The organism is Microbacterium xylanilyticum (assembly GCF_054654695.1).
The window spans coordinates 1,456,925-1,514,595 of the sequence record NZ_BAAIEN010000002.1 but is presented as its reverse complement, the minus strand read 5'-3'; the positions used below and the strand labels follow the sequence as shown (position 1 = coordinate 1,514,595).

Sequence of the window (57,671 nt, the reverse complement as noted above, 5' to 3'; positions counted from 1 at the left end):
CGCGGCGGAGCGGCCGGCGCCTCGCGGGCGCCGCTGCGCGGACTCAGTCCTCGACCACCAGCGCGAACGTCGTGTCGCCGCAGCGCACCGCCCTGGTGCCTCCGGACGCGGCGCTGAGCGCGCCCTCGTCGCGCACGGCCCCCAGCGCCCGCTGCACGTCGTGCCCGCGCAGCAGTGTGCCGGTGACCCGGTGCGAGTCGTTCGAGGCGACGACGCGACCGGATCCGTTCACGACCGTGCCCGTCCCCGGAGCGTCGCGCAGGATCGGGAGGATGACGCGTTCGAGCCGGGACACGTGCACGTCGATGCCGACGACGCCCACCATCCGGCCCTCGTGTCCGACGGGCGCCGTCACGGTCACCGTGTAATCGTCGGTGCAGAGGTAGTCGACGTAGGGACCGGTGACGTGCCTTCCGCCGGTGCGCTCCGGCACCTTCCACCACTCCAACTGCCGGTAGTCCCGGAACTGATCGGACTCCGGGTCGTCCACCGTGTCCAGGCGGCGCACGCTGCCGCGGTCTCCCCGGTCCAGTCCGTGGATCTCGCGCAGCCACCACGCCAGATGCCAGGGCGCATCGGCCAGGACCCCGGGCGTCGCGACGAAGCCGGATCCGGTGACGAGTCCACCGGGCGTGCTCAGCGCCGGCTGTGCCAGCGCGTCCATGAACGGGTCCAGGGCCGCCGCCGTGGGCGCGGCGCCCTGCGCGGCGAAGGAGCGGAACTCCTCCTCGACAGCACTGCGCCACGTGTCCACGAGCGCGAACAGCGGGGCGAACGTGCCCTCGATCCGCGCGGCGATGCGCTCATCATGCTCGGCGACGGTGCCGGTCATCTCCCGCTCCTTCTGTGTATGGGGAATCCGTCAGTGCAGCGACGGCACGGACTGGTCGGCGGGCTCCGCCGCCTCCAGCCGGGTCTTCTCGTCCAGGAGCCATTCGACACCTCCGGCGATCCGCCGTATGGCCATGGCCCGCGCCGCCTCCGTGTCGGCGGTTGCGATGGCGTCCAGCTCCGCGCTCCTCGCTGCGCGGCTGCGGGCGCGGTTGTCCGCCTCGCGCAGGCCGAGCCAGATCAGCGAGCCGATCTCGGCCTGCAGGCGCAGCTCCTCCCGCACCAGCCGCGGCGACTGGCTGAGGGCGGCGACCTCGAGCTGGAATCGCGCGACGGCCCGCCGCGCTCCGCCCGCGCTCGACAGATCCTCGTTGTCCACGAGTTCGCGCAGCCCGCGCACGTCCTCCTCGCCCGCCCGGTCGGCGGCGAGCTCCGCGGCCATGCCCGCGATCGCCGAGTAGTGCGTGGACGCGTCGCGGAGCTCGACCCTGCTCAGCGCGCGGATCCGCTCGTCGGTGAAGCGACGCGCGGTGTCGGGGTCGAACGTGACGAAGCTGCCGCCGTCACGTCCACGACGGGTCTGGATGAGTCCGGCGTCGCGCAGCGCCTCGAGCGCCTCCCGCACGGTCACGACGGCGACGCCGAGCCGGCGGCCGAGCTGCGATTCGCTGGGAAGTCGCTCGCCGTCGTGCAGCACGCCCGAGGTGATCGCGTCCTGCAGGCGGCGCTCCACGAGCTCCGCCCGACCGAGGTCCGTCAGCGGCGCGAACACGGCGGATCTCGCCGGATCCACTCCCGCCGACACCTGTGCCACCGCCGCTCTCCTCTCGAGGCCGTGAGACGACCGTAACACGAGTGTTGACAAAATCCTCTGTTCTCATATGATTCCAAACATCTACTAGCAGAGGATTCGTCCTCGCATCGAAGGGGATGTGATGACCGGCAAGCCCGTCGCGATCAGACTCAGCGGACTCACCCGCGCCTTCGGATCCGTGACCGCCGTCGACGGCGTGGATCTGGAGATCGCCGAAGGAGAGTTCTTCTCCATGCTCGGGCCGTCCGGATCCGGCAAGACCACCGTGCTCCGCCTCATCGCCGGCTTCGAGCAGCCCACCTCCGGGACGGTCGAGCTGTTCGGCGAGGATGTGACGCGCAAGGCGCCGTTCGACCGCGACGTGAACACGGTCTTCCAGGACTACGCACTGTTCCCGCACATGACCGTGCTCGAGAACGTGGCGTACGGGCTGCGCGTGCGCGGGGTCGGCAAGCGGGAGCGCCGCGAGCGCGCTCGGAAGGCGCTGGCGAGCGTGCGGCTCGAGCACGTGGCCGACCGGAAGCCGAGCCAGCTGTCGGGAGGACAGCGCCAGCGAGTGGCGCTCGCCCGCGCCACCGTGGTCGAGCCGAAGGTGCTGCTCCTGGACGAGCCGCTGGGCGCGCTGGACCTGAAGCTGCGCGAGCAGATGCAGGTCGAGCTCAAGCAGATCCAGCGGGATCTCGGCATCACGTTCATCTTCGTCACGCACGACCAGGAGGAAGCGCTCACCCTGTCCGATCGCATCGCGGTCTTCAGCGCGGGACGGATCGAGCAGCTCGGCACCCCCTTCGAGCTGTACGAGCGGCCGGTCTCCCGCTTCGTCGCCGACTTCGTGGGCACCTCGAACCTGTTCGACGACGTCACCAGCGAACTCGTGCTCGGGCGTCGAGGACACAACTCCCTCCGCCCCGAGAAGCTCCTGGTCGGGCCCGCACCCGCCGCAGAACCCGGGTTCCGCTCCGCCGCCGGGGTGGTCGCCGAGGCGATCTACCTGGGCTCGGGAGTGCGGCTGGTCGTCGACCTCGACCAGGGTCCGCGGGTCGCGATCCTGCAGCAGAACATCGGCGGGCACGCGCACAACGACCACGGCGATCGCGTGTTCGTCTCGTGGCGCGACGCCGATGTGGTCGCTCTCGACGACGCTCCCGCCGCCGAGCAGAACGACACGCCCTCTCGCACCATCCGCACCGTCGGCACCCGCTGACCGCATCCGCACCCTCGCACCCGCGAACGCAGAAGAACGAAGGAGTATCCCATGCGCAAGAACGCTCTCACGGCCCTCGCCGCCATCGGCTTGTCCGCCGCGGTGATCGCAGCCCTCACCGGCTGCGGGACGGCCGGCTCATCCGGCGGAGGCGGCGCCGGCCCCGTCGACAAGCTGGGCAAGAACGAAGGCGCGGTCAAGATCCTCGCATGGCCCGGCTACGTGGAGGACGGCTCGAACGACCCGAAGGTCGACTGGGTCTCGGAGTTCACCAAGAGCACCGGATGCAAGGTGGAGGCCAAGACCTTCGGCACCTCGGACGAGGCGCTCAATCTGATGAAGACCGGCGACTACGACGTGGTCTCCGCCTCGGGCGACGCCTCGCTGCGCCTGATCGCATCCGGCGACGTGGTCGAGGTGAACACGAAGCTGCTGAAGAACTACGACGGCATCTTCCCGTTCCTCAAGGACCGGGCATGGAACACGGTCGACGGCAAGCACTACGGGGTTCCGCACGGCTACGGCGCCAACCTGCTGATGTACAACACCGAGACGTTCCCCACGGCGCCGACCTCGTGGGACGTCGTGTTCGACAAGGCGTCGGAGCACAAGGGCAAGATCACGGCGTACGACTCGCCGATCTACATCGCCGACGCCGCGCTCTACCTCATGGCGCACAAGCCGGAGCTCAAGATCACCAACCCCTACGCCCTCGACCAGAAGCAGTTCGACGCGGCGGTGGATCTGCTCAAGGAGCAGCGTCCGAACATCAGCGAGTACTGGGGCGACTACCTCAAGGAGGTGCAGTCCTTCCAGTCGGGTGACAGCGTCGCCGGCACCACCTGGCAGGTGATCCAGAACACGCTGGAAGGCGAAGGCGGGAAGACCGCCGTGGTCCTGCCCGACGAGGGCGCGACCGGGTGGAGCGACACCTGGATGATCTCGTCCAAGGCGAAGAACCCGAACTGCGCCTACGCGTGGCTCGACTACATCTCCAGCCCGAAGGCCAACGCGCAGGCCACCGCGTTCTTCGGCGAAGCGCCGTCGAGCGAGAAGGCCTGCGACTTCCGCGACGACTGCGCCGCGTACCACGCCGGCGACGCCGAGTACGCGAAGAAGATCTGGTACTGGACCACGCCGATCGCGAAGTGCCTGGACGGTCGCACCGACGTGAAGTGCATCGACTACGCCGGCTGGACCACGGCCTGGCAGCAGATCCGGAACTGAGCGGATCCGGTCGTCCGGGGCGTCGTGCTCCGGGCGACCGGCACCGGTCTTCGAAAGGACCCTTCATGAGCGCCATCGCATCGACGGAGCCGCCGCGCACGGCGGTGCCGTCCCCGCGCCGCACCTCGGCACGCCGCGGATCCGCCTTCCTCACCGCCCACCCGAGCGCCCGCCTCGCTCTCCTGCTCTCCGCTCCCCTGTTCTGGCTCTGCGCCGTGTACGTCGTGGCGCTGGCGCTGCTGCTCGTCACGGCCTTCTGGACGACCGACACCTACACCGGGCAGATCCGCACCGAGTTCACCGCCGACAACGTCGTGACCGTCGTCACGGACGCCTTCTACCAGGGCATCACGCTGCGGACCGTCGGGATCGCGCTCGCGGTCACCGCGATCGACGTCGCCCTGGCCCTTCCGATCGCCTATTTCATGGCGATGGTCGCCTCCCCCGCGCTGCAGCGGGTCCTCGTGGTGCTCGTGCTCACGCCACTGTGGGCCTCGTATCTCGTGAAGGCGTTCGCCTGGCGCTCCGTGCTCTCCAGCGACGGGATCCTGGAGTGGCTGCTGCGACCACTCGGCGGGCACACGCCCGGCTACGGCATCGCCGCCACGATCATCACGCTGTCGTACCTGTGGCTGCCCTATGTCATCCTGCCGATCTACGCGGGCCTGGAGCGCGTGCCGAGCTCACTGCTGGAGGCCTCCGGCGACCTCGGCGGGCGGAGCTGGGCCACGCTGCGTCTGGTGGTCTGGCCGATGGCGCTGCCCGCCATCATCGCCGGCACGATCTTCAGCTTCTCCCTCTCGCTCGGCGACTACATCACGATCGGCATCGTCGGCGGAGGCGCGCAGATGCTCGGCACGCTCGTCTTCCAGGACATCGGCGCGGCGAACAACCTGCCCCTCGCGGCGGCCATCGCGCTGATCCCGATCGTCATCATCTTCGGCTACCTGTTCCTCGTGCGCCGCACCGGCGCCCTGGACAACCTCTAGGAGGCACTCGTGCGCATCTCCCTCGGCACCCGGGTCAGCCTCGGCGTCATCACGGCGGTCATCCTCGCGCTCGTGTACGTGCCGCTCCTCGTGGTCCTCATCAACTCCTTCTCCACGTCGGCGTCGCTCACCTGGCCCCCGCCGGGGTTCACGCTCGAGTGGTGGGGCAGGGCGTTCCGCAGCGACGGCGCGCTCGAGGCCGTGGCCACCAGCGCCCTCGTCGCGCTGATCTCATCGATCCTCGCCCTCATCCTCGGCACCATGCTCGCGTTCGCCCTGCAGCGCTTCTCGTTCTTCGGGAGGAACACCGTGAACCTGCTGGTGATCCTGCCGATCGCGCTGCCCGGCATCATCACCGGCATCGCGCTGAACAACCTGTTCCGCACGATCCTGGGCGTGCCGCTGTCCATCTGGACCGTCATCGTGGCGCACACGACGTTCTGCATCGTGACGGTGTTCAACAACGCCGTGGCGCGGCTGCGCCGCATGGGCACCTCGCTCGAGGAGGCCTCGGCGGATCTCGGCGCGGGGATCTGGACGACGTTCCGCCTGGTGACCTTCCCGCAGCTGCGCTCCGCCCTGCTCACCGGCGGACTGCTCGCGTTCGCCCTGTCCTTCGATGAGATCGTGGTGACCACCTTCACGGCCGGATCCGGGGTGCGGACCCTGCCGATGTTCATCATCGACAACGTCGCGCGCCCGAATCAAGCGCCCATCGTCTCGGTGATCGCGGTGGTGCTCGTGGTGGTGTCCATCGTTCCGATCGCCCTCGCCCAGAAGCTGTCCGGCAGCGAGCAGCAGCGCCGGTGAAGTGTTCGAGGCGGGCGGCATAGGCTGAGCACGTGACGACGTTCGTTCCTCCGCGCCCCTGGACCGCCAGCTACGCCGAGGGGGTGCCGGAGGATCTCGAGGAGGTCACCGGATCCCTGGTCGACATCGTGGAGGCGTCCGCGCGCGACTATCCGGATGCGCCGGCGCTGCAGTTCTTCGGCCGCACGACCTCGTACCGCGACCTGCAGGCGTCGATCGAGCGGGCAGCCGCCGGCCTGAAGGCGCTCGGCGTCAAGGCCGGGGATCCGGTCGCGATCGTGCTGCCCAACTGCCCCCAGCACATCGTGGCGTTCTACGCCGTCCTGCGCCTGGGCGCCGTGGTGGTCGAGCACAACCCGCTGTACACGCCGCGGGAGCTGCGCAAGCAGTTCGAGGACCACGGCGCGAAGCACGCGATCGTGTGGAACAAGGTCGTCGACACGGTGCAGGAGTTCCCGTCGGATCTCGCCGTCACGAACCTCGTCTCGGTCGACGTGACGCGCGCGATGCCCGCGCTCACCCGGATCGCCCTGCGCCTGCCGGTCGCAAAGGCCCGGGAGTCGCGCGAGGCCCTCACGACGAAGGTGCGCGGCACCGTCACCTGGGAGTCGGTGGTCGGCCATGCCCCGCTGCCCGCGGCGCATCCGCGCCCCGTGACCGACGACCTCGCGATCATCCAGTACACCTCCGGCACCACGGGCACCCCGAAGGGCGCCTCCCTGACGCACCGCAACCTGCTCGCCAACGCCGCACAGGCGCAGGCGTGGGTGCCGTCGATCACGCGCGGAGACGGCTGCGTCGTCTACGCGGTGCTGCCGATGTTCCACGCGTACGGGCTCACCCTGTGCCTCACGTTCGCCATGTCGATGGGCGCGCGTCTCGTGCTGTTCCCGAAGTTCGACCCGGAGCTCGTGCTCGAGGTCACGAAGAAGCACCCGGCGACCTTCCTGCCGCTCGTTCCCCCGATCGCGGACCGGCTGCTGGCCGCGGCCACCGCGAAGGGCGTGTCGCTCGCCGGCACGGAGATCGCGATCTCCGGCGCGATGGCGCTGCCGCACGAGCTCGTCGTGCCGTTCGAGCAGGCGACGGGCGGCTACCTCGTCGAGGGGTACGGGCTCAGCGAGTGCTCCCCCGTGCTGATGGCCAACCCGGTCGCCGCGAACCGCGTGCCGGGCACGGTGGGTCTGCCGCTGCCGGGAACCGAGTGCCGTGTCGTGGATCCGGACGAGCCGACGAACGATGTCGAGCCGGGGCAGCCCGGCGAGCTCGTCGTGCGCGGACCGCAGGTGTTCTCCGGCTACTACGGCAAGCCCGAGGAGACCGAGGCCGTGTTCGTGGACGGCTGGTTCCGCACCGGCGACATCGTCACGATCGACGACGCGGGCTTCGTCCGGATCGTCGACCGCATCAAAGAGCTGATCATCACGGGCGGGTTCAACGTCGCGCCCACCGAGGTCGAGGGGGCGCTGCGCCAGCACCCGGACGTCGTGGACGCCGCCGTCGTGGGCCTTCCGAACGAGCACTCCGGCGAGGAGGTCGTCGCGGCGATCGTCGTGGATCCGGGCACGGACGTCGACGTCGAGGCGATCCGCGAGTTCGCCCGCGGGATCCTCACGCCGTACAAGGTGCCCCGGCGCATCTTCGTCGTCGACGAGCTGCCGAAGTCGCTGATCGGCAAGGTGCTGCGCCGGCAGGTGAAGGAACGCCTGCTCGCGCTGACCTCCGGGAGCTGAGCGCCGGCGGGTGCGCTCCCAGCGTCGGCACCGGCCGGGACGGTACTCTGAGATGTGACTGAAGACGCCGCGACTCACGAAGACGCCCCCGCCGAGACCGAATCGACCCCCGGATTCGAGGAGCTCGGCATCACTGGTCCCGTGCTCGCCGCCATCAAGGCCCTCGGCTACGAGACCCCGTCCGCCATCCAACGCGAGACCATTCCGCTGCTGCTCGGCGGCCGCGATGTTCTCGGCACCGCACAGACCGGGACGGGCAAGACCGCCGCGTTCGCGCTTCCGATCCTGGAGAACCTGGATCTGCAGCAGCAGAAGCCGCAGGCGCTCGTGCTCGCCCCCACCCGCGAGCTCGCCCTCCAGGTGGCGGAGGCGTTCGAGGCTTACGCGGCCCAGATGCCCGGCGTGCACCTGCTGCCCGTGTACGGCGGCCAGGGCTACGGCGTGCAGCTGTCCGCGCTGCGCCGGGGCGTGCACATCGTCGTCGGCACTCCGGGCCGCATCATGGACCACCTCGCCAAGGGCACGCTCGACCTGTCCGAGCTGAAGAACCTCGTCCTGGACGAGGCCGACGAGATGCTCAAGATGGGCTTCGCGGAAGATGTGGAGCAGATCCTCGCCCAGACGCCGGAGGACAAGCAGGTGGCGCTGTTCTCGGCCACGATGCCCGCGACCATCCGCCGCCTCGCGCAGCAGTACCTGCACGACCCCGAGGAGATCTCGGTCAAGGCGAAGACCACCACCAACGCGAACATCACGCAGCGCTATCTGGTCGTCTCCTACGCCCAGAAGGTGGATGCGCTCACGCGGATCCTCGAGGTGGAGAACTTCGAGGGCATGATCGTGTTCGTCCGCACCAAGAACGAGACCGAGACGCTCGCCGAGAAGCTCCGCGCCCGCGGATACTCCGCCGCCGCGATCAACGGCGACATCCCGCAGCCCATGCGCGAGCGCACGGTGAACCAGCTCAAGGACGGCAAGCTCGACATCCTCGTCGCGACCGACGTGGCCGCGCGCGGCCTGGACGTGGAGCGGATCAGCCACGTGGTGAACTTCGACATCCCCACCGACACCGAGTCGTATGTGCACCGCATCGGCCGCACCGGCCGCGCCGGCCGTTCCGGCGACGCGATCAGCTTCATCACGCCTCGCGAGCGCTACCTGCTCAAGCACATCGAGCGCGCCACCCGTCAGCAGCCGGCGCAGATGCAGCTGCCGACGACCGAGGACGTGAACAGCACGCGCCTGGCGCGCTTCGACGACGCCATCACCGCGGCGCTGGAGGAGACGGGGCGAATCGAGGGGTTCCGCGACATCATCGCCCACTACGTGCGTCACCACGACGTGCCGGAGGCCGACGTCGCCGCCGCGCTCGCGGTGGTCGCCCAGGGCGACACCCCTCTCCTGCTGGATCCCGAGGACGACGCGCTGTCCGCCGCCGTCGCCGCGGACAACCGCCCGCCGCGCGCGGACCGCGCCGAACGGTCCGGCGGCCGCGATGCGCGGGACCGTGACGACCGCGGTCCGCGGCCCGAGCGGCGCAGCCGCGGCGACTACACCCCGTACCGGATCGAGGTCGGCCGACGCCATCGCGTCGAGCCCCGGCAGATCGTGGGCGCCCTGGCGAACGAGGGCGGCCTCGGCCGCGACGACTTCGGCGCCATCACGATCCGCCCCGACTTCTCGATCGTCGAGCTGCCGGCGAACCTGGACCCGTCCGTGCTGGACCGGCTGCGCGACACCCGGATCTCGGGCCGGCTCATCGAGATCCAGCGCGACGGCGGCCGCCCGAACCGCGGCCCGCGCCGGGATCGCGACGACCGCGGGCGCGACGACCGGGGCTTCCGCGACCGACCGCGCCGGGATGACCGCGGGTACGGCGACCGTCCGCGGCGCGACGACCGCGGTTACGGTGAGCGTCCGCGCGACGACCGGCGCTCGGACGAGCGGCCTCCGCGCAAGCCGCGCCACAAGGACTGAGCCCAGGAGGTCAGCAGCGCCTCGATCGACGACACTCAGCGCTGGGCGACGGGCTTGGTGCGGACCGGGCCGAGCCAGGTCGCGATCAGCACCGCGGTGATGGATCCGGCGGCCATGATCGCGGCCAGCACCACGATCTGGAAGCGCCCCGCCTCCAGTGGTGACAGACCGCCGAAGATCGCGCCGACGAAGGCTCCGGGCAGCACCACGAGGCCTGTGGTCTTCGTCTGATCGACCGAGGGGATGAGCGCTTCACGCACTGCCCTGCGCGAAAGCTCGAGCGTGGAACGGCGCGGAGTGGCGCCCAGCGCGAGCCAGCCCTCGACCTCCTCCCAGCGATCGACGACCGACGCGGTGAACCGCCGTCCGGCGAGGGTGGCGATGCTCATCGAGTTGCCGATCAGGATCGCCCCGATCGCGAGGAGATAACGGGGCGTCGGCTGCAGGGCGCCGGTTGCGAAGACCGTCCCGATCGACACGACCGCGCCGGCGCCGATCGAGGTCGCCATCACGAGGATGGTACGGCGGCCGCCGCCCGTGCGCCGGACGGCGACGCCGGTCGCGATCGCGAACATCACCAGCAGCGCGACGCCGATCCATGCCGGCTGCGTCACGATGCCGGTGAGGATGACGCTGATGACGGCCAGCTGCACTGCTCCACGCAGGATCGCCAGCGTCGGGGCCCATCGCCCGGGGACGCGGAAGAGAATCAGTGAGACGGTGGCGATCGCGGCGAGGGTGATCACACCGATCACCGTCGGCAGCAGCTCGATCCCGTTCACCGTCATTCGTCCTCCGGGACAAACCCTATGTCCGGGAGCCGATCCGAACGACGAGCGGACCTAGAAGGGTGGTGGGTCGGTGGTGTGGTGGCCGGTGGGTGTGGTGACTTCGACGGTGCGGTCTTCTCGGCTGCGGTAGATCATCCGGGTGCGGTGATTGCGGGTGTGGTCCGCGGGGCAGAGCGGGCGCAGGTTGCTGATGTCGGTGGTGCCGCCGCGGGCCCACATGCGTTCATGGTCGAGATCCGCGTCGAGGGCGAGGCGGTCGCAGCCGTCGCGGGCGCAGGTGCCGTGCTGCAGCACCAGCCAGTCCCGCTGCGCCTTCGTCGGCCGGTAGGTGCGGCGGTCCATGTTCAGGACGACCCCGCGGACGGGGTCGGTGATCACGCGCCGAAACCCGGTCGCGTCGAAGAACGCCTGCCGCGCGGTGGCCGCATCGATCGGCCCATGCCCGACCAGCTGCGCCACCTTCGCCGACGCCACCGGGTTGCCCGTGACGAGAACCTGCGCGGCGGCCGGTTCGATTCCTGAACCCGGGGCGAGCCCGGCGGTCGCCGCCGGGCCGAACGCCGCGCCGTTCCCCACGACCAAGGTGGCGCCGCAGGTGCAGCCCGCTCCGGTGAGCAACCCGACCGGGACCGTGACGAACACGGTCGTGGACACCGCCTTGTCCGTGCCCGCCCCGGTGAGCCAGTCGCAGAACAGATCCGCGCGGATCTGGTCCCGGGTGCGATTCTCCCGCCGGTCTTTCTGCAGGCGCTTCGCCGCCGACGTCAACCGCCGCTTGATCGCCACCGCCGTCACCGTCGGTACCAACGCCATGATCCAGCTCATGCCGTCCTCGGCGTCCTCCATCACGACCCGACGGTCCGCCATCCCGCGGGCGTGCTTCTGCTCCGCCGACGTCGGGTCCAACCGGTCGGTGAGGACCCGGATCCGGCGCCGGAACCCGCCGATCGGCACCGTCAACGCCCACCCCGACGCCGCCCGATCCACCAGCCCGATCGCCTCCGCCGCGTACTCCCGCGCGGCCGCATCGGCGCCGTCCGGGGCACGCAACCGCAGCACGGCGCCGACGGCGGCTTCCACGAACCGCAACCCGGCGAAACCGTCCCGCGCCTGCTCCCACAGCAGCGGCAGGAACTCCCGCGCCGTCTCGGCGGTGCACAGCAGCGACCGCACCTCGTTCTCCGACACCTGCAACCGCAACGCGATATCGAACACCACCGCACGGATCGCATGCTCGAGATCATCCGGGCGGTCGCCGACCGTGTAGATCTCCGGATGCCGACGCGTCAACGCGACCGCCTCGAGGATCCCCTCCGCCCGCGCCGCAGCCCGCCGGTTGATCGCGACATCGTCCTCCTGCAACCGATCCAGCAGCACCCGCGCGACGACATCCTCCCCCACCACCTCACGCACACCCGCGTCCTGCGGATCGGGGAACGGAGTGGTGGTGGAGGCCATGCCTCAGTTTAGCACTTATGTTCGAAGAATGCGAGGATAGATCCCGGAATCCCGCGGAATTCCGCGGCCGGACGAGGTCGGTCAGCCCAGCGCGTCAGGCCCCTCGGTCACGAGGACATGGAACTGTGCGGCATCCAGGATCCGGATGCCCAGCTCCTCCGCCTTGGCGAGCTTGGAACCGGCTCCCGGCCCGGCTGCGACGAAATCGGTCTTCTTCGAGACGCTGGACGCCGCCTTTCCGCCGGCCTTGATGATCGCTTCCTGCGCTCCCTCCCGGGTGTAGCCCTCGAGGGAACCCGTCGCGACGACCGTGAGCCCGTCGAGCACTCCGCCCTCCGACGTGGCTGCTCCCGGCCCCGGGTGCCCCGGCGTCGCCCACTGCACGCCGGCGTCGGCCCAGCGCTGCACGATCTCCTGGTGCCAATCGACGGCGAACCAGTCCAGGAGAGAGTCGGCGATGATCCCGCCGACGCCCTCGACCGCGGCCAGCTCCTCCCGCGTGGCGGAGCGGATCGCGTCGAGCGAGCCGAACCACTGCGCGAGCGCCCGGGCGGCGACGGGGCCGACGTGCCGGATGTTCAGGGAGACGAGCAGGCGCCACAGCTCCTTGGTCTTCGCCTTCTCCAGCTCCGCCAGCAGCTTCACCGCCTGCGAAGACGGCTGCGGTGCCGTGATCCCGTCCTTCTTCTCCGCCGTCGTGGGGTTTCGCCGGAACGGGGCGCGCGTCTTCACCACGCCGTCCTCGTCCTCCTTCGGCAGTCCGGTCTCGGCGTCGCGGACGATCACTTCGATGGGCACGAGCTGCTCGAGCGTCAGCGTGAACAGGCCCGCCTCCGTCTCCAGCGGCGGCACCGCGGGACGGCTCGGCTGGGTGAGCGCCGCGGCTGTCACCTCGCCCAAGGCCTCGATGTCGAGGGCTCCGCGGGATCCGATGTGCTCCACCCGGCCGCGCACCTGCGCCGGGCAGGAGCGCGTGTTCGGGCAGCGCAGGTCGATGTCGCCCTCCTTCGCGGGCGCCAGGACGGATCCGCACTCCGGGCAGCGCTCCGGCATCACGAACTCGCGCTCGGTGCCGTCGCGGCGTTCGACCACCGGGCCGAGCACCTCCGGGATCACGTCGCCGGCCTTGCGCAGCACGACCGTGTCGCCGATCAGCACGCCCTTGGCCTTCACCACGTCCTTGTTGTGCAGCGTGGCCTGGCGCACCACGGAGCCGGCCACGTGTGCGGGCTCCATCACGGCGAACGGGGTGGCCCGACCGGTGCGGCCGACCGACACGACGATGTCGAGCAGCTTCGTCTGCACCTCCTCCGGCGGGTACTTGTAGGCGATCGCCCACCGCGGGGCGCGGCTCGTGGCACCCAGCTCGTCGTGCAGCTCGAGCTCGTCGACCTTCACCACGATGCCGTCGAGCTCGTGCTCGATGTCATGCCGGTGCTCGCCGTAGTACGCGACGAAATCGGCGACCTCGTCGATCGTGGCGCACACCTTCGTGTGCGGACTCGTGGGAAGACCCCACTCGGCGAGCAGGTCGTAGACCTGGCTCTGCGCCGCGACGGGCGGATCCGGCCACGCGCCGATGCCGTGCACGTAGAGCGCCAGGGAGTCGACGCGCAGCAGGCCGGCCTCGAGCTCCATGCCGTCCTTCTTGTCCAGCTGCTGCCGCAGCCCGCCGCTGGCCGCGTTGCGCGGGTTCGCGAACGACGGGAAGCGCCGTGCGGCGGCGGTGCGCGCCTTCTCCTCGTCGAACGGCTTCTTGGCGCCCGCCCGCGCCTGGAATCGCTCGAGCGCTTCCGCGTACGCGCGGTCGCGGAAGGCGGCCTGCGCCGCGTTCAGCCGCTCGAAGGCCGCGACCGGGATGAACACCTCGCCGCGCACCTCCACGATCGGAGGATGACCGGACCCGCTCAGGCGCTCCGGGATCCCGGCCACGCGGAGCGCGTTCTCGGTCACGATCTCGCCGACCCGCCCGTCACCGCGGGTCGCCGCGGAGGTGAGCACGCCGTTCTCGTAGCGCAGGCTGATCGCGAGCCCGTCGATTTTGAGCTCGGTGAGCCAGGCCACGTCCCGTCCCGCCGCGGCGCGGGTCTTCGCGGCCCACTCCCGCAGCTCGTCCACGGAGAACACGTTGTCGAGGCTGAGCATCCGCTCGGCGTGCTCGATGGTCTGCAGTCCGGTCGCCTCGGCGGCTCCCACCATCTGCGTGGGCGAGTCCTGGCCCTGCAGCTCGGGGTGCAACCGCTCGAGCTCTTCGAGCCGGTGCATCCAGGAGTCGTAGGTGGCGTCGTCCACCAGCGAGGTGTCGCGTCCGTAGTACGCGTCCTTCGCCTCCAGGATGCGGGTGGTCAGCTCCTCCGCCTCGGCACGGGCGTCTTCCAGCGAGATGTTCTCCGGCACCCCTGAAGTCTACGAGCGGGGTGGGACATCACACGCCGGCAGGCACCGCCGACACGGTGCGATCGATCGTGAACTGGCCGAGCACGCGCGTGCCGACGTAGAGCACGGCGCTCTGCCCGGGCGCGACGCCGTCAAGCGGCTGGTCCGGGACCACGCGGACGCCCTCGTCCGAGACGTGCGCTCGTGCGGGGACCGGATCCGCATGCGCTCGGATCTGCACCTCGCACGCGAACTCGGACTGCGTCGGCGCGGCGCCCGCCCAGGAGCGCCGCTCCCCCGAGAGCTCGGCGATGGCGAGCGCCTCCTTGGGGCCGACCACGACGGTGTTGGAGACCGGGCGCACCTCGAGCACGAAACGGGGCTTGCCGTCGGGCGCGGGCACGCCGAGGCGCAGCCCGCGGCGCTGACCCACGGTGAACGCGTGCGCGCCGTCATGCGTGCCGACGACAGTGCCCTCGCGGTCCACGATCCGCCCCTGTTCCGCGCCCACCTTCTCGGCCAGCCAGCCGCGGGTGTCGCCGTCCGGGATGAAGCAGATGTCGTGACTGTCCGGCTTCTGCGCCACGCTCAGCCCGCGCTCCGCGGCCTCCGCCCGCACGAGCGCCTTGGAGGGCGTGGATCCGAGCGGGAAGTACGTGTGCGCGAGCTGCTCGGCGGTGAGCACGCCGAGCACGTAGGACTGGTCCTTGGCCGCGTCCGAGGCGCGGTGCAGCTCCAGCCCGTCCGTCCCCTCGAGGAGGGTGGCGTAGTGACCGGTGCAGACGGCGTCGAACCCCAGCTCGAGGGCGCGCTCCAGGAGTGCCGCGAACTTGATCTTCTCGTTGCAGCGCAGGCACGGGTTCGGGGTGCGGCCCGCCCGGTACTCCGACACGAAGTCCTCGATCACGTCCTCGCGGAACCGCTCCGAGAAGTCCCACACGTAGAACGGGATCCCGAGCAGATCCGCTGCGCGCCGCGCGTCCATCGCGTCCTCGATGGTGCAGCAGCCCCGGCTGCCGGTGCGCAGCGTGCCGCCGGCGCGGGACAAGGCGAGATGCACGCCCACCACGTCGTGGCCCGCCTCCACGGCGCGCGCAGCGGCGACCGCGGAGTCCACTCCCCCGCTCATCGCCGCCAGAACACGCATGGATCCAGTCTAGGAGCGGACGGCTGAGCGGGCGCCGCGAGAGGACCGCCGGATCCGGCGATAGAGGACCGCCGGAGCCGGCGAGGCCGCGCTAAAGGCCCCGGCGGGCGGATCCGGAGGCCCGGTCGTAGGCGTCGCCGATCACGGCGAGCACCGCGTCGACGTCGGCCTCTCCCGAGGTGCGCCCGAGCGTGAAGCGGATCACGCTGCGTGCCTCGGCCTCGCTGCGGCCGAGCGCCTGGACGACGTGCGACGGCTCGGCGACGCCGGCCTGGCAGGCGGAGCCCGCCGAGGCCGAGATCCCCACCGCGTCGAGCAGGAAGAGCAGGCTCTCGCTCGGCGCCCCGGGGAACAGCAGGTGGGCGTTGCCCGGCAGGCGCCCCTCCGGCGCCGGGTCGCCGAGCAGCCGCGCCGCGGGAACGCGCGCGAGGACGCCCGCCACGAGCCGGTCGCGCAGCGCGCGCAGGCGGGCGGCCTCCGCGTCGCGCTCGGATGCGGCGAGCTCCGCGGCGCGCGCGAACGCGGCCGCGCCCGCCGCGTCCTGAGTGCCCGAGCGCAGGCCCCGTTGCTGCGCTCCGCCGTGCAGCAGCGGCGACAGGCGCGCGGACCGGGCGACCACGAGCGCGCCCGTGCCCACCGGCGCGCCGATCTTGTGCCCCGCCACGCTGAGCGCCACCAGTCCGACCCCCGCTGCGGCATCGCCCCGCCACGCCCGGAACGACACCGGAACGTGCCCCAGGGCCGCCACGGCGTCAAGGTGCAGCGGCACGGCGGCCTCCGCGGCCGCGCGGGCGAGGCCCGCCGCGTCGTTGACGGTGCCCACCTCGTTGTTCGCGACGAGCGCCGTGGCCAGGGCGGCACCCGGCGCGGCGACCGCCTCGGCGAAACCGCCGACGGGGATGCGGCCCACCGCATCGAGCCGGACCGGGCGCACGCGCGCGCCGTCCGCAGCGAGCGCTGCGACGGTGTCGAGGGACGCGTGGTGCTCGCCGTCCGGCAGGACGACCGTGTCGGCCGCCGCCTGCCGAGAGCGCCACAGGCCCTGCACCGCGAGGTTCACCGACTCCGTGCCGCCCGAGGTCAGCACCACCTCGATGGGATCGCAGTCGAGCATCTCCGCGAGCCGCTCCCGGGACTCCTCCAGGATCCGACGCGCCTGCTGGCCGGCACCGTGCGTGGACGACGCGTTCCCGGTCGTCTGCGCGACCCGGAGCCACTCGTCCGCGGCCTCGGGGCGCAGGTCGGTGGTGGCGGCGTGGTCCAGATAATGCACTCCTCCACTCTCGCACCTCGGGGACCGATCGGATCCCGCGGCGCCCTTCGCGGAACCCGGTGGCGGCGCCCGCGGGACCCGGTGGCACGGATCGCGGGACCGGGTGGCATCCGGCACCCCTCGAGCCGCGTATCCTGTCCGTCATGTGTCCGCATGCGATAGAGGACAAGGCGCCGGTACCCGACGGCGACAGCTGCTCCCTCTGCAGCCCTTCCCTGGACGATCTCGGCGTCCGCCTCCACGACGGGGTCGCGACCCTGCGGGTGTGGTCTCAGAACGCGTCGTCCATCGAGCTCGTGATCTTCGATGAGACCGACCTGGACTGGGAGACCGCCCAGCTCGCGCTCGAGCGCCGCCCCGACGGCGTCTGGGAGATCACGACCGAGCTCCTGCGGCCCGGCACCCGATATGCCCTGCGCGTGGACGGCCCGCATGGGCCCGGCAACACGTTCAACTCCGAGACCCTTCTCCTCGATCCCTATGCGCGCGGGCTCGCGCAGGGTGACGGCTACGAGGAGTGGCGCTCGGTGGTGATCGAGGACGGCTTCGACTGGGGCGAGGTCACCAAGCCGCAGACCCCGATGGATCGCACGGTGATCTACGAAGGGCACGTCAAGGGCCTCACCAAGCGCCACCCCGGTGTTCCGCCGGCTCTGCACGGCACCTACGCCGGGCTGGCGCACCCGGCGATGATCGAGTACTACCGCGAGCTCGGCATCACCGCCGTCGAGCTGCTGCCGGTGCATGCGTTCGCCTCGGAGCCGCGACTGCTCGACCGCGGCCTGACGAACTACTGGGGCTACAACACCCTGAACTTCTTCACGCCGCATGCGGCGTACGCGACCGAGGAGGCCCGCAAGGCCGGGCCGGAGGCGGTGCTCCGCGAGTTCAAGGGCATGGTGAAGCTGCTGCACCTGGCCGGCATCGAAGTGATCCTCGACGTCGTGTACAACCACACGAGCGAAGAGGGCATCGGCGGCCCCCGCAGCAGCCTGCGCGGGATCGACAACGCGCTCTACTACCGCCAGCTCGAAGACGGCAGCTACGTCGACACGACCGGGTGCGGCAACACCCTGAACACGGCGACCCCGGCCGCCGCGCGCCTCGTCCTGGATTCGCTGCGCTACTGGGCGACCGAGATGCAGATCGACGGCTTCCGCTTCGACCTGGCGACCGCGCTCGGCCGCGACGAATCGAACACCTACACGCCGGAGCATCCGCTGCTGCAGGCGATCAGGACGGATCCGGCGCTCGCCGACGCCAAGATCATCGCGGAGCCCTGGGACGTGGGCATGGGCGGATGGCAGACGGGCAACTTCCCGGCCGGGTGGAGCGAGTGGAACGACCGCTACCGCGACCGCGTCCGCAACTTCTGGCTCAGCGACATCGACTACGCCCGCCGCGCCTCGGCGCCGACCGGCATCGGCGGGTTCGCCAACCGTCTCGCCGGATCGGCGAACACGTTCAGCGACGAGCGGGGCCCCCTCGCGAGCATCAACTTCGTCACCGCGCACGACGGCTTCACGCTGCACGACCTCGTCGCCTACGACGTCAAGCACAACGAGGCCAACGGCGAGGACAACCGCGACGGCGCGGACATGAACCGCTCGTTCAACCACGGTGCCGAAGGCCCCACCGCCGATCCCGGCATCCTCGCCGCCCGGCGCAAGGCCATGCGCAATCTGCTCGGCACGCTGCTGTTCTCCGCCGGAGTGCCCATGCTGACAGCCGGCGACGAGTTCGGGCGCACGCAGCGCGGCAACAACAACGCCTACTGCCAGGACTCCGCGATCAGCTGGCTCAACTGGGACCACGAGCCCTGGCAGAAGGATCTCCTCGCGCACACCGCCCGGCTCACCCGGCTGCGGGACGAGAACCCCGCCCTGCGTCCGCTCCTGTACGCGCGGCTGGGCGAGCACATTCCCAACGCGTCCGTCATGGACTGGTTCGATCAGGACGGCCAGACGATGGAGGTCGAGCAGTGGAACGACCCGCGCAACCGCACCCTGCAGTACGCGGCCGCGTCCACGCCCGACAAGGAGGCCTTCAACCGCATCCTGCTGATCGTGCACGGCACCGAGGCGCCGATCGATGTGCGCCTGCCCGTGATCGAGGGCGTGACGCGCTACATCGCGCTCTGGTCGAGCGCCGATGAGCGCCCGTCGCCGGTCGAGACGGTGCACAAGCCGGGCGATGTGATCGCGCTTCCCGGCACGTCGATGCGGCTCTTCCGCGCGGAGTGACACACGGCTACCTCCCGTCGGCTCCGGCGCGGTAGGTTCAGGGTGTGTCCGAACGAACCGCCACACAGCCCTCGCCCGATGCTCTCCGCAGCACGGCTCAGATCCCGGTGCGAGCGCTGCCGGACATCGACGCCGCGGATGCACAGACCACGCGGATCCCGCTGCTGGATCCGTCTCCCGCGGCCCCCGGAGGGTTCCATCCGAAGGCGTTCGCGGGCGAGGTGATCCCGTTCCGGGTCGTCGCGTTCCGCGAGGGGCACGACATCATCGGCGTGCACCTGCGCCTGCGCACGCCGAACCACCAGGAGAGCCTGCATCGCCTCACGCCGCTGCAGGACGGCACCGACCGCTGGCAGGTGGACATCGCCCTCGACGAGGAGCACGCCTGGACCTTCCGCTTCGAGGCGTTCGCCGACGAGTTCGCCACCTGGGCGCACGCCGCGGAGCTGAAGATCGCCGCCGGCGTCGACGTCGAGGTGATGCGCGCGCTCGGGGCGCAGCTGCTCGCACGCGCGGCCGCGGACAAGACCCGCCCCAAGCCCGAGCGCAAGCACCTCACCGCGGTCGCGGAGTCGCTGGCCTCCCCCGACGGCACCGCCGATGAGGCCCTCGCCGTCGCGACGGATCCCGAGCTCGCCGCACTGTTCGCGGTCCGCCCGCTCACCGCGCTCGACTCCGCGACCGCGTGGCAGACGATCGTCGTGGAGCGCACGATCGCGGGTGCCGCCGCCTGGTACGAGTTCTTCCCTCGCTCCGAGGGGGCCGTGCAGAACCCGGACGGCACGATCACGAGCGGCTCGTTCAAGACGGCTGAGAAGCGCCTGCCCGCGGTCGCCGCGATGGGCTTCGACGTGCTGTACCTGCCTCCGATCCACCCGATCGGCCGCCTCAACCGCAAGGGCCGGAACAACACGCTGGTCGCCGGCCCCGGCGACCCCGGCTCCCCGTGGGCCATCGGCGCCGCCGAGGGCGGTCACGACACCGTGCATCCCGATCTCGGCACCCTGGCCGACTTCCGCCGGTTCGTGAAGAAGGCGAACGCCCTGAACATCGAGATCGCGCTCGATCTGGCCCTGCAGGCCGCGCCCGACCACCCGTGGGTCGAGGCGCACCCCGAGTGGTTCACGGAGCTGCCCGACGGCTCGATCGCGTACGCGGAGAACCCGCCGAAGAAGTATCAGGACATCTATCCGCTGAACTTCGACCGGGATCCGGTGGGGCTGTACACCGAGGTGCTGCGCATCGTCGAGCACTGGATCGCGCAGGGGGTGCGGATCTTCCGCGTCGACAACCCGCACACCAAGCCGCTGCGGTTCTGGGAATGGCTGATCCGCACCGTCAACACCAAGCACCCCGACGTCGTCTTCCTCGCCGAGGCGTTCACCCGCCCTGCCCCCATGCGGGGACTCGCGGCGGTCGGCTTCCAGCAGAGCTACAGCTACTTCACCTGGCGCAACACCAGGGCCGAGCTGGAGGAGTTCCTGCTCTCCGTCTCGCAGGAGACCGCGGACTACATGCGGCCGAACCTGTTCGTGAACACGCCGGACATCCTCACCGAGTACCTGCAGTTCGGCGGACGCGCGGCGTACAAGATCCGCGCCGCGATCGCCGCCACCGGCGCCCCCCTCTACGGCGTCTACGCCGGCTACGAGCTCATCGAGAACGTGGCCCGCCCGGGCTCCGAGGAGAACATCGACAACGAGAAGTACGAGTACAAGGTGCGCGACTGGGCCAAGGCCGAGGCGGAGGGGCGCTCGCTCGCCCCTTACCTCACCCGCCTCAACGAGATCCGCCGCGCGCATCCCGCGCTGCGCCAGCTGCGCAACCTGCGCGTGCACTGGAGCGACGACGACGCGATCCTGGTGTTCTCGAAGCACCTCGACGCGACCTTCACCGGCACGGGCGCCGACGACACGATCATCGTCATCGCTAACGTGGACCCGCACTCCGTGCGGCAGACCACCGTGCATCTCGACACCCGCGCCTGGGGCGTCGAGCCGGGGACGACGTACGAGGTCGAAGACCTCGTCACCGGATCCGTCTGGACCTGGACGGATCACAATTTCGTGCGCCTGGACGCCTTCACGGAACCGGTGCACATCCTCCATGTGAAGGGGCAGCCATGATCACCACGACGATCGATGCGGCTGTGCTCGGGGCGGTCGCCTCGGGCTCGCACCACGACCCGCACTCCGTGCTCGGCGCGCATCCGCAGCAGGGCGCGGACGGCAGACGGGTCACCGTCGTGCGTGCGCTGCGACCGCTCGCGAAGAGCGTCTCGGTACTGATCGACGGCGGCGCCGAAGTGCCCCTCAGCCATCTCGCGGACGGCATCTGGGAAGGCGAGGTGAGCGGCCCCGCCGGCGCGTACCGGATCAAGGCCACCTACGCGGACGCCCCGGACTGGATCTCCGGCGATCCGTATCGGCACGCCCCCACGATCGGCGAGCTCGACCTGCACCTGATCCGCGAGGGCCGGCACGAGCGGCTGTGGGAGGCGCTCGGCGCGCACCCCCGTGCGATCGACGGCGAGCAGGGCACGGCGTTCGCCGTGTGGGCCCCGCACGCGCAGGCGGTGCGCATCGTCGGCGATTTCAACGCCTGGGACGGCCGGCTCGACGCGATGCGCTCGATGGGCTCGAGCGGCGTGTGGGAGCTGTTCCTGCCGGGCGTGGGCGTCGGCGCGCAGTACAAGTACGAGATCCTGACCCGCGGCGGGCACTGGATCCTCAAGGCCGATCCGATGGCGCAGCTCGCCGAGACTCCCCCGGCGACGGCGTCGATCGTGACCGAGTCGGGATACACGTGGGGGGACGGCGCGTGGATGACCCGCCGTGCGGCCACGCACGCGGTCGCGCAGCCGATGAGCGTCTACGAGGTGCACCTCGGCTCGTGGCGCCCCGGACTCGGCTATCGCGAGATCGCCGACCAGCTGATCGGCCACGTCACCGAGATCGGCTTCACGCACGTGGAGCTCATGCCGGTCGCCGAGCACCCGTTCGCGCCGTCCTGGGGCTACCAGGTCTCCGGCTACTACGCGCCCACGCACCGCTTCGGCGAGCCGGACGACCTGCGCTACCTGATCGACCGGCTGCACCAGGCCGGCATCGGCGTGATCATCGACTGGGTGCCCGGGCATTTCCCCCGCGACTCCTTCGCACTCGCGAAGTTCGACGGGGAGGCGGTCTACGAGCACCCGGATCCGCGCCGCGGCGAGCACAAGGACTGGGGCACCCTGATCTTCGACTACGGCCGCAACGAGGTGCGCAACTTCCTCGTCGCGAACGCGCTGTACTGGCTGGACGAGTTCCACGCCGACGGCCTGCGCGTCGACGCGGTCGCCTCGATGCTGTACCTCGACTACTCGCGCAACGAGGGCGAGTGGGAGCCGAACATCCACGGCGGACGGGAGAACCTCGAGGCCATCCGGTTCCTGCAGGAGGTCAACGCCACGGCCTACCGCAGGCACCCCGGCATCGTCATGGTCGCCGAGGAGTCGACGAGCTTCCCCGGCGTCACCGCACCCACGGACCACGGCGGCCTCGGGTTCGGGTTCAAGTGGAACATGGGCTGGATGAACGACTCGCTCGTCTACATCGAGCGCGACCCGCTGTACCGCTCGCACCATCAGGGCGAGATGACGTTCTCGTTCGTCTACGCCTTCGGCGAGAACTACATCCTGCCGATCAGCCACGACGAGGTCGTGCACGGCAAGGGCAGCCTGATCTCGAAGATGCCGGGCGATCACACCGCGAAGCTCGCGAACGTGCGCGCCTACCTCGGCTACATGTGGGGGCATCCCGGCAAGAACCTGCTGTTCATGGGCCAGGAGTTCGGCCAGTTCTCCGAGTGGTCGGTCGATCGCGGCCTGGACTGGTGGCTGCTCGATCAGCCCTCGCACCAGCAGCTGCAGGGCTTCGTCGGCGCGATGAACCGCGTCTACCGGGCCAACGCCCCCCTGTGGGAGCGCGACCACGACGCGTCGTCGTTCACCCGGATCGGCGCGCCGGAATGGGATCCGAACATCGTCGCCTTCGTGCGCCGCGACGCCCACGGCGGGCACCTCGCGGTGATCAGCAACTTCTCCGGCGCGACCCGCCACGGCATGCCGCTGGACCTACCGCTCGCGGGCGGCTGGACCGAGGTGCTGAACACCGACGCGAGCGAGTTCGGCGGCCACGGCGAGGGCAACCTCGGCCTGGTGTACGCGTCCGAGGTCGAGAACGGCTCGCCCCGGGCCACGCTCACCGTGCCGGCGCTCTCGACGATCTGGCTGCGGCACCAGAAGGATCCGCACGTCCCGATCGTCAGCAAGGGCTGAGTGAGACGAAACCGCCGCCCCCGACACTGCTAGGTGAGAGACACCGAACGGAGCCGGCATGGCACTCGACGCACACGACAGGACGCTCGTCGCGCGGGCGGCGGCGGGAAGCGAGTCCGCCTTCCGCACGCTGTACCGCGCGCATGTCCGACCCGTCTACTGGATCGCCTACGGGATCCTCGGCGACGCCGGCGATGCGGAGGATGTGACCCAGGAGACGTTCGTCGTGGCGTGGCGGAAGCTGCCCGCGTTGGAACTGGTGGGCGAGTCCCTGCTGCCCTGGCTGGCGACCGTCTGCCGGTTCCAGGCGGCCAACCGTCTGCGCCGCCGGCGGCGCGACGCGGCTCACACCGCCGGGGAGGCCGATGAGCAGATCCCCGCGCTCGTCGACGTGGAGCAGCAGGTCATCGCCGCCGAGCTCGCCGAGCGCATCGTCGAAGAGCTCGGCGGGATGAGCGCGCTCGACCGCGACATCTTCCGGCTGTGCGCGACCGAGGGCTACGACTACCGCGCCGCGGCCGAGGAGCTCGGCGTGGGACACGGCGTCGTCCGCAACCGTCTCTCCCGCGTGCGCACCCGCCTGCGCGGCGCTGTGACCGAAACGGAGCCCGCATCATGACCACCACCCCGATCACGCTGCCGGAGCTGTCCGATGACGCCGTGGACCGCATCGAGGAGGCCGTCTTCGCGCAGATCGCCGAGGAGCGGCAGGCGCTGCAGAACCGCGCCTCCGCCTCCCGTGGGCGTGCGCGGCGACGCGGCTGGCTCACGGCGGGCGGGATCGCCGCAGCCTTCGCCGTCGGCGTGCTCGTCACCCCGTCGATCCTGCATCTGACCGGATCCTCGTCCGGATCGTCCGCGATCTCGGCGCCCTACGACAGCTCCACGGGGGCGAAGGCGCCCTCCAAGGAGCTCGCGCAGAACGGCACGGGGACCGCGGGAGGCGCTGCCTCTTCCACGACGACGCCGCGGGACGTCATCCGCACCGGATCGGCCACCGTGCAGGTGGACGACGTGCGCAAGGCCGTCGATGCGCTCGCCGCGCTCGCGCAGAAGCACGGCGGGTTCGTCGAGAGCGAGCAGATCGGCTCCTCCTCTCCCGCCCCCGCCGCCGCTGACGGGATCGTGGCGCCTCCGGCCGGCGACGGCTGGGTGACGCTGCGCGTGCGCGCCGCGGACCTCCCGGCCGTGATGGACGAGCTGCGCTCCGAGGGCACGGTGCTGGCCACCTCCCTCGCCGCGAACGACGTGACGACCGCCACCACGGACCTGCGCGCGCAGGTCGACTCCCTCACCGCGTCGGTGCAGCGTCTGACCCAGCTGATGTCCCAGGCGAGCAGCGTCGCCGACCTGCTCACCGCGGAGACGGCGCTCACCGAGCGCCAGGGACAGCTGCAGTCGGCGCAGCAGCAGCTGAAGGATCTCGAATCTCAGGTGGCGATGTCCTCGGTGCAGGTCACCCTGGTGCGGCAGGCCCCGGCCGCCGCCGACCCGGCCGGCTTCGGCGACGGTCTGGCCGCCGGCTGGAACGGACTCATCGTCTCGCTGAATGCGCTGGTGATCGCGCTCGGGTTCCTGCTCCCCTGGCTCGCGGTCGCCGCCGTCATCGCCGCGATCGTGTGGGGCGTGCTGCGGATGCGCCGCACGGCCCGGGCCCGTCGGGCGGCGGGATCCGACGCGGACGCCGAGCGTCGCCTCTGAGCGCGGCGTCGGCGTCCCGCTCCGGAAACCACGAAAGCCCTCGGCTAAGCGAGGGCTTTCGTGTGCTGTCTGTGACCCCAGCGGGATTCGAACCCGCGTTACCGCCGTGAGAGGGCGGCGTACTAGGCCGCTATACGATGGGGCCGTCTTTGCGATCCGTTTCCGTCTCGCGACAACCGTTCAAGTATGACATGACGCACAGCGCCCGCCAAATCGAGGCCGCTCCGCCGCGACCGCCGGGAGTGTCGCGCTCCACCGGATTACCCTCGGAGCATGCGCATCACCAAGCATGAGCACGCGGCCCTCCGCGTCGACGACCACGGCCAGACCCTGCTCATCGATCCCGGCAGCTTCACCCTCCCCCTGGACGGCCTGCAGCACCTCGTCGGCGTCGTCATCACCCACGAGCACCCCGACCACTGGACCCCGGAGCACCTCGACCGGATCCTCCGGGACGCGCCGGGAACCCCCGTCTTCGCCCCAGCGGGCGTGGTCCGCGCCGCCGGAGACGGTTACGAGATCACCGAGGTCGCTCCCGGCGACACGGTGACCGCGGGCGAATTCACCCTGCGGTTCTTCGGCGGCGTGCACGCGGAGATCCACTCCTCCATCCCCCGGATCGAGAACGTGGGCGTGCTCGTCGACGACGAGCTGTACTACCCCGGCGACTCGTACGCGGTGCCGGAGGGCGTGGCCGTGGGCACGCTCGCCGCCCCGGCCGGCGCGCCGTGGCTGAAGATCGGCGACGCGATGGACTTCGTGCTCGCGGTGAGACCCCGCCGCGCCTTCGGCACGCACGACATGACGCTGTCCGTGATCGGTGCCAACATGCACCGCGCCCGCTTGAGGTGGGCGACGGAGCAGAACGGCGGAGAGTTCTTCGACCTGAACCCGGGGGACGACCTCGAGGTCTGAGCAGGATCCGCTTCAGGACGACTGATCGGCCGAGGGAGCGGGACTGGACGGCTCCGTCGGCGCCGCGGTCCCCCGCGACACGGCCGCGACGGCGGCGGTCGATGACACGACGGCGACCAGCGCGCCGAGCAGGATCGCCGCGCCCTCGCCCGGCAGGAGCGTCCGCGTCTCCACGCCGAGCGCCACCGCCGCGACCGGCACGCCGAGCTGCCCCGCCGACGCCACCGTCTGCGACCACGGCAGTCCGCCCGCGCGCCCCAGCAGGTGCGCGACGACCGCAGCGGCGCCGAGCGCGAGGCCGAGAAGGATCATCTGCGGGTGCGTCGCGAGCTGGCGCAGGTCGATCGAAGCACCGAGCCACACGAAGAAGAGCGGACCGAAGAAGCCCTCGGTCATCCCGAAGAGCTGTCGCGCCAGGCGGCGCGGCTGCCCGACCGCGGCGAGGACGAGGCCGAGCGTGAATCCCGCCATCATCACGGACACGTGCGTGAACTGCGCGATGCCGGCCAGAGCGAACAGCAGGAGCAGGCTCACCCGCAGTTCGAGCGCGAACTGACGCGACTCCGACACGGCATGCACGAGGTGCAGCCGCCGCGGCCCGATGCGGCGCAGCACGATGACGATCACCAGCCCGGCGACGGCGATCCCGACCCCGCCGATCGCCACGAGCGGGGCGCGCCCCGGCTGGAGCACGAGCGGCAGGGCGAGGATGCAGGCCACGTCGGCGATCGCGATCTGCGCGATCAGCTGCGCCGCCGAGGCGGCGGAGACGCGCAGGGACTGCAGCATGGGCAGCACGAGCGCCGCCGACGACGAGGCGATCAGCACCGCGTACACCGCGCCGTGCCGGTTGCCGAACACCGCCGCGACCGTGATCCCGAGTCCTGCCGCGGCGACGGCGACGAGGAGGGCGCCGAGGGCGCCCCTGCCCACCGAGGCCCGCACGCGTCGGTCCAGGATCGGGATATGGGATCCGATCACGAGCATGATCAGCCCGAACCCGATCTGCGCGAGCAGGGTCAGCGTCGGCCCCGACGCGTCCACCCAGCGGAACCCCGTGGCGCCGATGACGAGGCCTGCCAGCAGCTCCCCCGCGATCAGCGGCACCCGCCACGCCCGCCGCGCGGACAGCAGCGGTCCTGCCAGTCCCACCAGCACGAGGAGCGCGAGCGTCGCGAACGTCATGCGAGAACTCTAGAACGGCGTCCGCCTCCGCACCCTTCGACAGGCTCAGGGACCGGGGTCAGGGCATCGCCGCCTCCGGACCCTTCGACAGGCTCAGGGGCCTCGGCGCTCAGACGAGGGCGCCCTGCGCCTGCCGCACGCGGATCGCCCGCTGCTGGTGATCCCGCTGCTCGAGCACGATCCGGCGCAGCGCCGCCGGGGCGTGCGGATGCGCATCCAGCCACGCGTCCGCCAGCTCCGTGGACTCGGCGTTGGGATACAGGCCGATCACCAGGCGACGCGCGATCTCGATCGAGCGCTCGGCCCAGGCCTGCTCGATGCGGGTGAAGTACTCCGCGTCGAACGCCTCGACGAGGTCACGGCGGGCGCCCGCGCCGAATCCGCGGATCGTCGCGTCCAGGTGGCCGTTGCTGAGCGTGAGGTCGCCCCACGCCGCTCGCCAGTCCGCCGCGCGCACGGCCTCGTTCGGCGTGGACGCGGCCGCCGCGAGGGCGGCCGTGCGGCCGCTCGCGGTGTTGTCGCGCAGCTGCTCCTCCGTGATCTCCTCGGCGCCGGCGTGACCCGTGGTGACGAGCGCGGTGAGCAGCTCCCAGCGCAGATCGGCATCCATCGCGAGCCCCGCGGGGCCCGCACCGATGAGCAGCGTGGACACGTCGAGCCGACGTGCGTCGTCGAAGGAGGCAGCGGCGGCGAACGCGCGCGCCCAGACGAGCTGCGCGTCGCCGGCGGGCTCCGCATCCCCGAGCGCCTGCCACGTGGCGTCGAGCCACGCCCGCCGGGCCTCGGCGCGGTCGGCCTCCGGCAGGTAGTGCCCGATGGCGAAGGCGGCGTTCAGCACCACGCCGCCCAGCAGCGCGCTGTCGCTCTCCCCGGGCGCGTGGGCGACCACGATCGCCAGGTAGCGGGCCACGGCGAGGTCCCCGTCCCGCACGGCGTTCCACAGCGCGGCCCAGACGAGGCCGCGCGCGAGCGCGTCGTCGAGCGAGGAGAGTCCGCGTTCGACGGCGGCGAGGGAGCGGTCGTCGAGGCGCGCCTTGGCGTAGGTGAGGTCGCCGTCGTTGAGGAGCACGAGGTCCGCGTCCGGCAGCGTCACGGCGGTGCGCTCCGCGACGAGGTCGACCGGCACCCGCTCCCGCAGCACGAGCGCGTCCTCGCGAAGGTCGTACACGCCGATCTGCAGCCGGTGCGGCCGCGGGTCGCTCTGCACCACGACCGCCGCGCCGTCGGCATCCCGCTCGATGCGCAGCGTGCTCATCCCGGTCGTCTGCAGCCAGGCCTGCGCCCAGGCGCGCATGTCGCGGCCCGAGGCCTGCTCGAGCTCGACCAGCAGATCCTCGAGCGTGGTGTTGCCGTAGGCGTGGCGTGCGAAGTACCGCCGGGCGCCCTCGAAGAACGCGTCCTCACCGGCGAACGCGACGAGCTGCTTGAGCACGGCGGCGCCCTTGGCGTAGGTGATGCCGTCGAAGTTCAGCTTCGCCGCCTCAAGATCGGTGATGTCGGCGACGATCGGGTGCGTCGTGGGCAGCTGGTCCTGCGTGTACGCCCAGGCCTTGCGGCGGTTGGCGAAGGCGACCCAGGCGTCGCCGAACTCCGTGGCGGCGACGGACGCGTGCGAGCCCATGTAGTCGGCGAAAGATTCCTTCAGCCACAGGTCGTCCCACCACCGCATCGTGACGAGGTCGCCGAACCACATGTGCGCCATCTCGTGCAGGATCGTGTTCGCCCGAGCCTGCCGCTGCGCGCGCGTGGCCGCGCCGCGATACAGGTAGGCCTCGGTGAAGGTGACGAGCCCGGGGTTCTCCATGGCGCCGATGTTGTACTCCGGCACGAAGATCTGGTCGTACTTGCCCCAGGGATACGGGAAGGCGAACGCGTCCGCGAAGAAGTCCAGGCCCTGGCGGGTGATCTCCAGGATCTCGTCCGCGGGAAGGTGCTCCGCCATCGAGGCGCGGCTGAGCACCGAGAGCGGCACCACGAGCCCGTCACGACGCCACTCGGACGACACGCGCACGTACGGACCCGCCGCGATGCAGGTGAGATAGCTGGACAGCGGCAGCGTGGGGGCGAACTCCACGGTCTGCGCGCCGTCGTCGACCCGCGTGGACACGGGCGACTGGTTGGCCAGCACCTCCCATTCCGCCGGTGCGGTCACGACGACCGTCAGCGGCGCCTTCATGTCCGGCTGCTCGAAGCAGGCCATGAACCGGCGGGCGTCGGCCGGCTCGTCGTGGGTGTACAGGTACACGCCGCCGTCCACCGGATCGGCGAAGCGGTGCAGCCCCTCACCCGACCGGCTGTAGGCGCCGGTCGCGCGGATCACCACCGTGTTGTGCGCGGCGAGCCCGCGGAGCCGGATGCGGGCACCGTCCCACTCCACGTCCTGCGACGTGTCGTTGAGCACGACCTCGTGCACCGCCTCGCCGAGGAAGTCGATCCAGGTCTCGGGCGCCGTCGCGTCGAACTCGAGGGTGCTCGACGTGGGGAACCCCGTGGTCGCGGCGTCCACGGCGCCGGTCACGTCGAGCTCGAGGCGGGAACGCAGCAGAGTGACGCTCGCGGATCGCGCGGCCGTCTCGGTGCGAGTGAGGTTGGCGGTGGTCATGGATCCATCGTTCCATGCTCCGCCTGCGACGCGGACGCTGTGCCAGCATGGTCGCATGACTGAGCAGGCCTCCACCGCATCCCTTCCCGAGCGCAGCAGGATCGTGCAGGAGCACGTGCGGGCGGCGGGGCTCGCGTCGCAGGTGCGCGAGCTCCCGGATTCCGCGCGCACCGCGGCGCAGGCCGCCGCCGCACTGGGCTGCGAGGTCGGCGCGATCGGATCCAGCCTGCTCTTCCTCGCCGACGGCGAACCGCTGCTGGTGATGACCAGCGGGCGGCACCGGGTCGACGTCGAGGTGCTGGCCGCAGCGGTCGGGGCCGAGAGCGTCGCGATGGCGCCCGCCGCCACCGTCCGCGAGGTGACCGGGCAGGCGATCGGCGGAGTGGCGCCCGTGGGCCATCCCGCGCCGGTGCGCACGGTGGTGGACGCCGCCCTGCGCGACTACGCCGTCGTCTGGACGGCCGGGGGCACGCCGCACACGGTGATGCCGATGACCTTCGACGAGCTCGTCGCGCTCACCGGCGGCGACGTCATCGAGGTGGCGACTAGCTGATCGCGCTGTCCTCCGCAAGCCCTGAGCCCCGGCTCAGGGGGCGTCCAGACTCCGTGCCTAGCGTGGAAAGGGATGTCACGGAACGGTAACAGGATCAGTTCGCTCGACGGACTCCGCGGCCTCGCCGCGGGGATCGTGCTCATCCACCATGCCTCGCTGATCGCGGAGCCCTGGCTGGATCCGGCCGGCTGGGCGCTGCTCACGCAGTCGCCGCTGAAGCTGCTGCTGGCCGGATCCGAGGCGGTCATGGTCTTCTTCGTGCTCTCCGGTCTCGTCGTCGCGCTGCCGGCGCTGCGGCCGGGATTCTCCTGGGCGCGATACTTCCCGGCGCGGCTGGTGCGGCTCTACGTGCCGGTGATCGCCGCGCTGGCCGCCGCGACGCTCCTGGTGCGCCTGGTGCCGCGCGACGCCTCGACGATGCCCGAGGACTCCTGGATGCAGGACGCCCAGGCGACGCACGTCTCGGCAGCGGACGTGCTCTCGCAGATGACCCTGCTGCGCTCCGACTATCCGATCGACAACGTGCTGTGGTCGCTGCGCTGGGAGCTGTTCTTCTCGCTGCTGCTCCCGGTGTACGTGTGGCTGGCGCTGCGGGTGCGGCGCTTCGCCGTGCCGGTGGCCGTGCTGACCATCGTCCTCATGTTCCTCGGGCGGGCCAGCGGCAACTCCGCGCTGGCCTATCTTCCGGTGTTCCTGCTCGGCACCCTCATCGCGGTGCGCTTCTCCGAGCTGCGCGACTGGGCGGCCCGCCCGCAGGTGCGACGCGCGCTGCCCGGGGTCGCGGTGGTCGCGTGCGTGCTCCTGATCTCGAGCTGGCTCGCACGACCGCTCACCGCCGGCACCGTCGCCGCCGACCTGCTGTGGGCCCTCGCGGCCGCGGGGGCGGCGCTGCTCGTGATCCTCGCGGTGGTCTGGCCGCCCGCCCAGAGCGCCCTGGGCACCCGGCCGATACAGTGGCTGGGCCGCGTGTCGTTCAGCCTCTATCTCGTGCACGCGCCGATCCTGGCCACCCTCTGCTATCTCCTCGGCGCGGAGCAGTGGTGGCTCGCGTGCCTCGTGGGCGTGCCGCTGAGCCTCGCCGTCGCCGCGGCGTTCCACGCGCTGGTGGAGCGACAGTCGCAGGACCTCGCCTGCCGGGCCGGCACCATCGGCGCCGCTCTCGCCGACCGTGCGGCGGTGCGCCGCATCCGCACCGCCCGGCAGCTGGCCCTCGCCCGGCAATGACGGCCACGACGGCGTCGGCTCCAGCGCGGCCGCTCAGTGGGTGGCTGCCGCCTCGCGCCGCGCGCGGCGCCGGGTGACCGCGCCGTACACGGCACGCAGCACGGCCCGGGTCGCGTAGCGCACGCCGATGCCCGCCGCGCCGAAGGCGCACGCAATGAGGACCGCGCGCGGGTCGTGCAGATCGACGTCGAACAGCCGGGACCCGAACGGGGTGAGGATGGCGACGAGCATCCCGCCGACCATGGCGCCGACGAGGGCGATCTTCCACGGCTGGAAGGGGCGGGCGACCGTGATGAGCACGAAGAAGGCCACGATGACGAGCGCCAGGAACGCGGTCGACGCGGTGAGCTTCTCGACCTCGGGTCCCGTCCCGAGCACCGCCCGCGCCGTGAGATACGCCCCGTAGGAGGCGAGCGCGGCGCCGATGCCGCCCGGCACGGCCGCATCCAGCACCCGGCGCACGAAGCCGTCCTGCGCACGGGCCGTGTTCGGCGCGAGCGCGAGGAAGAAGGCGGGGATCCCGATCGTGAACCACGCGATGAGGGTGACGTGCCGGGGAAGGAACGGGAACGGCACCGCCGTGACCGCCACGAGCAGCGCGAGCAGGATCGAGTACAGCGTCTTGGTGAGGAACAGCGTGGCGACCCGCTCGATGTTGCCGATCACCCGGCGCCCCTCGGCGACGACGTGCGGCAGCGTGGCGAACGAGTTGTCCAGCAGCACGATGCGCGACACGGCGCGCGCCGCGGGCGACCCGGACCCCATCGCGACCCCGACGTCGGCGTCCTTGAGGGCGAGCACGTCGTTGACGCCGTCGCCGGTCATCGCGACGACGCGACCGTCGCGCTGCAGCGCATGCACCATCGCGCGCTTCTGCGTCGGCGTCACCCGCCCGAACGCCGTGCGCTCCTGCACCTCGGCGTCGAAATGCGCGGAGTCGGGATCCAGTGCGCGCGCATCCACCGCGTCGCGCCCGTTCGGCACCCCGGCCTCGGACGCGATCGCGCCGACCGCGGCGGCGTTGTCCCCGGAGATGACCTTGATGTCGACGTCCTGCTGCGCGAAGTACGCGATCGCGCCGGGAGCCTCGGCGCGCAGGCGCTGATCGAGGATCACGAGCGCCGCGGCGGTGAGTCCCTCCGGCAGCCCGTCGCCCGGAGCATCCGGTGCCGGCAGCGGGGCATCGGAGCGCGTGAGGGCGAGCACGCGCAGCCCCTCCGCCGCGAGCGCCTCGGAGCGCTCGCGCACCGAGTCTCCGTCCGCGAGCAGCACGTCCGGCGCGCCGAGCACCCAGCTCTGCGCGGACTGCGGACCGATGCCGGGACACTGCACGGCGGCCCACTTGCGCGCAGAGGAGAAGGCGACCGAGGTCTGCACCGCCAGGGCCGGCGCATCGCCCACGTGCTCCAGGATCGCCGCCATGCTCGCGTTGGGCCTGCCCTCGGCCCGCCCGAGCGCAGCGAGCGCGCCCTCGATGCGGTCGTCCGCCTCGCCGAGCCGCTCCACCGCGCCGACCCGCATGCCGTCCTCGGTGAGGGTTCCGGTCTTGTCCGTGCACACCACGTCGACGCGGGCGAGCTGCTCGATCGCCGGCAGATCCTGCACGAGGCAGTTCCGACGGCCGAGGCGGATCACACCCACGGCCATCGCGACGCTCGTCATCAGCACGAGCCCCTCCGGCACCATCGGCACAAGCGCGGCCACGAGACCCCGGACCGCCTTGCGCCAGTCCTCCGAGTGCCCCCAGATCTGGTTGATGATCGTGAGCGCGCCGACCGGGATGAGCGCCCAGGTGACGTACTTCAGGATCTGATCGATCCCCGCGCGCAGCTGCGAGGTCGGCTTGCGGAACTCGGAGGCCTCCTTGGCGAGACGGGCGGCGTAGGCGTGCTCCCCCACCGCCGTCGCACGGAACGCGGCGGATCCCGCCGCCACGAAGCTGCCGGACTTGAGCTCGTAGCCGGCGCCGGCGAGCACCGGCTCGGACTCCCCGGTGAGCAGCGACTCGTCGACCTCGAGGCCCGTGCCATCGAGCACGATGCCGTCCACCGGGATCTGGTCGCCGGCCGCGACGAGCACGACGTCGTCGAGCACGAGCTGCTCCACGTCGATGTCGGAGACGCCCTCGGCGCGCTCGACCCTGGCGGGAGCCTTGCTCAGCAGGGCGAGCCGGTCCAGGGTGCGCTTGGCCCGCACCTCCTGGACCATGCCGACGACGCTGTTCACGACGATGAGCAGGCCGAAGAGCCCGTCGATGAAGTACCCGGTGCCGAGGATCAGCAGGAACATCACGAGGTAGATGCCGTTGACCCGCGTGAAGGCGTTCGCGCGGAAGATCTCGCCGAAGCTGCGGCTCGTGCGGGCCTCGATGACGTTGCCCTCGCCGCGGGCGCGACGCTCGGCGACCTCGGCCGCGGTGAGCGGAGCACGGGCCGTCGCCGCGCGGCCGGTGTGCGAGCCGGTTCCGTCCACCATCCGTCAGACCGGCCGGTCCGCGGCGATCCACGGCGCGGTGAACGCGCGCACCCGGGATCCGTCGAGATCGGCGAGCGACACCCCCACGAACGCCGTCGCCGCCTCGGAGCTCTGCCAGCGGAAACGGGTCTCGGGAGAGAGCGCGGCGGCGGCGATGGCCGCTCCGGCGTCTGCGGCGGACTGGGCGTTCGCGAACGCGCCCGCCGTGCGCGACACGTAGGCGTGCAGGAGCTCCCCGTACGCGCCGGCGTCGGTCGGGCGCACGGCGTTGTGCACGAAATCGCTCGCGACGGCGGCGGGCTCGATCACCCGCACGTGCACGCCGAATCGCTCCGCGACGGCCGCGAGCGACTGCATGAACCCCTCGACCGCGAACTTCGCGCCGCAATAGGCGTCGGCGAACGGCTGCCCGACCGCGCCGCCGACGCTGGTCACCGTGAGGATCGTGCCGCGTCCGCGCTCTCGCATCCCGGGCAGGACGAGCTTGGCGAGATGCACCGGCGCGAGGTAGTTCACCTCCAGCTGCGCTCGGATCTGCTCCATCGACAGCTGCTCGGCCGTGCCGACGCCACCCTGACCGGCGTTGTTGATGAGCATGTCGATGCGCCCGTAGGCGGCGACGGCGTCGTCCACGACGCGTTCGGCGGCTTCGTGATCGGTGACGTCGAGGGGGCGCACGTCGAGTGTCACGCCGGCCTCGGCCGCGGTCTCCCGCAGGCGCTCCGACCGGGCGGTGTCGCGCATCGTCGCGATCACCTGCGCACCCGCGCGCGCGAGTTCCACGGCCGCGTGCATGCCCATGCCCGATGACGTCCCCGTCACCAGCGCCACTTCCCCGATCCGGTCGTTCTCGCTCATGGGTTCACGCTAACAGCGGCCCCGTCCCCGGGCGATGGATGATTCAGGCGGCGTCCGCGATCCGGGGCGGCGCCGTCACCCCGGGCGTGCGCTCCTGACGCAGCGCCGGCAGGTAGCACAGGGCGCCGATGATGCTGAACGCGCCCGCGATCGCCGTCGCCAGGGCGGGCGACGTGGCCCCGGCGACCGCGGTGAGCACGAGCAGCCCGATGCTGTACGCGCCACCGGAGATCATCGAGTTGAGCGACAGGATCGTGGCGCGGGTGGCGCGGTCGGCCTCGCGGTGCAGCAGGGCCGCGTGCATGGGGCCGGCCGCACCGTGCGCGAGGTAGGTGAGACCGTAGCCGATCAGGAGGCCGACGACGCCCGAGGACAGCCCCATCAGCACCACGAACGCGCCGTTCAGGATCCTGCTGACGATCGCGGTCCCGGCTACGCCGATCACGCCGCTCAGCCGGCTCGCGAGCAGGGACCCGACCGCGAACAGGCCCCAGGCGGCAGTCGAGGCGGGACCGAACACGGCCGCCGCGGCGTCCTCTCCCCCGAGGATCCCCTCCAGCTGCAGCGGTGTGAGCGTCTCGAAGCCGATCATCGCCACCGACCAGAACACCTCGACGAGCACGAGCCCGAGGAGCACTCGGGAGCGGACAGCACGACGCAGCCCGTCGGCGATCGTCCACGGGGTCTCTCGTGCGGCCTCCGCGAGCGCGGCGAAGGGCCGAAGAGCTTCCGCACCACGCACCGCCGGATCTCGCACGAGCAGGATGACGAGCACGGTGTAGAGGAGGTACAGGGCGATCGCCGCGAGCATCGGCAGGATCAGGGCGGAGAGGCCGGTGAGCGGGTGCCAGGCCACGAGGAGTCCGGCGCACAGCGCGCCGCCGGCGATGGCCGTGCCGACCGCCGTCCCCGCCCGTGCGAGGGGCTTCGCCACCTCAGCATGCGGGTCGTGCTCGTGCACCGTGTCGACGAACCATGCCTCGAGCGACCCCGAGTCGAGCACGCGGAACAGACCCTGCAGGAGCAGTGACACCGCGAAGAGGGCGTACGAGTCGGCGATCAGGAACAGCGTGCTCGCGATGACGGCGAGCACGCCTGAGGCGGCCAGCACCGGCCTGCGCCCGAGCGTGTCGGAGAGCGCGCCGGTCGGCAGCTCCAGGGCGAGCGCGACGAAGCCCTGGATGGCGAGGATGGATCCGATCGCCGCGATCGACAGACCGCGCTCGAGCGGAAGCAGCACGGTGAGCCCGAGCGTCACGCCGACGGGCAGCCAGCGCAGCGCAGTGAGCAGCACCAGCCGGCGCTGCGCCGCCACGATCGCCGGCGTCGTCGCCCCCGGTGCGGCCGGGATCCGCGATGTGCGCGCGGTCACGGCTGCACCGTCGGGTCGAGGTCGACGGGGATGCTCTGCACGATGAGCTGCACCCGGCGCGCGGCGGGATCCCCGTCACCGGCGCGGCGGTACTTCTCGGTGAGGGTCTCGAGCTCGTCCTGGAACGCGGCGAGCTGCGCCGGCGTGACCGTGAGCAGCGCATCGCCGAAGCCGAGCCGGTCCACCCATTCCACGGGCCAGCCCGCCTCGGCGTCGAGCCACTGCTCTGCGCGCGAGGCGTACTGCCGCACGTAGTCGCGCCGCAGCCAGCCGAGGGCGGTCTGCGCGTCCTCGTCGTCCGCGAAGTCCGAGTTGCTCCACGAGTGGTAGTCGGTGCTCGCGCGCCAGATCCGCCGCTTGCCCACGCCGTCGCCGGTGTCCGCGACGAGTCCGACATCTTCGAGCGCGCGCAGGTGGTAACTGGTCGCTCCGGTGTTGGTGCTCAGCGCGGCGGCGAGCTCGGTCGCGGTCGCCGGGCCGTGCATGCGCAGCCGACCGAGGATGCGGGAGCGCAGCGGGTGCGCGAGCACGCGCACGGCCCGTTCGTCGAGGCGCATTCCGACAGGGGCTTCAGGGTCGTCCATACGCCCAGGATCGCATGCACGGATTCTGTGCACAAGTATTGTGCACAGAATCCGTGCATGGACTCGTCAGCGAGTCTCCGCGCCCGACGCCGGCTGCGGAGCCGGGATCCCGTTGGCCGCGGCCGGAATCCGGCGCTCCAGCGCAAGGGCGAGCACGCAGATGAGCAGGGCTCCGAGGATCATCGCCACGATGAACCACGCTTGACGCCCCTCTCCGAGCAGCAGGCCCGCCGCGATCGGACCCGCGATGGCACCGCCCTGGAAGGCCGCGGCGTTGATCGCGTTGTAGCGACCCCGGCTGCGGTCGGTCGCGAGATCGTTGTAGATCGCCGGCACCGTGGGCTGCAGCATTGTCTCTCCGAACGCGAAGACGCCCATGAACAGCAGCACTCCGATGGCCGCGGCCAGCGACGCCGGCAGCAGGCCGGTGAGCCCGAGGACGCCCCAGGACAGCGCCCAGGTCAGGGTCATGATCTGCATGACCCTGGTGCGCCGATGGCCGCGGATGAGCCTCAGCACGGCGAACTGCAGCAGCACGATCACGGCCGTGTTCACTGCGAACGAGAAGCCGATGATCTGGGTGGAGACGGCCGAGACCTGGCGGGCGAAGGCCGGGAAGCCGCCCTCCATCTGGCCGTAGCCGATGAACACGGCGGGGAAGGTCAGCAGCGTCATCCACAGCACCGCAGGGCGCCGCAGGATCTGGCGGTAGCCCTCCGCCGGCTCCTCGTGCGCCTCGGCGGGGTCCGCATGCGTGCGCACGTGCCGCAGCGGTCCGAGCAGCAGCGCCATCGGGATGAGGGCGCACGCCGCGTCGATGAGGAAGATGGCGGTGAAGGTCGACGGGCGGTGCACGTCGATGAAGAAGCCGCCGACGATGCCGCCGACACCGATGCCGAGGTTGATCAGCGCGAAGTTCACGCCGAAGTACTGCTGTCGGAGATCCCCGTCCACGATCGCGGCGATCACCGCGTTGAAGCCCGGCCAGGACACGCCGAAGTTCACGCCCATCAGCACCAGCCCGATCGCCGCGATCGCCGGCGTCGTGGCGAACGCCAGCAGGACGCAGCCGGCGATCATGGCCGTGAGCCCGGCCAGCAGCACCCGCCGGGCGCCGTAGCGGTCGATGAGCGTACCGCCGGGCCCGGTCACGATCAGCCCCGTGACGGCGATGATGCTCATCAGAGCCCCGGACACGCTCAGGTCGAACCCGCGCACCTCGTGCAGGTAGATGATCGTGAAGGGCAGGGTCAACCCGCGACCCAGCGTCTGGATCGCGACGGTGGAGAGCAGCCAGCGCCCTTCTACGGGCAAAGCAGTCCAGAACGTTCGCATACCGGTCACCGCACAAGTCTGCCCGAGGCCGCCGACACTCCCGTCGCCTGCGCGCGTCGCGAGCGCGGACGGCGGTGACGCGACGCAGGGCCGAGGTCAGCGGACGGCGGCCGCGACCCGCGCGAACGCCTGCGCGAGGTCGCCGATGAGGTCCTCCGGGTCCTCGAGTCCGATCGAGAGCCGCACGATGTCCGCCCCCGGGCGCGCCTCCGCGGCAACGGGCCGATGCGTCAGCGCCGCGGGGTGCTGGACGAGCGAGTCCACACCGCCGAGCGACACGGCGTGCGTGAACAGCCGCACGGAACCGGTGAGCGCCTCCGCGGCCGCGTAGCCGTCGCGCAGGCGGGCGGCGATCATCGCACCGCCGCCGCGCATCTGGCGCGGGATGAGAGCGCGGTCGTCTCCGATCCCGGGATAGAACACCTCGGCCACGGCCGGGTGCTCCGCCAGCCACGCCACGACGCGCTCCGCCGAGCGCTGCTGCCGCTCCATCCGCACCGGCAGCGTCGCCAGCCCGCGGTGCAGCAGATAGGCCCCGAGCGGATGCAGCAGCGCTCCGGTGATCGCCCGCACACGTCGCAGGGCCTGGGCGGTCTCCTCCGCGCAGGCGATGACACCGGCGATGACGTCGCCGTGCCCGCCGATGTACTTCGTCGCACTGTGCAGCGACATCGCCGCGCCGAGGTCCAGAGGGTTCTGCAGCAGCGGCGTCGCGAACGTGTTGTCCACGAGCACCGGCACGCCGTCGGCCTGGGCGACCACCGCGGCGATGTCGACGAGGTCGAGCGTCGGGTTGCCCGGCGTCTCCACGACGATGAGTCCGGTGTCCTCGCGCAGGTGCGCGCCCACCTCGGCCTCGGCGCAGAAGGTCGTCTCGGCGCCCAGCAGGCCGGAGTCCAGCAGATGGTCGGTGCCGCCGTAGAGCGGGCGCACCGCGATGACGTGGTGCTTGCCCGCCCCGGTGGTGTGCGACAGGATCGCGGCGGTCATCGCCGCCATGCCGCTGGAGAACGCGACCGCCGATTCGGCGTGCTCCAGTTCGGCCAGCCCCTCCTCGAAGCGCGCGACCGTGGGGTTCCACAGCCGCGCGTAGACGTTGCCGCCGTCGGGCAGCGGGTGTCCGCCGTTCGCCATCGACTCGTAGGAGTCGCCGCCATGCACGATGTCCGGCAGCGGGTTCGTCGAGGAGAGGTCGATCGGCGCGGCGTGCACCCCCAGGGCGGCCAGGTCGGCCCGGCCGGCGTGCACCGCCACGGTCTCGGGATGAAGGGGCGTCTCGCGCAGGGAGTCCTCGTCGATCATGGATCCAGGATCCCTTCGCGCGCAGAGCAGTGCCAGCATGCTTGCTGCGATCGCTGTCCTGACGTGAGAAGCTTGCGCTGCGAGCAACATCGCGCCGTCGAGAGGAGCGGATCTTGATCCCGGGACAGCAGGCCGTCGATGCCCTCGATCTGCGTATCATCGCCCTCCTGGCGGAGCACCCCGATGCGCCGATCAAGGAGCTGGCCGCGGCCCTCGGGATCCCCGCCTCCACCTGCGCCTTCCGGCTGCGCTCGCTGCGGGCGCGCGGCGTGATCCTCGGCAAGCGCCTGCTCGTCGATCCCGCAGCCCTGGGCCGCCCCGTGCAGGCGGTGATCCGCGTGCGCCTCGGCAACCACAGCAAGGCCGGCGTGGAGACGCTGTTCGACGACCTCGCGGCCACGGAAGGCGTGCTGCAGGTGTTCCACATCGCCGGCGCCGACGACTTCCTCGTGCACGTCGCGGTCGCCGATGCCGCGGCCCTGCGCGACATCGTGCTGGAGCGCATCACCGTGCACGACGTGGTGCGCGCCACGGAGACTCAGCTCGTGTTCGAGCGCCGCGACGGCGCGGGCCTGTCGGCTGTACAACCCCGCGGACCTTCGGCACTCTGAGAACTGTCCCGGAACGACCTCGCATCCCGCGGCACCGCGCGCATCGCAGAGAGGGCCCCGCATGACCGCCTCCGAGCACACTCCTGCCGACACCGCCCCGACCCCGGCCGCCGAGCCGCGTCGGACTCCCCGATGGGCCCGCGCGGTGCTGTCGTACCTGCGTGGCAACCCGTTCGCCGCGGCGCTCGCGGTCGCGGTGATCGCAACGGGGTTCCTCACCGGCACCTATCTCGGCCGGTTCCCGCTCGAGCTCGCGGCCGGCGAGAGCACCACCGTCGGAGTGGGCCTGTGGTGGACGCCGGTGACGGCGCTGCTGTTCCCCGATTCGGTGATCGGCGGTCTTCTCGCCCTCGTGCTGATCCTCACAGCGGGCGCGTACGCGGAGCGCAAGCTCGGCACGCTCCGCGCGGTCTGGGTGTTCTTCCTGACCGGCGCGCTCGGGATCCTGATCGGCCTGGGCGCGCAGACCCTGCTGCTGTCCTGGGGATCCCAGTGGGGCGTGCTGGCGAGCTTCGACCTCGTCGCGGACCCCACCATCGGAACGGTCGGCCTGCTCATGGCGGCCACGGCGTTCGCCCCTGCGCTGTGGCAGCGGCGGATCCGCGTGATCGGCTTCACCCTGCTCGTGATGTTCGCCCTCTACGCCGCCGACAGCGACAGCGTGTTCCGGCTCCTCTCCGGTGCCGCGGGTCTGCTCCTGGGCGTCCTGCTCGCACGTGGAGCCGTGCGCGCCTCCTGGCATCGCAGCTCCTACCGCGAGGTCCGCACCCTCGTCGCGGCGATCGTGGCGGCGACGGGCCTCGGTCCGTTCATCGTGCTCGTCTCCGGGTCCTGGTACGCCCCGCTCGGACTCGTCGTCTCGGGCTTCTCCCCCGTCGACGCGCAGCCCATGGACAAGAGCTGCGCCCAGGACTTCACCGCGGACTGCTCGCGCCAGGCCGCCACTCTCCTGCAGTCGGGCCCCGGGCCGTTCCTGATCAGCCTCGTTCCGCTGCTGCTCACCCTGCTCGCCGCGTGGGGTCTGCGCACCGGCCGCAGGGCGGCGTGGATCCTGGCGCTCGTCGTGAACGCGGTCATCGCCGTGCTCACCGCCATCGCTGTCGGCCTCAACGACCTGCTCGACGACAAGACGCGCGGCAACCTGCTCATCGAGGACGGCATCGCGATGATCCTCGCCGTGCTCGTGCCGATCGGGGTGATCGCGGTGCTGCTGATCACCCGGCGGCGCTTCCAGGTCGCCGCACCGCGCGCGGCCGTGCGGCGCTTCGCCGTCACCGCACTCGGTGCCTTCGCGGTGTGCGCGGGCGTCTACGTGCTGATAGGCCTCATCGACGGCGACAACTACCTCGACGGACAGCCCTCCGTCGGCGAGCTGCTCGGCGACCTCGTGCGCCCGTTCGTGTCCCCCGGCCTGCTGCCCGCCATCGCCGACGCGGGGATCCCGGTCGACGGGGCGGCGCTGTTCGTCTATCAGTGGGTCGGCGTGCCGTTCTGGATCGTCTTCATCGTCGCCGCGATCCGGCTGTTCCGGGCCACGCAGGTCGGCAGCCACGTGGTGGAGGAGGCGCAGTTCCGGGATCTGCTGCGCCGAGGCGGAGGCGGCACGCTCGGATTCATGGGAACCTGGTCGGGCAACACGCACTGGTTCACGCCGGACGGCCGCGGCGCAGTCGCGTACCGGGTGATCAACAAGATCGCGCTGACGACGTCGGATCCGGTGTGTGCCCCAGGTGCGGAGCGCGAGACCATCGAGGGCTTCATCGGCTACTGCGAGGAACAGGGCTGGGCCGCCTGCTTCTACAGCTTCCACGAGCGCTTCCTTCCGATCTTCCCGTCCTTCGGCTGGCAGTGCATGTCCGTCGGCGAGGAGACCGTGATCGACCTCCCGGGCTTCGAGCTCACCGGCAAGGCATGGCAGAAGGTGCGGCAGCCGCTCAACCGCGGCGAACGCGAGGGGCTCACCACCCTCTGGTCGACGTGGCACGACCTGCCCTCGCGCTACTCCCGCGAGATCACCGCCGTCAGCGAGGAGTGGGTGGCGCACAAGAAGCTCCCGGAGATGGGCTTCACGCTCGGCGGCATGGAGGAGCTGAAGGACTCGGACGTCGGGATCTTCCTCGCGCTCGGCAAGGACGGCGGAATCGAGGCGACCACGAGCTGGCTGCCGAGTTGGACCGACGGGAAGGTCACCGGCTGGACGATCGACTTCATGCGGCGCAGCGACGGATCCATGCCCGGCATCATGGAGTACGTCATCGCCTCGGCGGCACTGCGCATGAAGGAACAGGGCGTGCAGGTGCTGAGCCTCTCCGGAGCCCCGCTCGCCACCAAGCCCGGCGCGGAGCCCACGGACCCGACGGTCATGGACCGACTGCTCGGCTGGCTGGGCGAGATGCTCGAACCGGCGTACGGGTTCACCTCGCTGTTCCGCTTCAAGAGCAAGTTCAACCCGCGTTACGAGACGATCTACATGGCGTACGCGGATCCGGCGCAGCTCCCGCGGATCGGGATGGCGATCGGAAGCGCGTACCTTCCGGAGGCGACGCCGAAGGAGTACCTCGCGCTCATGCAGACCATCACGAATCGCGGCGGTGACCGCTGACGCGACGCCGCCGTGCGCCACGCCGAGGATCCGATCGCGGCCAATCTATGGAACTCTCAGGAACCACCCGTATTATTACGGAGTTGTAACACCTCTCCGCCCCCCGAACGCGGAGAAAGTCACACCCCCTCCGCTGCCCGAGGAGCACATCATCAGTTCGCGAGCCCCCGAGACCGAGCTCCCCTCTGCCCATTCCGCAGGTTCCCCCACAGCGACCCCCGGCACCGCTGCGCCCCGTTCCCGTCGCGAGATGCGTGCGCTGGCCGCAGCCCAGGCCACCACGCCGGCGCAGGCCCCTTCCGCGACGCAGAGCCCCTCGGTGACATCGCCCCCCGCAGCGGAAGCCCGCAGCGCGGCCGCCCCCACGGCCCCCCGCACCACCGCCGCCCCCGCGGACCGCGGCACGTTCTCCGGAGCCCGCGCCGCAGACCCCACCGCGCCGCAGTCCCGCATCCCGGCGCCGCCGCAGGCCGCCGAGCCCCCTAGGCGCTCCGCCGCCCCCGAGCAGGTCGCCGCGCACATCGTCCCCGCCGGCAAGCGCCCTCGGCGCAACGTCCGGCACCTGAGCCGCAGCACCGGCGCGGCCCTGGCCATCTCCGCGCTGGTCGTCGGCACCGCGCTCCCCGCCATCGGCATGGTCCGCGCGAGCGATGCCAAGGCATCCAACAGCGCCTCCGCCGACATCCGCGCGCAGTCGTTCACGGCCGCCCACGGCGTGCTCCCCGATGTCCAGGTGCACGGCACGTTCACCGCGACGACGCCGACCGAGCTCAGCGCGATGCAGGCCGCCACCGCCGCCGCCGCACGGACGGGCGTCGCGTCAATCGCCAAGCCCGGCCAGGTCATCTACCCCATGGCCGCCGGCTCCTACACGCTGACCGACGGCTTCGGCGCGCCGCGCACCGGCCGCAGCCACATGGGCCAGGACTTCGCCGCACCGATCGGCACGCCGATCTACGCCGCGGCCGACGGCTGCGTCACCCTCTCCCAGGAGAGCTACCAGGGCTACGGCGTCTCCGTCGAACTCTCCCACCCCGCTCTGAGCGGTCAGAACGCGGTGTCCACGCTGTACGCGCACATGGACTACGGCACCCGCGCCGTCCAGGTCGGCGAGTGCGTCACCGCGGGCCAGTTCCTCGGCCGCGTCGGCAACACCGGCTGGACCGTCGGCTCGTGCCTGCACTTCGAGGTCCACATCAACGACAGCGCGATCGACCCGCTCGCCTGGCTCCAGGCCAACGTCTTCTGATCCGTCGCCGACACGACGAAGCCCCCGTCTCGACGGGGGCTTCGTCGTGTCGGGACGGTTCAGCGGATCAGTGCCCCGCGTGCGGGTCCACGACCACGAGCTCCGCGCCGTGGTCGTGCGCCCCCTGATGCGCTCCCGCATCGGTCAGCGCCAAGGCGGGCGTCGCCAGCGCGGCGACGAGGACGGCCCCGACAGCCATGCCCGCCGCCCGCAGGCGCGACATCCCGGACGGGTCCTCCCCCGATCCGCCCGGATGCTCCGCCTTCGCTGCCATGCGCGCCGCCATGGATCCCCCGACCACGGCGAGAGCCGACGCGATCGCCACCGCGCCGACGGGTGCGCCGCCCCCGAGCGACACCGCGCCCAGCACCACCGCAGCGATCGCGCCGCCGGCAGCACCCCGCCCGCCGATGATCCGCCCCGTACGGAGGACGGCGACGCCCCAGCCGAGCTCGGCGACGCCCGCAGGCAGCATCGCCGCGCACATCACGACCGACGTCGCGTCACCCGAAGGCGCGACGACGGACGCGCCGATGGCGAGATGGATCAGGCCCGCTCCCCATGCGAGCAGCGCGGGCCAGGTGCGCAGCACGGCGTGCTCAGACCGTCGCCGAACGCGGCGCGCCGCGTTCGACCCCCAGCCCGACCGCGAGCAGCAGCAGCGCGCTCGCGAGGTGCAGGAAGTGGTCGAACGTGTTCAGCGCGAGGACGTTGGCCGCCGTGCCCACCAGGAAGAAGCCGGCGATGCCGAGCAGCAGGTACGCGGCTCCCACGACGGTGTTGGCGCCCTTCGCCGCCCGTGTGGACGCGAGACCCGCCACGAGCAGCGCGGCGCCGATCAGCAGATGCGCGACGTTGTGCAGCGGGTTGACCATGAAGACGCCGAGCAGCATGCCTCCCTGGGTCGCCAGGAAGGAGACCCCTCCGGTGACGGCGAAGCCGAGTGCTCCGACGACGATGTAGACGGCGCCGAAGATGACGGCGATCAGACGGTTCGGTGACGAACGCATTGCTCCTCCTCGATAGGGCGGCGGTATGCCGCGTACCCCTTGTTCGGAGTGCGCGGAGGATCGGATCGGCCCCTCGTTCGTTGCGGCGCGTCGCCCGTGGCACTGCGCAGATCGAGCCGTGCGCCGCAAGCCCATTGCCCGAACGCCGCAGCGGTCGCAGAGTCGACGGAGGCCGGAGCGGATCCGCCTCGAGCCGGCGGATGCAGGGAGGACGCGGATGGCGCTGCGGATCGTCGACAGCCAGGAGCCGGGCATCCGGCGGATCCGGCGCGGACGCGGGTACGAATACCGCGACGCGGACGGGCGTCACGTCGAGGACGCGGCCACGCTCGCCCGGATCCGCTCGCTCGCGATCCCGCCCGCGTGGCAGGACGTGTGGATCTGCCGCCACCCGGACGGTCATCTGCAGGCGACGGGCGTGGATGCGGCCGGTCGCACGCAGTACCGCTACCACCCCGAGTGGGCGCGGCGGGCGGCGGAGGCGAAGTTCGACCGCGCGCTGGACCTCGCCAGGGCCCTCCCCGTGGCTCGCCGCTCGGTCACCCGCGACCTGCGCACCGGCGGGACCTCACGGCCCACCGTGCTCGCCGCCGGCTTCCGCATGCTCGACGTGGCCCTGCTCCGCGTGGGTTCCGAGGAGTACGCGCAGCAGCACGGCAGCGTCGGACTGTGCACGCTGCGCGGTTCGCACGTCGACATCGACGCGACGACCGTGCGCCTGCGCTTCCGAGGCAAGAGCAGGATCCCCTGGGAGAGCGAGATCGAGGACCCCGATCTCGCCGCGGTCCTGACGGTGCTCCGGCGGCGCGGCGCTCGCGCACGGCTGCTCGCCTGGCAAGACGACGGCCCCTGGCGCCTGCTCCGCCCGGCCGATATCAACGAGGACGTCCGCGCGCGCACCGGCGGCGACTTCACCGCGAAGGACTTCCGCACGATCCATGCGACGGTGATCGCCGCCCGCAGCCTGGCCCGCTCCGGCACCGCCGAGACCGAGGCCGCGCGTCGACGGGCCGTGCGTCAGGCCGTCGAGGAGAGCGCGGTCGCGCTCGGGAACACGCCGGCCGTGGCGCGCGACAGCTACATCGATCCGCGGCTCTTCCAGCGCTTCGACCAGGGCCGCACGGTGCACCCGAACGGGAGGAGCATCGAGCAGCAGCTCATCGACCTGCTGCCCTGATGCCCCTCCCGTCGACGGGAGTCGAGGGCTGCGTCCGTCTCAGGCGAGGTCGTTGTAGGACTCGCCGGCGGGAGGAGCGGGCCGGCCCTCAGGGGCTCCCTCGGGCGGAGTCGTCTCCCCGTCCACGGTGCCGCGCCACGCGCCGGTGGCGCTGCCGCGGTCCTCGACGAACTCCTTGAATCGCTTCAGGTCGCGCTCCGCGGCGCGCTCGTCGATGGACAGCGTCGCTCCGACGCGCTCGAGGAACGTCTCGGGCTCCCAGGTCATGGTGAGGTCGACGCGGGTGCCCACGGGGCCGGCGGCGAACGTCACCTGGCCGGAATGCACCTTCTGCCCCGAGCTCTCCCAGCGGATCAGGGAGTCGGGGATCTGCTCCGTGATGGTCGCCTCGAAGGTGCGCTTGACGCCGCCGATCTCCGTGTCCCAGCGGGTGCGGACGTCGTCGAGCTGCTCGACGTGGCGCACCGACTCCATGAACTTCGGGAACTCCTCGAACTGGGTCCACTGGTCGTAGGCGCGGTGGACCGGGACGTCGACGTCGACGGATGCGTTCACGGTGGTGCTCATGCTTTCTCCTTCCGTTCGGGTGTGCCACGGTACGCGCCAGCAGGGCGCTCTCCGCCGGGGTTCCGGATGACGAGGGCGTGCGCTATTGTCGCGAGTCCGCTACCCGCTGACCGCGATCGAACGCGGTCGAGTAGAGCTCGTCGGCCTCGTCCAGCACCGACTCCGCCAGCACCGCGACGGGGATCACCTCCGCGAGCAGCGGCTCGGCATCGGGCCCGCGTCCGACCTCGCTGCCGGTGAGGATCCAGGCGACGCGGCCATCGCCTTCGTGCTCCAGATGGCGGTACTTCATCAGCTGCCGGGCAGCCCACTGCTCCACAGGCCGGGTCCACCACGGCTCCGGCGTGAGCGGGCTCGCGGACAGGCCGGGGAGCGGAAGCCCGCTCTCGCCGTCGATGCTGATGCCCCCGACGTCGCGGCGCGGATCCTCGCTGTAGCGCACGTACAGCGGCTCGACGGACTCGACGAGGCACACGACCTCGCGCAGCCGTCCGTACACGGGCAGGTCGCTGTGCTTCGCACGGTCCTCCACGTCGGTCATCACCATGCTGCGCGCTCCTTCGTCGGCCGAGGCGGGCCCGCAGCCCGCGCATCTCACCATGGCGTGCCGTGGCCGCCGCGTCTGCGGGCTTGACAAGCACGGTCGCGCTCATCTCGATGGAACGGCCGCACCTTCATGCTCATCTGCGCAACGCCACAGAGTGTTCACGTGCCGTTGTTGTCCGCGCTTCCTCCGCATGGTTGCATCGGACTTCATGACCGATGAAACACATCTGCACCGCCACGCCGACGCTCCCGAACCCCGCTGGTGCTCGTGCGCGGTTCCGGACGAGGCCGCACAGGAGCGCAGCTCCGGACTGAATCGACGAGGATTCCTCACCGGCGTCACTGCGGCCAGCGCGCTCGCCGCCGCGGGCTGGGTCGCCACACCCGAGAAGGCGTCAGCCGCGGCCGGCGGGGTCGGCAAGTCCGTGACGATCACGATCATGGGAACGTCCGACCTCCACTCGCACGCCGTGAACTGGGATTACTACAAGGACGCGGCGTACGCCGACAAGGCCGGCAACGTCGTCGGCCTCTCCCGGGTGGCCAGCGTCGTGAACCAGATCCGCGCCGACCGCGGTCGCGACCGCACCCTGCTCTTCGACGCCGGCGACACGATCCAGGGCACGCCGCTGGGCTTCTACTACGCGACCGTCGAGCCCATCACGACCACCGGCGCGATCCACCCGATGGCCGCCCAGATGAACGCGCTCGGCTACGACGCCGTCGCGCTCGGCAACCACGAGTTCAACTACGGGCTCGAGTTCCTGGACACGTGGATCTCGCAGATGGACGCACCGGTGCTCGGCGCCAACGCCGTGCGCGCCGGGACGACGGTGCCCGCGTACACGCCGTACACGATCAAGACGCTCAACGTGCCGGGCTACAAGCCGATCCGGGTCGGCGTCCTCGGGCTCACGAACCCGGGCATCGTCATCTGGGACAAGGCCCACGTGAGCGGCACCCTCGAGGTGCTGGACATCGTCGAGACCGCCAAGCGCTGGGTCCCGGTCATCCGGGACCAGGGCGTCGACCTCCTCGTCGTGAGCGTGCACTCCGGCGACAGCGGCACCTCGTCGTACGGCACCGACCTGCCCAACGAGAACGCGGCCGGGATCCTCGCGGAGCAGGTGCCCGGCATCGACGCGATCCTGTTCGGCCACGCGCACAAAGACATCCCGCAGCGGTTCGTGACGAACGCGCAGACCGGGCAGCAGGTGGTCCTGAGCGAGCCGATGTGCTGGGGCCAGCGGCTGAGCGTCTTCGACATCGAGCTGCAGCAGGTCAAGGGCAAGTGGACCGTGGTGTCCCGCAAGTCCACGAACCTCAACACCAACACCGTGCAGGACGACCCGGCGATGGTCGCGCTCGTCCAGGCCCAGCACGACGCGGTCGTCAACTACGTGAACAAGCCGGTCGCGACCTCGACCGAGGAGCTCTCCGCGGCCGAGTCCTGCTGGAAGGACACCGCGATCCTCGACTACGTCAACAAGGTCCAGGTCGACACCGTGACGAAGGCGATCGCCGGCACGCCCGAGGCGGCACTTCCGGTCGTGTCGATCGCGGCCCCGTTCAACCGCCAGGCGACCTTCCCCGCCGGCGAGGTGACGATCCGCGACGTGGCCGGGCTCTACATCTACGACAACACGCTGATGGCCTCGGTGCTGACCGGCGCCGAGATCAAGGACTACCTGGAGTACTCGGCGAAGTACTTCCAGCAGGTCGCGCCGGGCGCGCCGGTGGATCCGGCGAGCTGGACGAACGCGCTGAACACGCCCGATTACAACTACGACCAGTTCTCCGGTGTGGCGTACGACGTCGACATCTCGCAGCCGCAGGGATCCCGGATCCAGAACCTGTCCTGGAACGGCGCCCCGGTCGACCCCGCGCAGAAGTTCGTGGTCGCGGTGAACAACTACCGCCAGTCCGGCGGCGGCGGCTTCCCGCACATCGCCACGGCGCCGGTCGTGTACAACGCGCAGGTGGCGATCCGGGAGGCGATCGTCGCCTACGCCTCGGCCGCCGGCACCATCGACCCCGCCGACTTCCACGTCGTGAACTGGCGGCTCACGCGCAACGGCACTCCGGTGTTCTGACCCGCACCCGCCTGACAGGTCGCACGACGCCCCTCCGCTGAACGGCGGAGGGGCGCCGTCGTGTGCAGCCCGCGTCCTCTCGTCGGGCGGATCCGCGACGCCCGCCGGTATCAGGACGGCCGCTGCGTGCTCTTCATCAGCGATGGAACCCGGTGCGACGGAAGTCAGGGGTGGTCACGATGAACGAGCTGTTCCGATTCATGCTCATGCGTCCCGCGGATCTGCCGGCGGATGCCGAGGTGCATCCGCTCGTCCCGCACGACGTCGACACCGGTGCGGGCGCGCCTGCGCTGCGACGATCGGCGAAAGCGTTCCTGCAGTCCGACGCCGCGGTCCGCACGGTCGCCGAGGAGCCGCTCGGCGTCGCCGCGCGCGCCGTGTCGGACGCCCTCGGCGCCGCACGACGGACCAACGCCGATGCCCGGGCCGCGATCCACGCCGCGACGGGGAGCTCTGCCGCGGCGCTGGCCGGGGACGCCGGATTCGCCGCCTACCGCCGGCGGGTCGAGGACACCCTCATCGCGGCGAAGGCGCTCTCGGACTCCTCCGGGACGGATGCGCGCGGCCTCGCCGCCGTCGCACAGGGCCTCGACGCGATCGCGCGGACCGCCGCGGGCGACGACGACATCGCGCTCCGCCCGCTCGTCATGCCGGTGCCCGCCCCGAAGGGCGAAGGGCCCGGCGCACCTCCGCCGTCCACCGGTACGCAGCACGCCCCGTCCGGTCCCGACGAGGGCAGGATCCGCGCAGAGATCGACCGGCTCGACCGCGCCATCGCGGCGCTGACCGCGGTGCCGGCCTCAGGGTTCGCGCCCGAGACGCGCACCGCGCCGCCTCGCCCGCGCTCCACCCGTGGGACACGGTCGTCCGGAGACGGTGCGGACGGCGCCGACGATGCAGCCCACGCCCGTGGGTCTCTGCCGCGGAACGCCACGGAGAGCTCTGGCTCCATCGCACCGCGCGTCCCGTGGGTGCTCGACACGGCGGTCACGGAGAAGCTGGCGACGCCCGTCCGGGCCACGCTGCGCAGCCTCTCCCTCGACGTCGCCGCCACACCCCTGCCCGTGATGCTGCGCACGCTCGACGAGAAGCGCAGCGCCCTGCTGTCCTCGCTCACCGTGCCGGTCTCGAAGATCTCCGCCGTGTCGCTCGTCGGCAGCGCGCTGGTGCAGACGCCGGATGCCGCCGATCTCGTCGGCAACCCGACGGCGGGGATGCCCACCGGGCACGGATCCATCCGTCCGGTCGGCGTCGGCGACCTGCTGCTCGTCAAGGAGCACGTGCTGCGCTACGAGGGCGGCGAGCTGGCGCACGTGGAGAACGTGCTGAAGTCCGAGCACCTCGATCGGGAGACCCGCCGCCTGGAGCGCACCGAGACGACCATCCTGACCGAGCGGGAGACCACGAAGGAGGAGGAGCGCGACACCCAGTCGACCGACCGCTTCTCGCTCAGCCGCGAGACCAGCTCCACGATCAAGGACGACACCCAGTTCAAGGCGGGCCTGTCGGTCGATGCGAAATACGGCCCCTTCGTGGAGGTCAAGGCGAACGCCGACTTCGCCACCAGCCACTCCTCCGAGGAGTCGGCCAAGCAGGCATCCCAGTTCAGCAAGGACGTCGTCGCCCGCTCCGTCAGCAGGGTGGTCGACCGGGTGCTGGAGCGGCGCACCACCACCACCCTGAACGAGTTCGAGGAGCGCTACTCGCACGGGTTCGACAACACCCAGGGCACGGGGAACATCTCCGGCGTGTACCAGTGGGTCGACAAGGTGCTGCAGGCGCAGGTCTACAACTACGGCAAGCGGATGCTCTTCGACGTGACGCTGCCCGAGCCCGGCACCGCGTTCATCGCGGCGCAGACCAAGGGCAAGCTCGAGGGGCAGACGTTCACCGCGCCGGTGCCGTTCACGCTCACACCGACCCAGGTCACCGAGGGCAACTACGCGTTCTGGGCGCACCAGTACGACGTCACCGGCATCGAGGCCCCGCCGCCTCCGGTCAAGACCCTCAGCAAGGCGTTCGACGGCACCGTGCCGCAGGATCCGTACGAGTTCAGCAAGTCGGCCGACATCGCGATCGACGACGGCTTCCAGGCCAAATACGCGCTGTGGACCGCTGCCTGGAACACCTACTCCGGAGCCGCCTGGTACCTCGTCATCGGCAACAACGCCCTGGACGTGTTCACCGACTCCACCTACGTGGGCATGGCCGGCGAGGTCGGATCCGTCTCCGTCGCCACCTACGGCTGGAAGCTGCGCGACTTCGCTGCGACCGTGGAGATCTTCTGCGAGCGCACCGCGCGGGCGATGACCGCCTGGCAGCTGAAGACCCACGCGGCCCTCACCCAGGGCTACCTCGCGAAGCAGCAGGCGTACCAGTCGCAGCTGGACGAGGCGGCGGCGGCCGCCGGTGTGGTGATCTCCGGCCGCAATCCGATGTGGAACGCCCGCATCGTGGCGAACGAGCTGCGCAAGCAGTGCCTCACGCTGCTCACCGCGCAGCAGTTCGACGCGTTCGGGGCGCTGGAGACCTCTGCGGAGGGCTACCCGCAGCCGAACCTGACACGCAGCGAGCAGCAGATGCCCTACGTGCGGTTCTTCGAGCAGGCCTTCGAGTGGGAGCACCTCGTTTCCTTCTTCTACCCGTACTTCTGGGGCTGGAAGCCGGCCTGGTCGCACCGCATGCTGCTCGACGACGTCGACACCGACTTCGCCGACTTCCTCCGCGCGGGCGCGGGCCGGGTCGTCTTCCCCGTCCGTCCCGGCTTCGAGGCAGCCGTGGTGCACTATCTCGAGACCGGTGAGATCTGGAACGGCGGACCGGCGCCGGACATCTCGAGCTCGCTGTACGTGCCGATCGTCAAGGAGATCCAGGAGTCGACCGGAGCGCCCGGCGACGAGGTGCCGGTCGGCGACCCGTGGCTCGTGCGGCTGCCCACGACGCTGGCGAAGCTGCGCGCCGACGATGCGCTCCCGGCGTGGGCGAAGGTCGGCGAGGACTGGCAGCCGGCCAACTGAGGATCGTGCGCCCGGTGGCGGACGCATCGACGACGACCGGCAGGAGGCCGGGACATGCGCAACTACATCATCATGGCCGGGGTGGACTGGGAGTTCCAGGGGGTGGACTTCCAGGTCCTCGCGACGAACCGCCGCAAGTACCTCACGCGGCAGAACACGGCGAAGGCGGATCTGCGATTCCTCATGATGGACGTCCGCGCGGGGCAGGTCACCCGGATCGACGTGACCTACCCGGGCGGCACGAAGACGGAGACGTCGAGTGTCGTCGCGACGTTCGGGGCCGTGGGCCGCTCCAGCATCGGCACGTTCACCGACTCCGCCGGGGTCAGCCGCACCGGGTTCAAGCCGGGCCAGTTCAGCGTCATGTCGATCACCGATCTGTACGCCGCGATCCGCGACATCGGGCAGAACGCGCCGGGCACGCTGCAGGAGGTGAGCTTCTTCGGCCACGGCTGGATGGGCGGGCTGATCCTCGTCAACAGCTTCAACGACCGATCCCCCATCGTGCCCGTGCCGGCCACGGGAGGCGCGCCGACGACGGTCACGGCCACGCTCGGGCCGACGCAGCGGGATCCGAACGACAAGGACTCCCGCGGCGAGTACGACTTCGTCGCGCCGACCCAGGACGCCGCCGCGCTCGCGCTGTTCAAGGCCGCGTTCGCTGCCGACGGCTTCTCATGGCTCTGGGGCTGCGCGTTCCCGCGGGTCATCCATCACGCGATGTGGGCCATGGAGGGCGCCAAGGGCTACGCGACGAGCGGCACCGGCGACGACACGGTGCTCACGCTCGACCGGGTGGTGAAGGAGGACGTCGACTACCTCGAGGGCTTCCTGCTGCCGATCCTGAAAACGCCGTTCCCCTCACGCTCGACGATCACCACGAAGTTCAAATTCCTCAAGTACGCGTTCTGCGCCGCCAACGCCTCGGCCTTCGCCGCGCAGCTCGCGACCGCGACGGGTAGACCCGTCCGCGCCGCCCTGCTCGGCACCTACGCCGAGTACGACGATCCGCCCGACATGATGCACGTGCACACCGGTTTCACGGCGCACGTCGCGTTCTACAGGAACTACATCGGGATGGCGATGGATCCGGAGGGTCGCGGCTACGGCGTGTACCCGCCGGGCCTCACCTGCACTGTGCCGAGCGTGCCGTGATCTGGCACTCGACGCGGAACCAGCGCACCCCCTACTGTTCGAGTCATGGCAGCGCTTCTCGACGTGGACGGCGTCCGCTCCCTGCTCGCGGACTGGATGCCCCGGCAGCGGTGGTTCGCCGCCAAAGGGCGCGGTTCGGCGCTGCGGATCGTCACGTGGTGGGACGTGCCGGCCGAGCGCGGCGACGAGGCGGTGCAGGTGCGCACCTTCCTCGTGGCGGATGACGCGGCGACGCCCGCGGCGCTGTACCAGGTGCCGCTCGTCGCGCGCCCCGACGTCTCCGTGCCGCCGGACTCGCCGCATGTCGTCGGGTCCCCTGAGCCGGGCTGGGCGCTCGTCGACGGCCCGCAGGATCCCGCCTTCGCGACGGCTCTGCGCCGCCTGGTGACGGCAGGCGGATCCGGCACCGGCCCCGGAGCCGAGGCGCACGGCGTTCCGGTCTCGCCCGCGCCCGCCGCGGGGACGTGGACCTCCGACGTGCTGCGGGGCGAGCAGTCGAACACCTCGATCATCTTCCGCTCCGATGATGCGCCGCCGATGATCGTGAAGGTCTTCCGCTTGCTGCACGCCGGCTTGAATCCGGACATCGAGCTGCAGAGCGGTCTCGCCGCCGCAGGTTCCCCGTTCGTCCCGCGGGCGATCGGGCACATCGTGGGGCGCTGGCCCTCTCCGGACGGAGCCGCCGGCAGGACGGTGGAGGGCTCGCTCGCGTTCGCGCAGGAGTTCCTGCCCGGGGTGGAGGACGCTTGGCGGGTCGCCCTGCAGGCGGCGTCGGCGGACCAGGACTTCACCGCCTCGGCCCGCGGCCTGGGCGTCGCCACCGCGAGCGTGCATCGGACGCTCGCCGCGACGTTCCCCACCGTCGACGCGTCCGACGACGACCGGCGCCGCATCGCCGTGAGCTGGCGGCGGCGCCTGGATGCGGCGATCGCGGACGTGCCAGAGCTCGCCGAGCTGCGCTCGGCGATCGAGGCGGTGTACGAGCGCGCCCAGCAGGGCCCGTGGCCGCAGCTGCAGCGCGTGCACGGCGACCTGCACCTGGGCCAGGCGATCCTGGCACCGCAGCGCGGGTGGATGCTGCTCGACTTCGAGGGCGAGCCGCTGCGCCCCATGGCGGAGCGGGTGCGGCCCGACCTGGCCCTCCGCGACGTGGCGGGCATGCTCCGCTCGTTCGACTACGTCGCCGGATCCAGCCGCCTCACTCACCCCGAGCTGCCGATCGGCCCCGCCCGCGACTGGGCGAACGCGGCCCGCGAGGCCTTCCTCGCGGGGTATGCCTCCGCCTCCGCCGTGGATCTCGGTGCGCAGCGTCCGCTCCGTGACGCCCTCGAACTGGACAAGGCGGTGTACGAGGCGGTCTACGAGACCCGCAACCGCCCGGACTGGCTCCCTGTCCCGGTCCTGGGGATCCGACGGCTCGTCGGGGCCGTCTGAACAGCCGTCGGTGCACGGGGCGCCGACGCGCTACTTCACCGTCGGCGGCGCGGGGATCGCATAGCCGGAAGGGGCGATGTTCGCATCCAGCGACTTCTTCCAGGCCCCCGAGGAGATGTACTCCTTGAGCGCGGCGCGCACCTGACCGGCACGGTCGTCGCCCTGCTTCAGCCCTATCCCGTAGTCCTCATCCGTGAAGCCCTTGCCGATCACGCGCAGCACGCCCTTGTACTCGGGCAGGGCCGCGAACCCGGCGAGGATGAGGTCGTCCGTGGAGACGGCGTCGACGGTGCCCGCCGCGAGATCCCGCACGCACTCCGACCAAGACGGCACCTTCACCACGGTGATCTTCCCCCGGTAATGAGCCGTGAGATAGTCGATCGAGGTGGTGCCCGCGGCCGCGCACACCTTCTTGCCGTCCAGGGTCTCGGGCCCGGTGATCGTGTCGTCGTTGCGCCGGATGAGCAGATCCTGATGCGCCACGAAGTAGGGCCCGACGAAGGCGATCTCCTTCTCGCGCTCCGGGGTGATGGAGAACGTCGAGACGACGAGATCCACCTTTCCCGAGGTGAGAGAGCTCACCCGCTCGTCCTGGTCGATGCGCTGCCAGGTGATGTTCTTGGTGGGCACCCCGAGCTTGCCGGCGACGTAATTGGCGGTGTCGATGTCGAAGCCGGCGTAGCCGTCGTCGGTCTTCCGGCTCACGCCGGGCAGGTCGTCGGCGATGCCGATCGTGAGGGTGGCGGATCCGGTGGCGTTGTTGTCGCCGGTGCTGGTGGGCGGGGTGGACGAGCATCCGGTGACGATCACCGATGCCGCTGCCAGCGCCGCCGCGGCGAGCGCGAGACGACGCATCACCGTCCCCCTTCGCTCGCGCCCGAGGGATCGGTCGGGTTCTTGTCGGGCTCGTCGAGGTTGTCCCACTCGTGCATCTCGATCTCGATCGGTCCGATCTCGATGCCCTCGTCCTCGTCGTCCTCGTCGCGCTCGTGCACGTCGAACTGCACCGTGCCGATGGCGGCGATCGATTCCGTGCGCGGGCCCGCCGGCTGCGGCGGATAGCGCAGGCCGGCATCGGTCCACTTGCTGAGCATGCGGCCGCCGGTGTGCGCGGACACCCGGCCCTTCACGATCAGCCAGCCGAGCTCGAAGATCACCAGCAGCACCGGGATCCCGACGACCACGACGACGAAGCCGGTCTTGTGCCAGAAGTACGGCGACGCCTGCCAGCCCGAGATCGCCATGCCGACGATCACGAACACCAGGAACGCGAGGCCCAGATAGCTGGTCCATGGGGTGCCGGGGGCGCGGAACGTGCTCGCCGGCAGCACTCCCCTGTCGCTGAGCCGTCGCAGCCGCAGCTGGCAGACGAAGATGGTGCCCCAGGTGAACACCACCGCGATGGATGCGGCCTCGAGGGCGATCTCGAACGCGTCGGGGCTGACGGCGTTCAGGATGGATCCGAACACGTACACCACCGCTGTCATCACGATGCCGGCCCAGGGCACACCGGACCGACTCATCTTGAGCGTGAAGCCGGGCGCCTGCTTGGCGATGCCGAGGCTGCGCAGCACTCGTCCGGTCGTGTACAGCCCGGAGTTCAGCGACGACATCGCGGCCACGATGAGGATCGCCTGGATCACGTTCGCCATCCATGGCATGCCCATGCGTCCGAACACGGTCACGAACGGGCTGATGCCCGGCGTGAACTCGCTCGTGGGGAGGATGCACACGAGCAGGAGCAGCGCACCGCAGTAGAAGACGGCGATGCGGACGATCACCGCGTTGACGGCCTTCGGCACCTCCGTCGCGGATCCTCCATCTCCCCTGCCGCGATGCCGACCATCTCGATCGCCGCGTAGGCGAAGACGACGCCCGACATCACGATGATGGGGCCGTACCAGGCGAACCCGTCGCCGGTCGGCCAGAATCCGCCCGGGTTGGACCAGAGGTTCTGGATCCCGGCTCGATGACCTCCGACGTCGAAGCTGAAGGCGACGACGATGAGGCCGACGACGAGGAAGACGACGATCGCGGAGACCTTGAGCACCGACGCCCAGAACTCGAACTCGCCGAACGCCTTCGCCGACAGCAGGTTGACGACCAGCACCACGGCGAGCGCGATGAGCACCGTGGCCCAGGTCGGCATCTGCGGCCACCAGTACTGGATGTACAGACCCACGGCGCTGAGCTCGGCGATGCCGGTGAGCGCCCAGTTCGTCCAGTACATCCAGCCCGTGTAGTAGGCCGCCTTCTCGCCGAAGAACTCGCGCATCCACGACACGAACGCACCCGAGGTCGTCCGGTACAGCACGAGCTCGCCGAGCGCCCGCATGAGGAAGTAGGCGATCACGCCGACGAAGGCGTAGCTGAGCACGAGCGCGGGGCCGTTGCTATGCAGGGGGGACGCCGATCCGAGGAACAGGCCGGTGCCGATCGCGCCTCCGATCGCGATCATCTGCACCTGGCGCCGGTTCAGGCTCTTCTTGTAGCACGCCTGCTCGGCGTCGTGCTCCGCGCCGTGGTCCTGGGCGTGTGTGAGATTCGTGGCTTCGGTCTGCGACATGCGCTCCCCCTCATCACCGGGGCCGCGGTCGGGCGGGTCGCATCGCGGCTCGGAGCATCGGGGCCTGACGTGGAATCGAGGATGGCACGGTTTCCGGACCGAGGGCAACGGGTAGCCCGGCGAGCCGCCGCGTAGACTCACGGCCAGACGACCGCGCGCTGAGGGCCCGCGGCGCGAAGGAGGGGGCACGATGGACGTGCTGCAGCAGTGGGCGGCGGCGCGTGCCGAGGAGCTCCCCGGCGTCACCGTCGACCAGCCGTTCGGACCCGAGGTCGACGTGTACCGGGTCCGCGAGCGGATGTTCATGGCGATGTCCTCGACCGGCAGGACGTCCGTGACCCTCA

The 57,671-nt window shown here is 71.1% G+C and carries 43 protein-coding genes, 1 tRNA gene and 1 pseudogene (1 of these 45 cut by a window edge); 23 read left to right on the top strand and 22 right to left on the bottom strand.

What is annotated here, in order from left to right:
* Positions 1 to 43 precede the first annotated feature (43 nt).
* Positions 44 to 832, bottom strand: a complete 789-nt coding sequence (locus ACYQ1L_RS07790) for a cache domain-containing protein (RefSeq protein ID WP_460003645.1) — start codon at positions 830 to 832, stop codon at positions 44 to 46.
* 30 nt (positions 833 to 862) lie between these two features.
* On the bottom strand, positions 863 to 1,645 hold the full coding sequence (locus ACYQ1L_RS07785) for a FadR/GntR family transcriptional regulator (RefSeq protein WP_460003644.1): 783 nt from the start codon (positions 1,643 to 1,645) through the stop codon (positions 863 to 865).
* A 121-nt stretch (positions 1,646 to 1,766) separates the two neighbouring features.
* On the opposite strand from ACYQ1L_RS07785, the gene ACYQ1L_RS07780 reads away from it, so the two are divergent.
* From ACYQ1L_RS07780 to ACYQ1L_RS07755, 6 genes are all read left to right on the top strand, one after another.
* On the top strand, positions 1,767 to 2,849 hold the full coding sequence (locus tag ACYQ1L_RS07780; protein ID WP_460003643.1) for an ABC transporter ATP-binding protein: 1,083 nt from the start codon (positions 1,767 to 1,769) through the stop codon (positions 2,847 to 2,849).
* Between the two features lie 51 nt (positions 2,850 to 2,900).
* The gene (locus ACYQ1L_RS07775; protein WP_460003642.1) at positions 2,901 to 4,076 is read left to right on the top strand and encodes an ABC transporter substrate-binding protein; all 1,176 of its coding nucleotides are present in this window, start codon (positions 2,901 to 2,903) and stop codon (positions 4,074 to 4,076) included.
* A gap of 65 nt (positions 4,077 to 4,141) precedes the next feature.
* Positions 4,142 to 5,065 carry an ABC transporter permease gene (locus ACYQ1L_RS07770; RefSeq protein WP_460003641.1) on the top strand — a complete coding sequence of 308 codons (924 nt, stop codon included), beginning with the start codon at positions 4,142 to 4,144 and terminating at the stop codon, positions 5,063 to 5,065.
* A gap of 9 nt (positions 5,066 to 5,074) precedes the next feature.
* A complete protein-coding gene (locus ACYQ1L_RS07765; RefSeq protein WP_460003640.1) occupies positions 5,075 to 5,875 on the top strand; it encodes an ABC transporter permease in 801 nt (266 codons plus the stop codon).
* 32 nt (positions 5,876 to 5,907) lie between these two features.
* A complete protein-coding gene (locus ACYQ1L_RS07760; RefSeq protein WP_460003639.1) occupies positions 5,908 to 7,608 on the top strand; it encodes a long-chain-fatty-acid--CoA ligase in 1,701 nt (566 codons plus the stop codon).
* Between the two features lie 54 nt (positions 7,609 to 7,662).
* Positions 7,663 to 9,585 (top strand): DEAD/DEAH box helicase, encoded by a 1,923-nt coding sequence (locus ACYQ1L_RS07755; RefSeq protein WP_460003638.1) that lies wholly within the window; start codon positions 7,663 to 7,665, stop codon positions 9,583 to 9,585.
* A gap of 35 nt (positions 9,586 to 9,620) precedes the next feature.
* Here the strand turns inward: ACYQ1L_RS07755 and ACYQ1L_RS07750 are convergent, their stop codons facing one another.
* The 5 genes from ACYQ1L_RS07750 to ACYQ1L_RS07730 form a co-directional block, all read right to left on the bottom strand.
* Positions 9,621 to 10,373, bottom strand: a complete 753-nt coding sequence (locus ACYQ1L_RS07750; RefSeq protein ID WP_460003637.1) for an ABC transporter permease — start codon at positions 10,371 to 10,373, stop codon at positions 9,621 to 9,623.
* A gap of 54 nt (positions 10,374 to 10,427) precedes the next feature.
* Positions 10,428 to 11,834 carry an HNH endonuclease signature motif containing protein gene (locus ACYQ1L_RS07745; protein WP_460003636.1) on the bottom strand — a complete coding sequence of 469 codons (1,407 nt, stop codon included), beginning with the start codon at positions 11,832 to 11,834 and terminating at the stop codon, positions 10,428 to 10,430.
* A gap of 81 nt (positions 11,835 to 11,915) precedes the next feature.
* Positions 11,916 to 14,231, bottom strand: coding sequence for an NAD-dependent DNA ligase LigA (gene ligA / locus ACYQ1L_RS07740; RefSeq protein ID WP_460003635.1), 2,316 nt, complete (start codon positions 14,229 to 14,231; stop codon positions 11,916 to 11,918).
* A 28-nt stretch (positions 14,232 to 14,259) separates the two neighbouring features.
* Positions 14,260 to 15,357 carry a tRNA 2-thiouridine(34) synthase MnmA gene (gene mnmA / locus ACYQ1L_RS07735; protein WP_460003634.1) on the bottom strand — a complete coding sequence of 366 codons (1,098 nt, stop codon included), beginning with the start codon at positions 15,355 to 15,357 and terminating at the stop codon, positions 14,260 to 14,262.
* Positions 15,358 to 15,448: 91 nt separating this feature from the next.
* On the bottom strand, positions 15,449 to 16,630 hold the full coding sequence (locus ACYQ1L_RS07730; RefSeq protein WP_460003633.1) for a cysteine desulfurase family protein: 1,182 nt from the start codon (positions 16,628 to 16,630) through the stop codon (positions 15,449 to 15,451).
* Between the two features lie 143 nt (positions 16,631 to 16,773).
* Here ACYQ1L_RS07730 and glgX point away from each other — a divergent pair, with 143 nt between their 5' ends.
* From glgX to ACYQ1L_RS07705, 5 genes are read left to right on the top strand one after another with little or no spacing between them, the layout of a single operon-like run.
* The gene (glgX, locus tag ACYQ1L_RS07725; protein WP_460003632.1) at positions 16,774 to 18,873 is read left to right on the top strand and encodes a glycogen debranching protein GlgX; all 2,100 of its coding nucleotides are present in this window, start codon (positions 16,774 to 16,776) and stop codon (positions 18,871 to 18,873) included.
* A 44-nt stretch (positions 18,874 to 18,917) separates the two neighbouring features.
* The gene (locus ACYQ1L_RS07720) at positions 18,918 to 20,999 is read left to right on the top strand and encodes an alpha-1,4-glucan--maltose-1-phosphate maltosyltransferase (protein ID WP_460003631.1); all 2,082 of its coding nucleotides are present in this window, start codon (positions 18,918 to 18,920) and stop codon (positions 20,997 to 20,999) included.
* On the top strand, positions 20,996 to 23,194 hold the full coding sequence (gene glgB, locus ACYQ1L_RS07715) for a 1,4-alpha-glucan branching protein GlgB (RefSeq protein WP_460003630.1): 2,199 nt from the start codon (positions 20,996 to 20,998) through the stop codon (positions 23,192 to 23,194). The genes ACYQ1L_RS07720 and glgB overlap by 4 nt, the downstream gene beginning before the upstream one ends.
* A 58-nt stretch (positions 23,195 to 23,252) precedes the next feature.
* Positions 23,253 to 23,813 carry an RNA polymerase sigma factor gene (locus ACYQ1L_RS07710; RefSeq protein WP_460003629.1) on the top strand — a complete coding sequence of 187 codons (561 nt, stop codon included), beginning with the start codon at positions 23,253 to 23,255 and terminating at the stop codon, positions 23,811 to 23,813.
* The gene (locus ACYQ1L_RS07705; protein ID WP_460003628.1) at positions 23,810 to 24,895 is read left to right on the top strand and encodes a DUF4349 domain-containing protein; all 1,086 of its coding nucleotides are present in this window, start codon (positions 23,810 to 23,812) and stop codon (positions 24,893 to 24,895) included. The genes ACYQ1L_RS07710 and ACYQ1L_RS07705 overlap by 4 nt, the downstream gene beginning before the upstream one ends.
* A gap of 72 nt (positions 24,896 to 24,967) precedes the next feature.
* On the opposite strand, the gene ACYQ1L_RS07700 is transcribed toward ACYQ1L_RS07705, so the two are convergent.
* Positions 24,968 to 25,040, bottom strand: a tRNA-Glu gene (locus tag ACYQ1L_RS07700).
* 128 nt (positions 25,041 to 25,168) lie between these two features.
* Here ACYQ1L_RS07700 and ACYQ1L_RS07695 point away from each other — a divergent pair.
* The gene (locus ACYQ1L_RS07695; protein ID WP_460003627.1) at positions 25,169 to 25,810 is read left to right on the top strand and encodes an MBL fold metallo-hydrolase; all 642 of its coding nucleotides are present in this window, start codon (positions 25,169 to 25,171) and stop codon (positions 25,808 to 25,810) included.
* 12 nt (positions 25,811 to 25,822) lie between these two features.
* On the opposite strand, the gene ACYQ1L_RS07690 is transcribed toward ACYQ1L_RS07695, so the two are convergent.
* Together ACYQ1L_RS07690 and pepN are read right to left on the bottom strand one after the other, a co-directional pair.
* Positions 25,823 to 26,995 carry a cation:proton antiporter gene (locus ACYQ1L_RS07690; RefSeq protein WP_460003626.1) on the bottom strand — a complete coding sequence of 391 codons (1,173 nt, stop codon included), beginning with the start codon at positions 26,993 to 26,995 and terminating at the stop codon, positions 25,823 to 25,825.
* A 109-nt stretch (positions 26,996 to 27,104) separates the two neighbouring features.
* Complete coding sequence (gene pepN / locus ACYQ1L_RS07685) at positions 27,105 to 29,597, bottom strand: aminopeptidase N (protein WP_460003625.1); 2,493 nt, start codon at positions 29,595 to 29,597, stop codon at positions 27,105 to 27,107.
* Between the two features lie 55 nt (positions 29,598 to 29,652).
* On the opposite strand from pepN, the gene ACYQ1L_RS07680 reads away from it, so the two are divergent.
* On the top strand, positions 29,653 to 30,150 hold the full coding sequence (locus ACYQ1L_RS07680) for a YbaK/EbsC family protein (RefSeq protein WP_460003624.1): 498 nt from the start codon (positions 29,653 to 29,655) through the stop codon (positions 30,148 to 30,150).
* A 72-nt stretch (positions 30,151 to 30,222) separates the two neighbouring features.
* Positions 30,223 to 31,374: an acyltransferase family protein gene (locus ACYQ1L_RS07675; protein ID WP_460003623.1), complete on the top strand. Its 1,152-nt coding sequence runs from the start codon at positions 30,223 to 30,225 to the stop codon at positions 31,372 to 31,374.
* 33 nt (positions 31,375 to 31,407) lie between these two features.
* On the opposite strand, the gene ACYQ1L_RS07670 is transcribed toward ACYQ1L_RS07675, so the two are convergent.
* The 6 genes from ACYQ1L_RS07670 to ACYQ1L_RS07645 form a co-directional block, all read right to left on the bottom strand.
* Positions 31,408 to 33,849 (bottom strand): HAD-IC family P-type ATPase, encoded by a 2,442-nt coding sequence (locus tag ACYQ1L_RS07670; protein WP_460003622.1) that lies wholly within the window; start codon positions 33,847 to 33,849, stop codon positions 31,408 to 31,410.
* 3 nt (positions 33,850 to 33,852) lie between these two features.
* The gene (locus ACYQ1L_RS07665; RefSeq protein ID WP_460003621.1) at positions 33,853 to 34,707 is read right to left on the bottom strand and encodes an SDR family NAD(P)-dependent oxidoreductase; all 855 of its coding nucleotides are present in this window, start codon (positions 34,705 to 34,707) and stop codon (positions 33,853 to 33,855) included.
* 43 nt (positions 34,708 to 34,750) lie between these two features.
* Complete coding sequence (locus ACYQ1L_RS07660; RefSeq protein WP_460003620.1) at positions 34,751 to 36,079, bottom strand: MFS transporter; 1,329 nt, start codon at positions 36,077 to 36,079, stop codon at positions 34,751 to 34,753.
* Positions 36,076 to 36,663, bottom strand: a complete 588-nt coding sequence (locus tag ACYQ1L_RS07655) for a helix-turn-helix domain-containing protein (protein WP_460003619.1) — start codon at positions 36,661 to 36,663, stop codon at positions 36,076 to 36,078. Before ACYQ1L_RS07655 ends, ACYQ1L_RS07660 begins: the two co-directional genes overlap by 4 nt.
* Before the next feature lie 66 nt (positions 36,664 to 36,729).
* Positions 36,730 to 37,998: an MFS transporter gene (locus tag ACYQ1L_RS07650; protein WP_460005779.1), complete on the bottom strand. Its 1,269-nt coding sequence runs from the start codon at positions 37,996 to 37,998 to the stop codon at positions 36,730 to 36,732.
* 96 nt (positions 37,999 to 38,094) lie between these two features.
* Positions 38,095 to 39,300: a trans-sulfuration enzyme family protein gene (locus tag ACYQ1L_RS07645; RefSeq protein ID WP_460003618.1), complete on the bottom strand. Its 1,206-nt coding sequence runs from the start codon at positions 39,298 to 39,300 to the stop codon at positions 38,095 to 38,097.
* Positions 39,301 to 39,413: 113 nt separating this feature from the next.
* Here ACYQ1L_RS07645 and ACYQ1L_RS07640 point away from each other — a divergent pair, with 113 nt between their 5' ends.
* The 3 genes from ACYQ1L_RS07640 to ACYQ1L_RS07630 all read left to right on the top strand — a co-directional run bounded on the left by ACYQ1L_RS07640 (position 39,414) and on the right by ACYQ1L_RS07630 (position 43,762).
* A complete protein-coding gene (locus ACYQ1L_RS07640; protein WP_460003617.1) occupies positions 39,414 to 39,911 on the top strand; it encodes an Lrp/AsnC family transcriptional regulator in 498 nt (165 codons plus the stop codon).
* Between the two features lie 61 nt (positions 39,912 to 39,972).
* A complete protein-coding gene (locus ACYQ1L_RS07635) occupies positions 39,973 to 42,513 on the top strand; it encodes a bifunctional lysylphosphatidylglycerol flippase/synthetase MprF (RefSeq protein ID WP_460003616.1) in 2,541 nt (846 codons plus the stop codon).
* 250 nt (positions 42,514 to 42,763) lie between these two features.
* Complete coding sequence (locus tag ACYQ1L_RS07630; RefSeq protein ID WP_460003615.1) at positions 42,764 to 43,762, top strand: M23 family metallopeptidase; 999 nt, start codon at positions 42,764 to 42,766, stop codon at positions 43,760 to 43,762.
* 67 nt (positions 43,763 to 43,829) lie between these two features.
* Here ACYQ1L_RS07630 and ACYQ1L_RS07625 read toward each other — a convergent pair whose 3' ends face one another.
* Complete coding sequence (locus ACYQ1L_RS07625) at positions 43,830 to 44,354, bottom strand: hypothetical protein (protein WP_460003614.1); 525 nt, start codon at positions 44,352 to 44,354, stop codon at positions 43,830 to 43,832.
* A 7-nt stretch (positions 44,355 to 44,361) separates the two neighbouring features.
* Entirely contained in the window at positions 44,362 to 44,772 is a 411-nt protein-coding gene (locus ACYQ1L_RS07620; protein WP_460003613.1) for a DUF4383 domain-containing protein, read from the bottom strand.
* A 217-nt stretch (positions 44,773 to 44,989) separates the two neighbouring features.
* Here ACYQ1L_RS07620 and ACYQ1L_RS07615 point away from each other — a divergent pair, with 217 nt between their 5' ends.
* Entirely contained in the window at positions 44,990 to 45,949 is a 960-nt protein-coding gene (locus ACYQ1L_RS07615; RefSeq protein ID WP_460003612.1) for a DNA topoisomerase IB, read from the top strand.
* Between the two features lie 39 nt (positions 45,950 to 45,988).
* Here ACYQ1L_RS07615 and ACYQ1L_RS07610 read toward each other — a convergent pair whose 3' ends face one another.
* Positions 45,989 to 46,516 carry an SRPBCC family protein gene (locus ACYQ1L_RS07610; RefSeq protein WP_460003611.1) on the bottom strand — a complete coding sequence of 176 codons (528 nt, stop codon included), beginning with the start codon at positions 46,514 to 46,516 and terminating at the stop codon, positions 45,989 to 45,991.
* 82 nt (positions 46,517 to 46,598) lie between these two features.
* Positions 46,599 to 47,063, bottom strand: coding sequence for a DUF6098 family protein (locus ACYQ1L_RS07605; protein WP_460003610.1), 465 nt, complete (start codon positions 47,061 to 47,063; stop codon positions 46,599 to 46,601).
* A gap of 208 nt (positions 47,064 to 47,271) precedes the next feature.
* Between ACYQ1L_RS07605 and ACYQ1L_RS07600 the strand changes: the two genes are divergently transcribed.
* The 4 genes from ACYQ1L_RS07600 (at position 47,272) to ACYQ1L_RS07585 (ending at position 54,761) form a co-directional block, all read left to right on the top strand.
* The gene (locus ACYQ1L_RS07600) at positions 47,272 to 49,155 is read left to right on the top strand and encodes a bifunctional metallophosphatase/5'-nucleotidase (protein ID WP_460003609.1); all 1,884 of its coding nucleotides are present in this window, start codon (positions 47,272 to 47,274) and stop codon (positions 49,153 to 49,155) included.
* Between the two features lie 179 nt (positions 49,156 to 49,334).
* Positions 49,335 to 52,172: a hypothetical protein gene (locus tag ACYQ1L_RS07595; protein ID WP_460003608.1), complete on the top strand. Its 2,838-nt coding sequence runs from the start codon at positions 49,335 to 49,337 to the stop codon at positions 52,170 to 52,172.
* A 54-nt stretch (positions 52,173 to 52,226) separates the two neighbouring features.
* Entirely contained in the window at positions 52,227 to 53,327 is a 1,101-nt protein-coding gene (locus ACYQ1L_RS07590) for a hypothetical protein (protein ID WP_460003607.1), read from the top strand.
* Positions 53,328 to 53,372: 45 nt separating this feature from the next.
* Positions 53,373 to 54,761 (top strand): maltokinase N-terminal cap-like domain-containing protein, encoded by a 1,389-nt coding sequence (locus tag ACYQ1L_RS07585; RefSeq protein WP_460003606.1) that lies wholly within the window; start codon positions 53,373 to 53,375, stop codon positions 54,759 to 54,761.
* A gap of 30 nt (positions 54,762 to 54,791) precedes the next feature.
* Here ACYQ1L_RS07585 and ACYQ1L_RS07580 read toward each other — a convergent pair whose 3' ends face one another.
* Entirely contained in the window at positions 54,792 to 55,616 is an 825-nt protein-coding gene (locus ACYQ1L_RS07580) for a glutamate ABC transporter substrate-binding protein (protein WP_460005778.1), read from the bottom strand.
* Positions 55,616 to 57,219, bottom strand: a pseudogene (locus tag ACYQ1L_RS07575) (amino acid permease). Before ACYQ1L_RS07575 ends, ACYQ1L_RS07580 begins: the two are co-directional and overlap by 1 nt.
* A 298-nt stretch (positions 57,220 to 57,517) precedes the next feature.
* On the opposite strand from ACYQ1L_RS07575, the gene ACYQ1L_RS07570 reads away from it, so the two are divergent.
* A protein-coding gene (locus ACYQ1L_RS07570; RefSeq protein ID WP_460003605.1) for an MmcQ/YjbR family DNA-binding protein crosses the window boundary here: on the top strand, positions 57,518 to 57,671 show its 5' end (the start). 218 nt of this gene lie beyond the right edge of the window; the window shows 154 of its 372 coding nt (coding positions 1-154); its start codon is at positions 57,518 to 57,520; its stop codon lies off the right edge, out of view.

Coding starts and splice junctions, on each gene's coding strand:
- ACYQ1L_RS07790 (WP_460003645.1), bottom strand. CDS start 832: ATGACCGGCACCGTCGCCGAGCATGATGAGCGCATCGCCGCGCGGATC.
- ACYQ1L_RS07780 (WP_460003643.1), top strand. CDS start 1,767: ATGACCGGCAAGCCCGTCGCGATCAGACTCAGCGGACTCACCCGCGCC.
- ACYQ1L_RS07775 (WP_460003642.1), top strand. CDS start 2,901: ATGCGCAAGAACGCTCTCACGGCCCTCGCCGCCATCGGCTTGTCCGCC.
- ACYQ1L_RS07770 (WP_460003641.1), top strand. CDS start 4,142: ATGAGCGCCATCGCATCGACGGAGCCGCCGCGCACGGCGGTGCCGTCC.
- ACYQ1L_RS07750 (WP_460003637.1), bottom strand. CDS start 10,373: ATGACGGTGAACGGGATCGAGCTGCTGCCGACGGTGATCGGTGTGATC.
- ACYQ1L_RS07745 (WP_460003636.1), bottom strand. CDS start 11,834: ATGGCCTCCACCACCACTCCGTTCCCCGATCCGCAGGACGCGGGTGTG.
- mnmA (WP_460003634.1), bottom strand. CDS start 15,357: ATGCGTGTTCTGGCGGCGATGAGCGGGGGAGTGGACTCCGCGGTCGCC.
- glgX (WP_460003632.1), top strand. CDS start 16,774: ATGTGTCCGCATGCGATAGAGGACAAGGCGCCGGTACCCGACGGCGAC.
- glgB (WP_460003630.1), top strand. CDS start 20,996: ATGATCACCACGACGATCGATGCGGCTGTGCTCGGGGCGGTCGCCTCG.
- ACYQ1L_RS07710 (WP_460003629.1), top strand. CDS start 23,253: ATGGCACTCGACGCACACGACAGGACGCTCGTCGCGCGGGCGGCGGCG.
- ACYQ1L_RS07705 (WP_460003628.1), top strand. CDS start 23,810: ATGACCACCACCCCGATCACGCTGCCGGAGCTGTCCGATGACGCCGTG.
- ACYQ1L_RS07695 (WP_460003627.1), top strand. CDS start 25,169: ATGCGCATCACCAAGCATGAGCACGCGGCCCTCCGCGTCGACGACCAC.
- ACYQ1L_RS07690 (WP_460003626.1), bottom strand. CDS start 26,995: ATGACGTTCGCGACGCTCGCGCTCCTCGTGCTGGTGGGACTGGCAGGA.
- pepN (WP_460003625.1), bottom strand. CDS start 29,597: ATGACCACCGCCAACCTCACTCGCACCGAGACGGCCGCGCGATCCGCG.
- ACYQ1L_RS07680 (WP_460003624.1), top strand. CDS start 29,653: ATGACTGAGCAGGCCTCCACCGCATCCCTTCCCGAGCGCAGCAGGATC.
- ACYQ1L_RS07675 (WP_460003623.1), top strand. CDS start 30,223: ATGTCACGGAACGGTAACAGGATCAGTTCGCTCGACGGACTCCGCGGC.
- ACYQ1L_RS07670 (WP_460003622.1), bottom strand. CDS start 33,849: ATGGTGGACGGAACCGGCTCGCACACCGGCCGCGCGGCGACGGCCCGT.
- ACYQ1L_RS07665 (WP_460003621.1), bottom strand. CDS start 34,707: ATGAGCGAGAACGACCGGATCGGGGAAGTGGCGCTGGTGACGGGGACG.
- ACYQ1L_RS07655 (WP_460003619.1), bottom strand. CDS start 36,663: ATGGACGACCCTGAAGCCCCTGTCGGAATGCGCCTCGACGAACGGGCC.
- ACYQ1L_RS07650 (WP_460005779.1), bottom strand. CDS start 37,998: ATGCGAACGTTCTGGACTGCTTTGCCCGTAGAAGGGCGCTGGCTGCTC.
- ACYQ1L_RS07645 (WP_460003618.1), bottom strand. CDS start 39,300: ATGATCGACGAGGACTCCCTGCGCGAGACGCCCCTTCATCCCGAGACC.
- ACYQ1L_RS07635 (WP_460003616.1), top strand. CDS start 39,973: ATGACCGCCTCCGAGCACACTCCTGCCGACACCGCCCCGACCCCGGCC.
- ACYQ1L_RS07630 (WP_460003615.1), top strand. CDS start 42,764: ATGCGTGCGCTGGCCGCAGCCCAGGCCACCACGCCGGCGCAGGCCCCT.
- ACYQ1L_RS07620 (WP_460003613.1), bottom strand. CDS start 44,772: ATGCGTTCGTCACCGAACCGTCTGATCGCCGTCATCTTCGGCGCCGTC.
- ACYQ1L_RS07615 (WP_460003612.1), top strand. CDS start 44,990: ATGGCGCTGCGGATCGTCGACAGCCAGGAGCCGGGCATCCGGCGGATC.
- ACYQ1L_RS07610 (WP_460003611.1), bottom strand. CDS start 46,516: ATGAGCACCACCGTGAACGCATCCGTCGACGTCGACGTCCCGGTCCAC.
- ACYQ1L_RS07605 (WP_460003610.1), bottom strand. CDS start 47,063: ATGGTGATGACCGACGTGGAGGACCGTGCGAAGCACAGCGACCTGCCC.
- ACYQ1L_RS07600 (WP_460003609.1), top strand. CDS start 47,272: ATGACCGATGAAACACATCTGCACCGCCACGCCGACGCTCCCGAACCC.
- ACYQ1L_RS07595 (WP_460003608.1), top strand. CDS start 49,335: ATGAACGAGCTGTTCCGATTCATGCTCATGCGTCCCGCGGATCTGCCG.
- ACYQ1L_RS07590 (WP_460003607.1), top strand. CDS start 52,227: ATGCGCAACTACATCATCATGGCCGGGGTGGACTGGGAGTTCCAGGGG.
- ACYQ1L_RS07585 (WP_460003606.1), top strand. CDS start 53,373: ATGGCAGCGCTTCTCGACGTGGACGGCGTCCGCTCCCTGCTCGCGGAC.
- ACYQ1L_RS07580 (WP_460005778.1), bottom strand. CDS start 55,616: ATGCGTCGTCTCGCGCTCGCCGCGGCGGCGCTGGCAGCGGCATCGGTG.